Below are 44,696 nucleotides of genomic sequence, written 5' to 3'. Positions count from 1 at the left end.
GCCGCCCCGGCGGGGGGGCCTCACCCCCCCGCTGCGGCCCCCCGGCGCCTTGGCCGGGGGGGGCGCCCCCTCTCGTGCGCTGTGCTGGGCTGTGCGCGTGACGTCAGTGGCCCGCGGACGAGTGGCTCGCGTCGCCCGACGGGGTGGCCGTGCCCGACGGGGTGGCCGTGCCCGACGGGGTGGCCGTGGAGCCGTCCTCGGCGCCGTGGCCCGCCGTCGCGGTCGGGGACGCCGTCGGCGAGGCGGCCGGCGGCTTCGGGATCTCGGTCGGGCCGTAGTCCTTGAAGTAGCTGGTCGCCGGGACGACGAACGCCTCCAGGCCCACGTCGCCGGTCTTGCTGAGCTTGAAGACGACCTCCTGCGCGTCGCCGTTCTTCGCGGCCAGCCGGCCGTCCTCGATCGTGGCGGTGGCGTTGCCCTCGCCGCCGATGACGACCGAGCCGCCCGCGGGGACGGTGATCGGGCCGGAGCCCTCGGCGGGCTTCAGGACCACCGTGGCGCGCGTGCCCGGCAGGGTGATCGCGTCGAGGGTCTGCTGGGTGCTGCCGTTGTTGAAGACCGTGGCCGAGACGACGGCGGGGCCCTGCACGGTGGCGTCGGGCTGGGTGATGACGAGTGCGTTCTGGATCTTGACGTCGTCCACGGTGACGGCGGCGTTGTCCGGCTTGACTCCGAGCGTCTGTGCGTTGTTGCCGGCGCCACAGGCGGTCAGCGAGGCGATCGAGATCACGATGGCGGTGGCGGCGAGGGCGCCGCGTCGAAGGCTGCGGCTCACGGCGGCGGCAACTCCTAGGACGTACGGACAGGCTAAGGGCGGCCGGCTGGGGTCGGGCTCAGGACCAACCGGCTAAGGAAGAGCTAAAGGTGCGTCAGCGCGCTTAGGTTACCGAGCCGCACTCTCCGTCCCGCACCCGACCCGCCCCTTCGCGTCTCCGGCCCCTCCGGGTGCGCTCCGTGTGCCCTGCACGAGCCCTCCGTGATGGCCGGAACACGACCCATTGACGCGCCGTTCACATAACCGCCTTGATCAATTCGTCGAGCGTCCGCGCATTCCTCCGCCCGCACCGCGGAAAAACCCCGCCGCGGTGCTCGGGTGATCAATTCGGGATTCGACGCCGGAAGCATCCGTACGGGTGACCGATCCTCGAACGGAGTACGGTGAGAGGGGCGACGCGAACCGGTCAAAACAGGACATCGTTCCTCTCTTGGAGCCCTCCGGGCGGGTGTAACGTGCGCGTTTCTCTCCGTCCGCGCAGCCGCTCCGACCTGCGAATACCGCCTTCCGCAAGCCCTCCGCAGCACGTTCGCGTCGCTGTTGTCAAGCCCCGAGATATGCCCTGACCTGCGAAAACGCCATTCAGAAGAAGCCGTATCCGTGTTACCCTGGATAGCCACGGAAGGGGTACCTGTCACATGACGTTCAAGGTTGGCGACACCGTGGTCTATCCCCATCACGGGGCCGCGCTGATCGAGGCCATCGAAACTCGCCAGATCAAAGGCGTGGACAAGACCTACTTGGTGCTCAAGGTCGCCCAGGGCGACCTGACGGTTCGTGTGCCGGCGGACAATGCGGAGTTCGTCGGTGTTCGCGATGTGGTCGGTCAGGACGGGCTGGACCGGGTCTTCGAGGTGCTGCGTGCGCCGTACGCCGAAGAGCCGACCAACTGGTCGCGCCGCTACAAGGCAAATCTCGAGAAGCTCGCCTCCGGCGATGTCATCAAGGTCGCCGAAGTAGTCCGCGACCTGTGGCGCCGGGAGCGCGAGCGCGGGCTGTCCGCAGGTGAGAAGCGCATGCTCGCCAAGGCTCGGCAGATCCTGGTGAGCGAGCTGGCCCTCGCGGAGAACACGAACGAGGACAAGGCCGAGGCTCTCCTCGACGAGGTCCTCGCGTCCTGAATGAAGCGATGCCGCGGTGCCCGTTGACGTGCTGTGAGACTCACAGCACTGTCGCCGGGCGCTGCGGCATGTTCGCGTCCTTGCGGACCCGTTCACCGCGTCGATGAATGACCGTCGTCCCGACGTCCGTCGCCTCGCGATCCGGCCGTCCACGGCGCTGCTACAACCGCCCCCCTCGCGTCCTCCTGTGCCACATCCCCTGTGCCGCGCGGTACGCCCCGACCGTCGTCACGGAAAGGGCCCGGTCAAGGCGCCGCGTCCAGCACGGTGAGGCCATACCCATGTCGGCCGAGCAAACAAACCTGCCGGAGTGCAACCGATGACAGACGAAACGCGTCCCGCGCGCACCGCCGCTGTGATCCCCGCGGCGGGCCGGGGCGTACGGCTCGGCCCGGGCGCCCCCAAGGCGCTCCGTGCGCTGAACGGCACCCCCATGCTCATCCACGCCGTCCGGGCGATGGCCGCGTCACGCGCCGTCTCCCTCGTCGTCGTGGTCGCCCCCTCCGACGGCGCGGCCGAGGTCAAGAACCTCCTCGACGCGCACGCCCTGCCCGAGCGGACCGACTACCTCGTCGTCCCCGGCGGAGACACCCGCCAGGAATCCGTACGGCTCGGCCTCGAAGCGCTGCCCGAGGGCGTCTCCACCGTCCTCGTGCACGACGCGGCCCGCCCGCTCGTCCCCGTCGACACGGTCGACGCCGTCATCGAGGCCGTACGGGACGGGGCCGTCGCCGTCGTCCCCGCGCTCCCGGTCGCCGACACGGTCAAGGAGGTCGAGCCCGCGGAGACGAAGGGCGACCCCGAGAGCGTCGTCGCCACCCCCGAGCGCTCCCGGCTGCGCGCCGTCCAGACCCCGCAGGGCTTCGACTACGAGACCCTCGTCAACGCCCATGCGACCGTCGCCCTCACCGGTGACGGTGCCACCGACGACGCCGGCATGGTCGAGCGGCTCGGCGCGCCCGTCGTGGTCGTCCCCGGCCACGAGGAGGCGTTCAAGGTGACCCGTCCGCTCGATCTCGTACTGGCCGAGGCCGTACTCGCCCGCAGGAGGGCCAACGATGGCTTCTGACACCCCCCTGATTCCCCGGACCGGTATCGGCACCGACGTCCACGCCTTCGAGAAGGGCCGCGAGCTGTGGTGCGCGGGCCTCCTGTGGGAGGACGAGGAGTACGGGCTCGCCGGGCACTCCGACGGGGACGTCGCCGCCCACGCCGCCTGCGACGCGCTCTTCTCCGCCGCCGGCGTCGGTGACCTCGGAGCCCACTTCGGCACCTCCCGCCCCGAGTGGTCGGGCGCCGCCGGCGTCACGCTCCTCGCGGAGGCCGCCCGCATCGTGCGCGCCGAGGGGTACGAGATCGGCAACGTCGCCGTCCAGGTCATCGGCGTCCGCCCGAAGGTCGGCAAGCGCCGCGACGAGGCGCAGAAGGCGCTGAGCGAGGCGGTCGGCGCGCCCGTGTCCGTCTCCGGCACGACGACGGACGGCCTCGGCCTCACCGGCCGCGCGGAGGGCCTGGCCGCCCTCGCGACGGCACTGGTCTACCGCCGAACCTGAGCCACGGCCGGTGAGGCCCCGGACGACGCGACTGCTGCGCCGGGCGCGCCCCACCGGACCGCGCTGGCCCACCGCCCGGCTGGACGCACAGGACCAGCTGGTCCACGCGCCCGGCCCGGCGCACCGGACCACGTCGGCCGCCCGACCGCCCCGCCACCGACGCACCGGACCGCGCTGGTCCACCGCCCACCCGGACGTGCCAGGCCGCGCTGGTCCACCGCCCACCCGGACGCACCAGGCCGCGCTGGTCCACGCGCCCGGCCCGGCGCACCGGGCCGCGTCGGCCGCCCGACCGCCCTCGCCCGACCCACCGGGCCGCGCCACCTGACCGCCCCGCCATCGACGCACCGGACCGCGCTGGCCCACTGCCCGGCTGGGCGCACCGGACCGCGCTGGCCCACCGCCGGACCACTGGACCGCGCCGGCCGACCGCCCCGCCATCGACGCACCGGACCGCGCTGGTCCACCCCCGCCCCCGGCGCACCGGACCACGCCCCCCTCTCACCCCACCTGACGCACCGCCGGAAAAATCCCGCCCCGCGAGCCGCAATCGGTCGCGGGGCACTACCACACGCCCACTACCCTGGAGTGGTGACTATTCGCCTGTACGACACCAGCGCCCGGCAGATCCGTGACTTCACCCCGCTCACACCGGGCCGCGTCTCGATCTACCTCTGTGGCGCCACCGTCCAGGCCGCCCCGCACATCGGCCACATCCGTTCGGGGCTGAACTTCGACATCATGCGCCGCTGGTTCGAGTACCGCGGCTACGACGTCACGTTCGTCCGCAACGTCACCGACATCGACGACAAGATCATCGCCAAGGCCGCCGACCAGGGCCGCCCCTGGTGGTCCATCGGCTACGAGAACGAGCGCGCCTTCAACTCCGGTTACGACGCGCTCGGTTGCCTGCCGCCCACGTACGAGCCCCGCGCCACCGGCCATGTCACCGAGATGGTCGAGATGATGCGCGGCCTCATCGAGCGCGGCCACGCCTACGAGGCCGACGGCAGCGTCTACTTCGACGTCCGCTCGTTCCCCGGCTACCTCGCCCTGTCCAACCAGGACATCGACGACCTGCGCCAGCCCGACGAGGGCGTCTCCGGAAAGCGGGACCCGCGCGACTTCGCGATGTGGAAGGCCACCAAGCCCGGCGAGCCCGACTGGGAGACGCCGTGGGGCCGCGGCCGCCCCGGCTGGCACCTGGAGTGCTCGGCCATGGCGCACAAGTACCTCGGCTCCGCCTTCGACATCCACGGCGGCGGCCTGGACCTGATCTTCCCGCACCACGAGAACGAGATCGCCCAGGCCAAGGCGTTCGGCGACGACTTCGCCTCGTACTGGGTGCACAACGCCTGGGTCACCATGAGCGGCGAGAAGATGTCGAAGTCGCTCGGCAACTCGGTGCTCGTCTCCGAGATGGTCAAGCACTGGCGCCCCATCGTCCTGCGCTACTACCTGGGCACCCCGCACTACCGTTCGATGATCGAGTACAGCGAGGAGTCGCTGCGCGAGGCCGAGTCCGCGTTCGCGCGGATCGAGGGCTTCGTCCAGCGCGTCACCGAGAAGGCGGGCAAGACCGTACCGCCCGCCCCCGAGGTGCCGCCGGCCTTCGCCGAGGCGATGGACGACGACCTGGGCGTCCCGCAGGCGCTCGCGATCATCCACACCACCGTCCGCCAGGGCAACAGCGCCCTCGCGGCCGACGACAAGGACGAGGCCATCGCCCGCCTGGCCGAGGTCCGGGCCATGCTCGGCGTCCTCGGTCTGGACCCCCTCGACCCGCACTGGGCCGAGGAGACCGACCGCGGCGAGGAGCTCCACGGCGTCGTCGACACCCTCGTACGGCTCGTTCTCCAGCAGCGCGAGTCGGCCCGCGAGCGCAAGGACTGGGCGACCGCGGACGCGATCCGCGACCAGCTCGGCCAGTCCGGCCTCGCCATCGAGGACAGCCCCGACGGCCCCCGCTGGACGCTGGGCAACCGCTGATGATGTGCCGCTCGGGGAGCCGGGCGGCACACTTCACTTACAGACCTATGTACGCAACACCGAGGATTAGGTAGTCATGGCCGGGAACAGCCAGCGCAGAAACCGCCGCACGTCCAACAAGAAGGGCGCGACGGTCGGCAGCGGTGGCCAGCGGCGCAAGGGCCTCGAGGGCAAGGGCCCCACGCCGCCCGCCTCCGCCCGTAAGGGTCACAAGAAGAACCGCGTCGCCAACGCCCAGGCACGGCAGGCCGCCGCCCGCCGCCCCGCCCCGCGCCGCGGCGGCCCCAAGGGCACCTCGGAGATGGTCGTCGGCCGTAACCCGGTCTTCGAGGCGCTGCGTGACGGCGTCCCCGCGACGACGCTCTACGTCCAGCAGTTCATCGACAACGACGAGCGCGTCCGCGACGTTCTCAAGCTCGCCGGCGACCGGGGCAACATCAACCTGATGGAGGCCCCGCGCCAGGAGCTCGACCGGATGACGAACGGCCTGAACCACCAGGGCCTCGTCCTCCAGGTCCCGCCCTACGAGTACGCGCACCCCGAGGACCTCACCGCGGCCGCGTACGACGCCCACGAGGACCCGCTGATCGTGGCCCTCGACGGTGTCACCGACCCGCGTAACCTCGGCGCGATCGTCCGCTCCGTCTCCGCCTTCGGCGGCCACGGCGTCGTCGTCCCCGAGCGCCGCGCGGCCGGCATGACCGCCGGCGCCTGGAAGTCCTCGGCCGGCACCGCCGCCCGCACCCCGGTCTCCCGCGTCACCAACCTGACCCGGGCGCTGGAGGGCTTCCAGAAGGAGGGCCTCACGGTCGTCGGCCTCGCCGCCGACGGCGAGCACACGGTGGAGGACCTGGAGGCGCTCGACGGCCCGGTCGTCATCGTCATCGGCAGCGAGGGCAAGGGCCTCGGCCGCCTGGTCGGCGAGACCTGCGACTACCGCGTCCGCATCTCGATGCCGGGTGGCGCCGAATCCCTGAACGCAGGCGTGGCCGCGGGCATCGTCCTCTACGAGGTCGCCCGCCGCCGCCAGGGCTGAACCGCCGGCACCGGCAACCGCACCCGCGCCCGCCTCAGGCCGTCAGGCCTGCCAGGCGGGCGCGCGTCATGGTGGCGATGGTGAAGCCGTCCGTGATCCGCCCATCGGCGATCATGGACTCGGCCTCCGCGAACGGCAGCGTCAGCGAGCTGCGGATGCCCTCGCCCACCCCCAGCCGGCCCACCGCGCCGATCCGGGCCGCGAACAGCAGCACCCGGTCGCCCGTCACCCCCGAATCGGGATGCAGGGAACCGAGCGGGATCAGCTCCCGCACCCGCGCCCCGATCTCCTCCCCGAGCTCCTTCGCGGCGTTCGCCTCGTCCGTCAGACCCCGAGTGCCGAACCCGCGCGGAATCTCCCACTGCCAGGACCGCGTCGCATGCCGGTAGTGCTCGATCAGCACCATCCCGTCGCCCAGCAGCGGCAGGATCACACACCCCGGCTCGGCGGCCGGGCTCACGGAGCGGATGTACGTACCGGTACGGCCGTCGGGGAAGCGCACGGCGTCCCGTACGAGCATCACGTACGGGTCCTGGTACAGCACTCCGCCCGCGGCCTCGACGGCGGCCGGATCCGTGAGGATCTCGATGCCGCCCGGGTCGTTGCGGAACAGCTCCGGCCGCTCGCTGCGCAGCAGCTCGTACCGCCGCACCGGCTCCCTGCTCATGCTCTTCCCCTCCACGCCCGGCCGGGCCACCGGACCCGTCCTAGCCGTGCCGCCCCTGCTGGTCGGCCTGCCCGTTCCCACCGGGCGCCCGCCCGGTCTCGACGACACGGCCGCCGTACGCCCCCAGGATGGCCTCCCAGTCCTTCTTCAGGTTGCCCAGCCGAAGCGTCGGCAATGTCAGCGAGTGTCCCAGGCCCGAGCGGCGGTCCCGGGCACCGCGGTCCCAGAACTCCAGACGGACGCTCAGCGCCCCGCCCACCGCCGTCAGCATCTGCAGCGAACCGGAGAGCAGCGACACCTCCTCGCCACTCGCGACCTGCAGCGCCACCCCGCCCGACTCGAGCACCAGCAACGTGGTGATCTCCCGGGCGAACCCCTCGCGCGAGCGGCTGGCCGCCCGCGCCGCCTTCAGCATCCGCGCGTGGTTCCGGGCGATCGTCGCGGTCCGCTGCGAGAACTCCTCCGAACTCGGAATCCGCCCGTCCCGGAAGCTGCCGTGGATGAACGCGTCGAGCGACGCCACATACGCCTGCCACTCACCCGTCTCGCGCAGACCGACGATGTCGGCAAGGGACAGACCGGCGTACGAGTTCGGTCCGTCGACCGCCCGGTGCAGTGAATCGGCGACCAGGTTCCGCACCAGCCGGCCGACCGCCTCCGGATCCTGCGCCTGCGCGTCGGGCGAGACCTCCTCCTGAAGCGTCCGACGCGGCGGAGAACCCGGCGGCGTCGCCGCGACGAGCCCGCTCGCGTCCGGCACTCCCAGGTTGTACATGAGGTCGATCAGCTGCTTCGTCGGCACGATCTCGTCGCCGTCCCGCAGCAGGCTCTCGTGCGGGGCCGTGCCCGGACGCGAGAGGAACTGCCGGTAGAGCGCGCTCCGCGTGATGTTGCTCGTCCGGTCCTGGGAGGCCGCCCACACGAGGATGTCCTTCAGGATCCCCTCGCCCATCGCATGGGCCAGCTCCTCCGGAATCCCGAGGTCCTTCGCGAGCTGCGGGGCGCGCAGCCACCGCAGCCCGGCCAGCTGCCGGGTGAACCGCTGACCTATGCGGTCGGCGCCGGTCTGGTTCGCCTCCTCGTCCCAGTCCAGACGCACGTACGCGGGGTCGGACTCCTCCGAGACCAGTCGCCGCCAGGCACGGCCGGCGACCGCGTCGTGCGTGAAGGGGAACTCGTCGGTGCCGGCCCGCTCCTTGTACAGGTACGGGACGATCACACGGTCGTTCAGCAGCTGCGCGAACGCCTTGCGGTCATCCGCCTCCGCCTGCGGGACGAAGTTCGCGTACAGCGCCTCGTTGTTCACGAAGAAGGCCCGATTGACCACCAGGGTCCCGCTGTTGACGAGCGAGCGGCGCAACTCGGCGGAGGCGGCGGCGACGCCTCCGGGCACCCTCCGGGGAGCCCCCGGCTCCTGGCGGCCCGCGGCCAACTCCGCCGGGAGCCACTGGTCGTCGAGCGCCTGGGCCATGACCGGGTAGTTCGTCAGATCCGAGAACACGAGCTGGTTCCCCCGACGCGCCGGCTCCGGCACAGGCGGCTGGCCCGGCGTGTCCGGTGCGGGCTCCGATCCCGGCAACGGAGCTCCGTCCGAGGCTCGTTGCTGCGGGACCTGCGGTGGTGCCGGCGGACCGGGCTGACCGTTCCGACCGTGCTGAATGGGGCTGGCCATGATGTCGCTCCCCTCGACTGGCGTCCCGCGATTGTAAAGTCAACTGACGGCGCATCATGGAACAAGGGTTCCCCCGGCTGTGCACCCCAGTGACATTGATCTTGACGGGCCTCGGACATTTCCCGCCCGTCAAGGCAGTGTCCTAAACCCGCGTCACTCGGTTAGATGAGTGTGGACACCAGAACGCCCCGGCCGGGGTTCGACGATCAGCCCGCGCTGAGCATGGTCAAAGTGGATTCCGACCCCGCGCAGGTCATCGTGAACCACGCCAGCTTCCGTGTGCGGCTCGCGCCGGCCCAGCAGCCGAAGTTCGCCGCCGCCGCCCGCAGTTCGGCCCTCGCCGGAGCGGGCGCGGCCGCCGGGCGCCGGCGGCCCGTCGTGTGGACCGGAAAGTCCGCGCCCGGCGACCCCGGCGCCACCGGACTGCTCCAGGCCGTACGGGAGTCCTCGGTCTCCACCCTGGAGCCCCCCGGACGCCTCGACGCGGGCATCACCCAGGCCATTCCGCGGATCGACGACACCATGCCGACCCCCGTCGTCCCCGCCGAGCCGGCTGCCCCGCTGCTGCCGCCCATGCGGCGCGCCGAAGGCGCCTACGACGGGCCGTACGGCGGCGGCCCGCACGATCGCCCGCACGACGGTCCGTACGACGCGTCCTACGGGGACGACCGCGACGACCGGGGCGTCGACGACGAGTACCGCACCCGCCCGCACCGCCACGGCGCCGACCCGGTCCGCCACGCCTACTACCCCGGGCGTCGGATGAACCTCGGCGTCGTCCTCCTCCCGCTCCGCGTCTTCCTCGGCTTCATCTCCATCTACGCCGGCATGGGCAAGCTCTGCGACCCCGTCTACTTCGACGGCGGCGAACGCGGCTCCATGGTCAAGTGGCTCAACTCGCTCAACCCCTGGGCCCTCGCCGAGCCCCTCCGCGACTTCGCCCTCCAGCACCCCGTCGGCGCCGGACTCACCGTCGCCTTCCTCCAGGTCGTCGTCGGGGTCCTCACCGTCTTCGGACTCTGGCAGCGCGTCGCCGCCGTCATCGGCGCCCTGCTCTCCGCCGCGCTGATCCTCACCGTCAGCTGGAAGAGCGTCCCGGTCTACGACTCCGCCGACATCATCTTCCTCGCCGCCTGGTCTCCGCTGATCATCGCCGGCGCCCCCGTCTACTCCATCGACGGACGTCTCGCCGGCGAAGCCTGGCGCACCCTCGGACCCCGCTCCGAACTGTGGGAGCTGCGCCGTCGCGTCCTGCGCCGCGGCGCCCTCGTCGCCTCCGTCGTCGTCGGCCTCACGCTCCTCCTCGGCTCCATGCTCGGCGGCGCCGTACGGTCCACCGAGATGGTCACCGTGCCCGGCCCCAACGACGACCCGATCAACCACCTCCCCGGCCGGTCCCTCCCGCAGGAGCCCGGCGAGCGCAGCCCCTCCCAGTCCGCCTCCACCCGCCCCAAGCCGTCCGCGACGGCCGGCGCGAGCGGCGAGCGCGAGGACGAGGAGAAGGCCGAGCCGAGCGAGACCGTACGGGAGACCGGCCGGATCTCGGAGAGCCGCCCGACCGCCACCCGCGGCACCGACAGCACCCCGAGCCAGTCCAGGCCCGCGGCCCCGCCGTCCACCAGCTCCGGCCCGACCGGCTCGGGCGGCACGAGCAGCGGCGGCACCGGCACCACCGACCCCACCAGCGGCGCCACCTCCGGCGGCAACCGGAACCCGATCGGCGGCCTCCTGGGCTGACGCCCCGGTCCGGACGGACCCCTACGCACGACAAGGGCGGCACCACTTCCGAGTGGTGCCGCCCTTCCCGTACGTGCGAACCGCTGTCACAACCCCTGAGCGGCCAGCTCCTTCGCAGCCTCCGTCAGGTCCTTCGCGGTGTCGATCGCCCGCCAGTACGCCCCCTGGGGCAGCGGGAAGCCGGCGAGGCGGCGCTCCCTGGCCAGCCGGGGGAACGTGGTGCGCTCGTGATCGCCCCGCTCGGGGAGCAGCTCCGTGAACTCGGCGGAGAAGACGTACACGCCCGCGTTGATGAGGAACGGCGACGGCGGCGACTCGATGAAGTCGGTGATGTGCCCGAACGTGTCGGTCTCCACGGCGCCCCACGGGATCCGGGGGCGGGCGAGGGCGAGCGTGGCGGTGGCGTCCCGCTCCGCGTGGAACTCGGCCATCTCGCGCAGGGAGAAACGGGTCCAGATGTCGCCGTTCGTGGCATACCAGGGCTGCCCGGGCTCAGGCAGGTGCGCGGCGGCGTACTTGAGGCCGCCGCCACGGCCCAGCGGCTCCGACTCGACGACGGTCGTCACACGGAGCGGCAGATCGGCGGCCTCGAGCCACTCCTGGAGCACCTCGGCGAGATGGCCGCAGGACACGACGGCGTCCGTCACGCCCTCGGCGGCGAGCCAGGACAGCTGATGGCCGATGATCGGGGTCCCGGTGCCCGGGATCTCGACCATCGGCTTGGGGCGGTCGTCGGTGTACGGGCGCAGGCGCGAGCCCTGGCCGCCCGCCAGGACCACGGCCTGCGTCGGAGAGGTATCCATACCGGGAACGATATGCGCACCTCGTGAGGCAGCCGTTCAGTGTCGCGGGGTGGGTTCGCGACTCAGCTCGCGTACATCACGCCGGTCGCGAACGAGGTGTCGCAGACCGGGCGGGAGTAGGACTGGGCGCGGGTCGGGCCGTAGTACCGCACGGCCGCCTTGCCGAGGGCGCGGGCGATGGACATGCAGTGCTTGGCGAGGGACGGGCTGTTCTCGACCTCGCGCTGGAGGTGCGTCAACGCCGTGCCGGGGTCCTTCTCCTGAAGCTCTGCGAGCAGGCGGTCGCGCAGAATATCCTGCGGAGCACGGGACTTGGCGGGGACGGAGACGTCCTCCGAGGACGCGGTGAGCATCTGGGTCCCGGAGGCCTGGCCGGCCCACGGAACGGCGGACACCGCGAGCGTCCCGGAGAGCACCAGGACGACGGGCAGGACGAGAGCGAGAGAGCGGCCGATACGGCGGGCAGTGTGCGTCACGCAGGCGAGCGTAGCGGCCGGTAGTGATATGGCGACATTTAGTCACTCTCGCGAGGGATGGTTCGAAGCGGCTTTTCGAATTCCGTGTTGACGTCGGTGCCCGAATTGACGGGTCTGCCGGGGTATTTGTCGACACGCCACTCGTGTACGCGAACGGCCCTGTTCCCGCAAGCGGGGAACAGGGCCGAACGGCACTGGCGAGGGGTGGATCAGCCGGAGAGGCGCTCACCCGTCGAGGTGGAGAAGACGTGCAGCTCGTCCGGGCGCGGCACGACGTGCAGCGTCGAGCCCTTCTCCGGCACGGCACGGCCGCCGACGCGGACGACCAGGTCCTTGTCCTCGCTGCCGACGCGGGCGGAGCCGTAGACGTAACCGTCGGCGCCGAGCTCCTCGACGACGTTCACGGAGACGGCCAGGCCCTCCTTGCTGGTGGCGCCCGAGACGTCGAAGTGCTCGGGGCGGATGCCGACCGTGACGGTCGTGTCGCCCTTGGCGGAGGCGGCGGAGAGCGCGTCACGGGAGACCGGGACGACGCTGTTGCCGAACTTCACACCGCCCTCGGTGATCGGCACCTCGACCAGGTTCATGGCCGGGGAGCCGATGAAGCCGGCGACGAAGAGGTTGGCGGGACGGTCGTACATGTTCCGCGGCGAGTCGACCTGCTGGAGCAGACCGTCCTTCAGCACGGCGACCCGGTCGCCCATGGTGAGGGCCTCGACCTGGTCGTGGGTGACGTACACGGTGGTGATGCCGAGGCGGCGCTGCAGGCTGGCGATCTGCGTACGGGTCGAGACGCGGAGCTTGGCGTCGAGGTTCGACAGCGGCTCGTCCATGAGGAACACCTGCGGCTCACGCACGATCGCGCGACCCATCGCGACACGCTGCCGCTGACCACCGGAGAGCGCCTTCGGCTTCCGGTCCAGGTACGGCGTGAGGTCGAGGATCTTCGCGGCCTCTTCGACCTTGGCGCGGATCTCGCTCTTGTTGACGCCGGCGATCTTGAGCGCGAAGCCCATGTTGTCGGCGACGGTCATGTGCGGGTACAGCGCGTAGTTCTGGAACACCATCGCGATGTCCCGGTCCTTCGGCGGCAGGTGCGTGACGTCACGGTCACCGATGCGGATGGAGCCGCCGTTGACGTCCTCAAGACCGGCGAGCATGCGCAGGGAGGTCGACTTGCCACAGCCGGACGGGCCGACGAGAACGAGGAACTCACCGTCCTCGATCTCGATCTCGAGCTGGTCGACGGCGGGCTTGTCGGAACCCGGGTAGAGCCGGGTCGCCTTGTCGAAAGTGACAGAAGCCATGGTGATGAATCCCTTCACCGGCAGGAACGTGCCGGACGATCCGAGTAAAGGAAGGATTGAGGTCTAGTCCACCGGAGCGAACTGGGGGTGACGCTACCTTGGCGACGTCCGGTCTGTCAGCAGCCGGAGGCGGAGAGATTTATCCCCTGGTGGTTCATGGCGCTGTGTAGAGTGGGGGAGCCTCGCGCGTGAGCGCACCGCAGGCGATGCCCCCTTAGCTCAGCCCGGCCAGAGCGCCGCACTTGTAATGCGTAGGTCGTCGGTTCGAATCCGACAGGGGGCTCCACCAAAGCCGTGTCCCGGACCACTCAGGTCCGGGACACTTGTGCGTTACGGGGGCATATCCGGCTGGGGTGTTCTGGGGAGGGGTGCGGCGGATGAGTCGGCGTTCCAGTGGGCTGATCGGTGCGTGGGCCGAAGCGCAGCGTTTGGCACAGCGGGAGCGGGAGGGGCAGCTGCAGGCGGTGTTGCGGCAGCAGCGGGACGCGGAGCGGGCGCAGCGTTCGCACGAGCGGGACGTGGCGCGGATGCAGCGGGAGCAGCGGGCCGCGTACCGGCAGCACCGTGACGCGGACGCGTTGCGGCGGACGCGGGAGCTGGACGAGCGGGTCGAGCTGTTGTCGGGGCTGCTGGCGAGGGGGTGCGGGGAGCCGGCGTTCAGCGTGGAGTCGATGAGACGGCCTGAGGAGATCGAGTCGTTCGCGCCGGGTCCGCTGGCGCAGCCGGTGGCGATGCCGGATCAGCGGCACTACCAGGCGCAGAGTGCGTGGACGGCGTCGGGGCGGGCGCAGGCGGAGCACGAGGCTCGGGCGAGGTTCGAGCGGGACTGGTACGCGGCGCAGGAGGCGGAGAACCGGCGGCAGCAGCAGCTGGCCGCCTACCGGGCGCAGTACGAGCAGTGGGCCGAGGGGCGGCTGGCGGAGATCCGCTCCCACAACAGCGGGATCGCCGGGATGGTGGAGTCGCTGCGGGCCGGCGACCCGGAGACGGTGGTCGAGTTCTTCTCGGCCGTGCTGTACGCGTCGACGGCGTGGCCGGAGGGGTTTCCGCGGCAGGTGTCGGCCGCGTACGACAGGCGGGCTCGGGGTCTGGTCCTGGACTGGGATCTGCCGGGGTACGACGTGGTGCCGGAGGCCAAGGGGGTCAAGTACCTGCCCAGCACGGACCAGGAGAAGGAGGTCCCGCGTCCGGTGACGCAGCGGCGGGCGCTGTACCGGGACGTGGTGGCGCAGAGCGTGCTGCTCGCCGTGCGGGAGCTCTTCGCCGCCGACCGGTTCGGTGTTCTGCGGAGCGTGGCGCTGAACGGTTTCGTGGAGGGTGTGGATCCGGCGACGGGGCTGGCCGCGCGTCTCTGTCTGGCTTCGGTGTCGGTGGAGCGGACGGTCTTCGACGGGCTGAATCTGCAGCTGGTCAGTGCGGTGGACTGTCTGACGGGGGCGTTGTCGGGGCGGTTGTCCACGAAGCCCGACGAGCGGGTCACGGTGGTGCCTCTCTCGGTGCCGGAGCAGGTGGGCTCGGACGTGGTGCTGCACGGGGAGGGCGAGGAGCCTGATCTCCTGGCGATGGATCCGATCGCGTTCGAGGGGCTGGTGGCCGAGCTGTTCCGGGCGCGAGGGCTGCAGGCGGTGACGACGCGGCGGTCGAACGACGGCGGTGTGGACGTGGAGGCGCTGGATCCGGATCCGATCAGTGGCGGGTCGATCATCGTGCAGGCGAAGCGGTATCGGAACACGGTGCCGCCGAGCGCGGTGCGTGATCTGTACGGCACGGTGCAGGGGGCGGGTGCCAACAAGGGGGTGCTGGTGACGACGTCCGGGTTCGGGCCGGGGTCGTACACGTTCGCCAACGGCAAGCCGCTGACGCTGATCTCGGGTGCGGAGCTGGTGGATCTGCTGCATCAGCACGGCTTGCGGGGCCGTCTGGGGACGGGAGCGCCGCAGGCCCCGACGGTGGTGTCCGAGGCGCCGGCTCCGCCTGAGGCCGACGAGGACGCCAACGTGCTGGGGATGGTGTGGTCGGGGTCGGTGGCCCTGGACGTGTGCGCGTTGGTGTGCGAGGGAGGCAGGGTGTTGGGGGAGGAGCACTTCGTCTTCTTCAACAACGTCTCGACACCGGACGGTGCGGTGCGGATGGTGCCCGCGTTGTGGGGGGACAAGGCCGCTGTCCGGGTCGCGTTCGAGGCTCTGCCCGCGCGGGCCGACCGGTTGGTGCTGGTCGCGGCGGTCGATCCGGAGGTGAACCCGGAGGCGGATCTCGCGGGGTTCGTCGATGCGGGGATCCGGCTGCGGGACGGCTCGGGGTCCGAGGTGGACCGGCTCGACGTGTCGGACGGCCGGGCGGGGGAGACCGCGCTGGTGCTGGGGTCTTTCCGGCGGCGGGCCGGCGGCGACTGGGACTTCGTTCTGGGCGGCAGGGGCTACCGCGGTGGTCTCGCGGAGCTGGTGGGTGACTTCGGCATCGAGGTGGAGTAGGGGCTACGAGCGGAAGGCCCCGGACCTCGTGGAGGTCCGGGGCCTTCGGCGACCCCTCATGCCTGGGGTCAGCGGCCGGAGAGGTGGTTGGCGATTGCTGCGATGCGGGACGTTTCCGTCGTGTGGGCGGTGGATTCCTGGTGGTCGGCCGTGCGGTAGGCCGCGTACATCGTTTGGACTCCGAGCCAGCGCAGGGGTTCCGGTTCCCATTTGCGGACCTTGTGGTTGACCCAGGGGAGGGTGGTCAGGTCCGTCGGGCCGGACTGGCCGGAGTCCTGTTGGATCAGGTCGCGGAGGGTGCGGGCGGCGAGGTTGGTCGTGGTGACGCCCGAGCCGACGTAGCCGCCGGCCCAGCCGAGGCCGGTGGAGCGGTCGAGGGTGACGGTGGCGCACCAGTCGCGGGGGACGCCGAGGACGCCGGACCAGGCGTGGGCGATGCCGAGGCCGGCGAGGGAGGGGAAGAAGCGGATGAGGATCTCGCGGAGGGCCTCGATGGTCTGGGGCTGCGTGCGGCCGTCGTTGTCGGTCCTGGAGCCGTAGCGGTACGGGACGCCGCGGCCGCCGAGGGCGATGCGGCCGTCTGCGGTGCGCTGGGCGTACATGTAGGCGTGGGCCATGTCGCCGAGCGTTTCGAGGCCGTTCCAGCCGATGGATTCCCACTGGGCGTCGGTCAGCGGCTCCGTGGCGATCATGGAGGAGTTCATCGGCAGCCAGGTGCGGCGCTGGCCGGCGAGGGAGGCGGTGAAGCCTTCGGTGCAGCGCAGGACGTAGGGCGCGCGGACGGTGCCGTACGGGGTGATCGCGTGCTTCGGCTTGATCTCGGTGACGGGGGTCGACTCGTGGATCGTGACGCCGAGCGCCTCGACGGCTGCCGCGAGGCCCTTGACCAGCTTCACGGGGTGGAGGCGGGCTCCGTGCGGGGTCCAGCTGGAGCCGACGGCGCCGGTGACGCGGATACGGTCGGCGGTCTCGCGGGCGCCGTAGAGCTCGCGGTCCGTTTCGCCGAAGGCGACCTCGACCGTGTGGAAGTCCTTGAGACGGGCCAGCTGGGCGGGGGAGTGGGCGATCTCGAGGACGCCGCCGCGGTGGATGTCGGCGTCGATCTTCTCGGTTTCGCAGACGGTGATGACCTCGTCGACGGTGGCGTTCATGGCCTGCTGGAGGCGGACGGCCGCCTCGTGGCCGTGGATCTTGGCGTAGCGGTCGCGGCCGGCGATGCCGTTGTAGAGCCAGCCGCCGTTGCGTCCGGAGGCTCCGTAGCCGCAGAACTTGGCTTCGAGGAGGGTGATGTTGAGGAAGGGGACGGCCTTCTTGAGGTAGTAGGCGGTCCAGAGGCCCGTGTAGCCGCCGCCGACGATGCAGACGTCGGCCGTCGTGTCGCCGGGCAGCGGTTCGCGGGGGGCGGGGGTGCCTTCTTGCGCGTACCAGAACGAGATGCCGCCGTTGACGGTGCTGCTCCTGCTGACCATGGGCGGGAGGGTACTGGATGGATGGGGGCCTTCGGCCTTCGGATCCGGGTCTTTCGGCGGGCCGGTCGGGGTGGGGGTGCGGCCTAGGTTCGAAGGTGCGGATTTCGTTGTTCCGAAAGGACCTTTTCATGCCCGTACGCAGGTCTGTTCGTGCTGTCGTGGCGTCGCTGGCGGTCGGGGTCGTGGGACTTGCGGGGGCGGGCTGTTCGTCGCCGGCGGTGTCCTCGTCGGCGACGCTCTCGCCTGCGGCTTCCCGGCTCACGACGGTGGTGGAAGGCCCGAAGATCGTCGTCGGGGACGCGAAGGCACCGCACACGGCGACGGTGTCGGACGCGCGGCTGCTGCGGGACTGCGCGGCGGCGGTGCGGGAGGTGGTGGGTCAGCCGGGGGATCGGCTGCTCCACTGGGATCTGCACGTCGACAACATCCTCGCGGGGGAGCGGGAGCCGTGGTTGGCGATCGACCCGAAGCCGTTGGCGGGGGATCCCGGGTTCGATCTGCTGCCGGCGTTGACGAGCGCGTTCGATCCGGATCCGGCGGAGACGCTGTGGCGCTTCGATCTGCTGACGGAGGCGCTGGGGTTGGACCGGGGCCGGGCGGTGGCGTGGACGTTCGGGCGGGTGTTGCAGAACGGGCTGTGGGACGTGGATGACGGGGAGCCCGAGCTGGACGAGGAACAGGTGCTCATCGCTCGGACGCTGCTGGCACGCGCGGGGTGATCCGGTGCAGGGTGGGCGCATGATTCGTACCGCCACACCTGCCGATGTCCCTGTGATCCACGCGATGGTCCGTGAACTCGCCACGTACGAGAAGGCGCTGGACGAGGTCCGCGCGACGGAGGAGCAGTTGCGCGAAGCCCTGTTCGGGGAGCGCCCTGCGGCGTTCGCGCACATCGCGGAGACGGACGGGGGCGAGGTGGTGGGCTTCGCGCTGTGGTTCCTGAACTTCTCGACGTGGCGCGGGGTGCACGGGATCTACCTGGAGGACCTGTACGTGCGGCCGACGAGCCGCGGCGGCGGGCACGGGAAGGCGCTGCTGCGGGAGTTGGCGCGGATCTGTGTGGAGCGGGGGTACGAGCGACTGGAGTGGTCGGTCCTGAACTGGATCACCCCGTCGATCGACTTCTACGAGTCGCTGGGGGCACGGCCGCAGGACGAGTGGACGGTGTACCGGCTGACGGACGGCGCGCTCGCGGAGCTGGGTGCGCGGGGGTGAACGGCGGCGGTGGGCAGCGGGCGTGAGTAACGGGGTGAATAAAGGGAGGCGAGGGCCTCGGGAGCGCTGCCAGGATGGTCGAGTTTGTGACGACCAGAACGTCAGAGGGGAACGTGACGACCGTGGCGCGTGCCATTACCTTGATCCGCTCCAATGCCCTGTCCGATGTGGCCGAGTACGCGTACGCGGCGACCGCGCCCGCCGAGGCCCGGCTCGTGTTCCTCGCCGGGGCCTGTCCGTTGAACGAGGACGGGTCGACGGCGGCGGTCGGCGACTACGCGGGGCAGGCGGCGAAGGCCGTCGAGAACATGCGGGTTGCCCTCGCCGCCGCCGGGGCGTCGCTGGAGGACGTCATCAGCACGCGGGTCCTTGTGGCGTCCTCGCGCCAGGGGGATCTGGTGACCGCCTGGGAGGTCGTGCGGGACGCCTTCGGTGACCATGATGTGCCCAGCACGCTGATGGGGGTCACGGTGCTCGGCTATGACGATCAGCTCGTCGAGATCGAGGGCGTCGCCGCCGTTCTCGACTCGTAGCCCTGGTGGGCCCTTGTGGGGCGCTACGGGAGCTCCGGTGGGTTCCTGTGGGGCCCTACGGGAGCTCCGGTGGGTTCCTGTGGGCCCTACGGGATCAGGACCACCTTGCCGATCGTGCCCCTGGTCTCCAGGGCGCGGTGGGCGGCTGCCGCTTCGGCGAGGGGGAAGCGGTGGACGGCCGGGCGGAGGGTGCCTTCGGTGGCCGCGGCGAGGGAGGCGAGTTCGAGGTTGCGGACGTCGCCGCCGGCCTTCTGGAGCATGACCGGACCGAGGACGCTGTCGGAGGTGATGCCTCGGGTGGCGAGTTCCTCGTCGGTGAAGGTGAGCGGTTCGCCGTCGTGGACGCCCTGACCGGACCAGCCGAAGACGAGGTGCTGCCCGCCCTTGCCGAGGAGGTCGACGGCCGCGCGGCCGGTGTCGCCGCCCACCGAGTCGAAGACGATGGTGGCGGTACGGTCGCCCAGGTACGCGCGGACCTTCAGCGGCCAGTCCGGCTGCTTGTAGTCGACCGCCAGGTCCGCGCCGTTCTCCCGTACGAGGGCCGCCTTCTCGGGGCCGCCTGCGAGGCCGATGACGGTGGCGCCGGCGTTCTTCGCATACTGGACGAGGAGGGTGCCGATGCCGCCGGCGGCGGCCGGGACGATGGCGATCGAGTCGGGGCCGAGTTCGGTGAACTGCAGGATGCCCAGCGTCGTGCGGCCGGTGCCGATCATGGCGACGGCTTCGGCGTCGCCGAGGGTGTCGGGCAGGGCGTGGAGCTTGGCGGCGTCGACGACGGCGAGCTCGGCGTAGCCGCCGGGGGCCATGCCCAGGTGGGCGACGACGCGCTTGCCGAGCCAGCTCGGGTCGGTGCCCTCGCCGAGCGCGTCGACGGTGCCGGCTACTTCGCGGCCGGGGATGGTGGGGAGCTCGGCGGGGGCGGGGAAGGGGCCGGTCTGCCCGAGGCGCAGGGCGGTGTCGAGGAGGTGGACGCCCGCCGCGGTGACCGCGATCCGCACCTGGCCGGGTCCGGGGACGGGGTCCGGGGTCTCCTCGTAGGTGAGGTTCTCTGCCGGGCCGAAGGCGTGGAGGCGGATGGCGTGCATGGTGGGCTCCCCTGGTGATGTTCTCCCGTTGACGTACGACAGCCTCCGACCTCAAGCGTGCTTGAGGTCAAGCCTCTTCGTGCGCAGCGCCAGGGACACCGCCTCGACGGCGCTCGTGAACGACACTTCGGCCAGCACTCCGGGCGCCGCGACCTGGTCTCCCGCCAGGTAGACGCCGTCGCCGCGGTCGATCGCGGGGCGGTCGCGCCAGGTGGTGCCGGGGCGGTCGAGGGCTCCCGTACGGCCTGCGCAGACGGCCTCGCGGCGCCAGACCGTACGGTCGCGCCAGCCGGGGAAGCCGAGGTCGAGCAGGCGCTCGGCGTGGGCGATGCCGTCGGCCTTGGAGTGGCCGGGGCCGATGGGGAGCTGCGCCTGGACCAGCTGCTCGCCGGCGGGGGCGAGGGAGGGGTCCTGTGCGGTGAAGCGCTCGATCCAGCCGGGGGCGTCGAGGTCGGAGACGACGAACGGATCACCCGTCCGGGTGCGCAGCGCCAGGTCGAACAGGACGGTGCGGCCGCTCTCCCAGGTCAGGCCGGGGTCGCCGAGGAGCCGGGAGGCCGCGGCGAGGGAGGTGGCGACGACGACCGGGCCGTCGGCGAGCGGCAGTTCGTCGAGCCGGGAGGAGGTCTCGATCCGTACGCCCAGGTTCCAGGCGCGGGCCGCCATGCGGTCGATCAGCTGCCCCCAGCCGCCGCGGATGTAGCGCGCCTCGGGCGGCAGGGCGGCGGCCCGGTGCAGCCGTTCCTGGACGAAGCGGGCGGAGAGGGTGCCGGGGTCGTGGTGGAAGAGGGCGACCGCGCTGTACGCGGCGGCCTGGCGGGCGGCCTCGGGGCCGGCGACGCGGGTGGCCCAGGTCAGGAAGTCGGTGTCGACGGGGGCCTCTTCGGAGGTACGGAGGGTGTGCCGGAGGAAGCCGAGCGGCGGGATGCGGCGCAGGGTCCCGGCGCGGTGGAAGCGGAAGCGGGCGGCTTCGCGCAGCGGCAGGGGCGCGAGCGGGCCGAGGAGGTCGCGCTGGGTGAGCCAGGTCCAGTGGGGGCCGCCGTTGTAGACGGCGTGGGGGCCCTCGTTGGTGCGGTAGCGGCCTTCGGCGGTGCGGGCGCGGCCGCCGAGGGTGTGGTGGGCCTCGTGGAGGGTGACCTTGGCCCCGGACTCGGCGGCGGTGATCGCCGCGGTGAGTCCGGCGAATCCGCCGCCGATGACGGTGATGTGCTTCCTGCTGCGCTGCATCTCGTGCTCCCTCGTCTCGGTCTTGCACAGGGGACGGCGGGGGCCGCTCGGTTTGTGACACCGGGGGCGTTGTCAGTGGCGCAGGTCACTATGAGTGCATGGCGACAGGGAAGAAGAAGGTGGCGGGCGTGCGTCGGCCGGAGGTGCGGCTGCCTCCGCTGGAGGCGTACGAAGGGGGGCTCGACCCGGACGGGGACTACGACGGCCTGGAGTTCGTGGGGCTCGATCTGGCGGGGCAGGACGGGGGAGGGGCGCGGTTCCTGGACTGTGCGCTGCGGGACTGCGCGGTGGACGAGACACGGCTGACCTCGGCGCGGGTCCTGGACTCCGTGCTGAGCGGGATCCGGGGTGTGGGCACGGATCTGGCGGGGGCGTCGCTGCGGGACGTGGAGATCGTGGACGCGCGGCTCGGCGGGACGCAGCTGCACGGGGCGGTGTTCGAGCGGGTCCTGGTGAGGGGAGGGAAGATCGACTATCTGAATCTGCGGACGGCGAAGCTGAAGGACGTCGTCTTCGAGGGGTGTGTGCTGAGCGAGCCCGACTTCGGGGGCGCGGTGCTCGAACGGGTCGAGTTCCGGGACTGCGTGCTGAAGGGGGCGGACTTCAGCGGGGCGCGGATGAAGGACGTCGATCTGCGGACGGTGGAGCGTCTGGAGATCGCGCGTGGGGTGGACGCCCTGGCGGGCGCGGTGATCAGTACGGGGCAGCTGCTGGATCTGGCGCCGGTGTTCGCCGCGCAGCTGGGGGTGAGGGTGGAGGACTGAGGGGGGTTACGGGACGCGGGGGAAGCGGGCCTGGAGGTCCCAGATCACCGGGTTGTCGCCGAGACCCTCGTGCATGTCGGTGAGGTCGGCGATCAGGTCGTGCAGGAAGTCGCGGGCCTCGCGGCGCAGTTCGCGGTGGTTGAAGGTGAGCGGGGGCTCGTCGCCCGGCATCCAGTCGGCCTCCACGTCCACCCAGCCGAAGCGGCGCTCGAAGAGCATCCGGTCCGAGGACTCGGTGAAGTCGAGCTCCGCGTACTGGCGCTGCGAGGACCGGCTGCCGCGGGGGTCGCGGTCGAGCTGCTCGACGATGTCGCACAGCGCCCAGGCGAAGTCGAGTACCGGCACCCATCCCCAGGCTGTGGACACCTCGCGGTCGGCCTTGGGGTCGGCGAGGTACACGTCCCCGCAGAACAGGTCGTGGCGCAGGGCGTGGACGTCAGCGCGCCGGTAGTCGGTCTGCGGGGGGTCGGGGAAGCGACGGGAGAGGGAGTAGCCGATGTCGAGCACGGAGACGATGCTCCCACGCGCCTGCCCCCGGGACGCACGCGCGGCCGCGCCCGGGTCTCCCGCATGCGCGGAAGCGCCCTGCCGCGAGCGCGCCCCGTGCCTGCGCGAGGGGGCCTTATCCGTCGAAGCCCCCGCGCCCGGGCACCAGGAGCCTCGGCTGCCCGGAGCGCGCGCCCGGACGCCGGAGCCTTGCGCGTCCCTGGTGCCAACGCGCCCGCGGGCAGCCCCCCGCACCCCCGGAGCGCCCGCGCCCGGACGCCGGAGCCTCCCGCACCCCCGAAGCCCCCGCTCTCAGCCCCGTGAGCGGGCGTGCAGGGTGCGGGCCAGGCGGGGGCCCAGCCAGCGCTTCAGGCGGCGCAGGGGTTCCAGGCCGTCGGCCATCCGGTCGATCCGGTAGTAGAGCTGCGGAGGGACGTGCGGGAGCAGGGGCGAGTGGCGCTGGCCCAGGAGCGCGAACATCTGGCGCGGCTCCAGGCGCATGTAGCGCGGGAGGTTCTCGTACCACTGGGCGCTGTAGCGGGCCGCGCTCTGCGCCGAGAGGAGCTCCGCGCGCCGCCGCCGGCCGTAGCGGGTCAGGGCGGAGTCGAGGTCCCCGGTGCCCCCGCGCAGGGCGTCCGCGAGGGCGAGGGCGTCCTCCAGGGCCAGCGTCGTGCCCGCGCCGATCGAGTAGTGCGTGGTGTGGGCGGCGTCGCCGAGCAGGACGAGGTTGCCGCGGTGCCAGGCGCGGGTGGTCAGCGTGCGGAAGTTCAGCCACTGCGCGGCGCCGTCGTCCTGCGCGCGGCCGATCAGCGGATGGCCGTCCAGGAGGTCGTGGAAGAGCTTCTCCAGCACGTTCAGGCTGTCCGCCTCGCTCATCGTGCCGAGCCCCAGCCCCGTCCAGGTCTCCGGGGAGCACTCGACGACGCACGTGGACTGCTCGCCGCTGAAGCCGTACGCGTAGCACCAGATCCAGCCGTGCTCGGTCTCCTTGAAGGCGAAGCTGAAGGAGTCGAAGACCTTGGTGGTGCCGAGCCAGATGTAGTGGTTGCGGCCGGAGGCGACCTCGGCGCCGAAGTCGGCGGCGTGGGCCTCGCGCAGCACGCTGTTGACTCCGTCGGCCGCGACGACCAGATCGGCGTCCGCGAGCTCGGGCGCGTCGGGCCCGGTGATGGCGTGCTCGAACTCGACGCGGACGCCGAGCGATTCCGCCCGCTCGGCGAGGAGCGCGAGCATCCGGCGCCGGCCGATGCCGAAGCCCTTGTCGCCGCGGTGGACGGTCCGCTCGTCGCGGACGATGGCGACGCCGTCGGTCCAGCGGACGGAGGCCTCGTCGATGGCGCGCGCCGACTCCGGGTCGCCGGCCCGCAGCTTGTCGAGCAGCCCGGCCCAGTAGGTCACGCCCCAGCCGTAGGTGGAGCCGGCCGCGTTCCGTTCGTAGACGGTGATCTCGTGAGACGGGTCCTGCCGCTTCATCAGGATCGAGAAGTACAGGCCGGCGGGCCCACCGCCGACGCAGGCGATCTTCACATGCGCTCCCACAACGAGACGAGACGAACTGACACTCTGCGATAGAACGGCAACGCAGAGTAGCAGTGTCAGGGGAGCAGACGCTGTTCCTTCGCCACGGCGACCGCGCCCGCACGTGTGTCCACGCCGAGCTTGGCGTAGATTCGGCCGAGGTGCGTCTTCACGGTCGCCTCGCTGATGAAGAGCGCGCGGGCGATCTCGCGATTGCCGAGGCCGTGCGCGAGCTGGCCGAGGATGTCCCGTTCGCGGTCGGTGAGGGTGGGCCCGGCCGCTCCCCGCATCCGGTCCATGACGCGGCTGGCGACCGGCGGGGAGAGCGTCGTACGGCCCTGGGCGGCGGAGTGGATCGCGGCGAACAGCTCCTCGGGGCGCTCCGCCTTCAGGAGGTAGCCGGTGGCGCCGGCCTCGATGGCGCGGGTGATGTCCGCGTCGGTGTCGTACGTGGTGAGGACCAGGACGTGGACGCCGGACGTGGACCCCGCGATCCGGCGGGTCGCCTCCACGCCGTCGATGCCGGCGCCGAGCTGAAGGTCCATCAGGACGACGTCGGGTCGTAGCTTGGCGGCCATCGCCACCGCCTCCTCGCCGCTCCCGGCCTCGCCGACGACCTCTATGTCGGGGGCGCTGCCGAGCAGGGCGAGCAGCCCGGCGCGTACGACGGCGTGGTCGTCGCAGAGCAGGATCCGTACGGTCATGCGCCGGCCTCCAAGGGCGTGGACAGGGGGATCGCGGCCGAGAGCACCGTGCCCTCGCCGGGGGTGGACTCCACGGTGAGTGTGCCGCCGAGCTGCTGGGCCCGCACCCGCATCGCGGGCAGGCCGTGGCCCCGCACGCCGCGTTCGCCGCCCGCCCGGCCGGCCCGGGACCCCGCGCCGGCGTCGAAGCCGCGGCCGTCGTCTGCGATGTCGAGGACGACCTGGTCGTCGAGGTAGGTCAGGGTCAGGGCGGCGGAGGTGGCGGCGGCGTGCTCGCGGACGTTGGCGAGGGCGCCCTGCGCGATGCGCACCAGCGCCGACTGCACCCGTTCGGGCAGCGTGACCGGGACACCGTCGACGCGGAACACGGCGGACTCGCGCCCGGCGAGCATGCGCAGCGCCTCCTCCAGGCCGCCGCCCTCGGCCAGGTCGGCCGGGGCGAGGTCGTGGACGAAGCGTCGGGCCTCGGCGAGATTGCGCTCGGCGATCGACTCGGCGGTACGGACATGGCGGCGGGCGGTCGACGGGTCGGTGTCCCAGGTGCGCTCGGCCGCCTGGAGCAGCATCTGCTGGCTGGACAGGCCCTGGGCCAGGGTGTCGTGGATCTCCATGGAGAGCCGCTGGCGCTCGGCGAGGGTGCCCTCGCGGCGCTCGATCGCGGCCAGTTCGCGGCGGGTGCGGATCAGGTCGTCGATCAGCGCCCGCTGCCTCTCCGCCTGCCGCTGAGCGTGGACGAAGACGGCCGTCGCGATCGCGGCGACGGCCGGCGGGGCGACGATCAGGTTCGGGTCGAAGCCGCCGTTCGAGAGCTGGACCTGCGCCGTGACCACGAAGACGGTGAGGAGGGTGACCAGGACGAGGGCGGCGCGCGGCGGGAGCGTGCGAAGGCCGGTGTAGAAGAGCGGCACCGCGCACCAGGCGAAGCTCGGCGCGAGGACCACCAGGACCATCCAGACCGCGACGACCGTGAAGAGCCAGGCGATCCGGCGGGGGGTGGCGCGGGTGCCGAGGACGGGGCCGAGGAGGTAGAGGGCGGCGAGGGCGCCGGAGAGGGCGACGATCCAGGGGCTGCGGTCCTCCCACGGGTGCCGCAGCAGGAAGCGGACCAGCGAGGCGCCGAGGAGGAGGAAGAAGGCGATGTGCATGACCCGCGCCAGCCAGCGGGCGTCCGGGTCCTGCTCCATCGCGTACCTCTCCATCAGGCGCCCGGTCACGGCTCTGACCTGGGTCTACGTTTCCATCCTGGCCCGGGAGGACCACGGGGGCATCAACCGATCGGCTGACACCCCCGTCGTCCATCATGCGCGACGGGGGCAGCCGGTTCGTGGACCGTACGGGCCCGGAAACGGCCGGAGGATCGATGGCAGAGCGAACGAACGACACGCCTCGATCACCGCAACGGCCTCAGACCGTCACTGCCTCAAGGAGCCCTCCATGAAGAAGAAGATCCTCTTCGGTGCCGCCACCGCCGCCGTCGTCGCCGCCGGCACCTTCGGCGCCGTCTCCGCGAACGCCTCGGCCCCGGCCGCCGCGCCGGCCGTCGCCGCCAAGGCCGACGCGTCGAACACGAACCTGCAGCAGACCACGCACCTGACGATCGAGGCCGCCACCAAGGCCGCGCAGGCCACCCTGGACGCCGCCGAGGACGAGAACCAGCGCGTCACCGTCGCGGTCGTCGACCGCAACGGCAACACCATCGTCACCCTGCGCGGCGACGGCGCCGGCCCGCAGTCCTACGAGTCGGCCGAGCGCAAGGCGTTCACCGCGGTCTCCTGGAACGCCCCCACCTCCGTCCTCGCGGGCCGCCTCGCCCAGGCCCCGAACCTGAAGGACATCCCCGGCACCTTGTTCCTCGGCGGCGGCGTCCCGGTCACCGCCAAGGGCGCGCCGATCGCCGGCATCGGTGTCGCCGGCGCGCCGAGCGGCGACCTGGACGAGAAGTTCGCCAAGGCGGGCGCCGAGGCGCTGAACAAGTAGGCACGACGGGCAGGACCGGCGGACGGGCCCCAGCACGGGACCCGTCCGGCGGTCACCCTCGCGAGTCACGCCCGTCGGTGGCGCCCGGAGACCCCGTCGGGCGCCACCGATGCCGTACGCCCGCCGTTCGCCCCCGCGCACCCTTGCCTAAGATCGAATGGTGGATGTACGGAGCCGGGCCGCCCTGGGCACAGCCGTGGCCGCGCTGCTCGTCCTCGCCGGCTGCACCGGTGGTGGGGACGGCGGCAGTGGTGTGGACGTCGGCGGGGTGCGCGGCACGCCCGGCGCGGCGGGGCTGCGCGATCCGTACTTCCCCAAGCTCGGCAACGGCGGCTACGACGTCACGCACTACGCCCTCGACCTCGCCTACGACCCGAAGAGCGGCCGTCTCGACGGCACCGCCATGATCACGGCCCGCGCCACCCAGGACCTCAGCTCCTTCAACCTCGACCTCGCCGGGCTCACCGTCGACTCCGCCACGGTCGACGGCGACCCGGCCGCCGTCAACCGGGCCGGGAACGAGCTGACGCTGCGCCCGCGCGCGGACATCGACAAGGGCAAGGTCTTCCGTACGACGGTCGCGTACTCCGGCCGGCCCGAGACGATCACCGACGCGGACGGCTCGCAGGAGGGCTGGCTGCCCACCGCGGACGGGGCGCTCGCCCTCGGCGAACCGGTCGGCTCCATGGCCTGGTTCCCCGGCAACCACCACCCGTCCGACAAGGCGACGTACGACATCACGCTGACCGTGCCGCAGGGCACGCAGGCGATCTCCAACGGCCTGCGGACCTCCGAGCGGACCGCGAACGGCCGCACCACCTCCGTCTGGCACTCCGCGGAGCCGATGGCGAGCTACCTCGCGACGGTGGCCGTCGGGAAGTTCCGTACGCAGGTGTCGGCCACCCCCTCCGGGCTGCCCGTGCTCACCGCCGCCGACCCGTCGGTCGCCGCGAAGAGCGCCCCGCTGCTCGCCCGTATCCCCGAGCTCCTCGCCTGGCAGGTGGAGAACTTCGGGCCGTACCCCTTCTCCTCCACCGGCGCGATCGTCGAGCGGAACGGCGACGCGGGCTATGCGCTCGAGACCCAGACCCGGCCCGTCTTCCCGCAGGACTCCCTCACCGTCGAGATCCTGGTGCACGAGCTGGCGCACCAGTGGTTCGGCAACTCGGTCACGCCCGCCACCTGGAAGGACATGTGGCTGAACGAGGGCTTCGCGGTATACGCGGAGTGGCTGTACGCGGAGGACTTCGAGGCCACCCCTGCGCAGGTGAACTTCGAGGCGGCCTTCGCCGCCGACGCCAACTGGGCCTTCCCGCCGTCCGATCCGCCGTCGGCGGAGAACCTCTTCGACCCGCCGGTGTACCAGCGGGGCGCGATGGTGCTGCACAAGATCCGGCAGCAGGTCGGCGACGACGCCTTCTTCGAGCTCCTGTCCGGCTGGGCGGCGGAGCACCGTCACGGGAACGCCTCCACCGACGACTTCACCGCGTACGCGGAGGAGGTGACGGGGGAGGACCTCGGTCAGGTGTGGGACGTGTGGCTGAACGGGGACGGGAAGCCGAAGAGCCCGAACTAGGGACCGGGTCGGACGCGGCCGGGTCAGAGGCCCGGATCAGGGCCCTGGATCAGGGGTCGGGTTCGACGCGGCCGGGTCGGAGGCGCCCGGGTCGGAGGCGCCCGGCTGGTGGCCCCGAACGCGACGGAGCCCCGGCGCGGGTCCCGCGCCGGGGCTCCACCGTTCCGGCGTACGTCAGAGAGCGACGCCGAAGTCGCGGGCGATGCCCTCCAGACCGGAGGCGTAACCCTGGCCGACCGCGCGGAACTTCCACTCCGCTCCGTTGCGGTACAGCTCACCGAAGACCATCGCGGTCTCGACGGCGGCGTCCTCGGAGAGGTCGTAGCGGGCGATCTCGGCGCCGCCGGCCTGGTTGATGATGCGGATGTACGCGTTGCGGACCTGGCCGAAGTTCTGCGAGCGGTTCACCGCGTCGTAGATGGAGACCGGGAAGACGATCTTGTCGACGTTCGGGGGCAGCGCGGCGAGGTTGACGTTGATCTGCTCGTCGTCGCCGCCGCCCTCGCCGGTGCGGTTGTCACCGGTGTGGACGATGGTCTGGTCCGGCGTGGCCTTGTTGTTGAAGAAGACGAAGTGCGCGTCGGACGCGACCTTGCCGACGCCGTCGACGCCGATGGCGGAGGCGTCGAGGTCGAAGTCGGTGCCGGTGGTCGTACGGACGTCCCAGCCGAGGCCCACGGTGACGGCGGTGAGGCCCGGGGCCTCCTTGGTCAGGGAGACGTTGCCGCCCTTGGAGAGGCTTACAGCCATGGGAAGTGCCTTTCTTCGTGACCTTCGTGATGTCGTCACACGGGATAACGCGGACGACGCCCTGCCGGTTCCACGGTGCGGGACAGGTGCGAAAACAGGATGACGTGCGGGAGCCGCTCCGGGGAACATGGATGACATGTCCGGTCCGTATTTCATCCGCGGCTCCGTCTCGCTTCCCGAGGCCGAGCTCATGTGGCGTTTCTCGCGGTCGTCGGGGCCGGGCGGGCAGCACGTCAACACCAGCGACTCGCAGGTGGAGCTCCGCTTCGACCTGGCGTCGACGGAGGCGCTGCCGGAGGTCTGGAAGGCGCGCGCGCTCGAACGGCTCGCCTCGCGCATGGTCGGCGGGGTGGTGACGGTCCGCGCGTCGGAGCACCGCTCGCAGTGGCGCAACCGGGAGACGGCGGCGGTCCGCCTCGCCGCGCTCCTCGCGGAGGCGACGGCGCCACCGCCGAAGCCGCGCCGGGCGACGAAGATCCCACGGGGCATCAACGAACGCCGGCTGCGGGTGAAGAAGCAGCGCTCCGAGACGAAGCGGGGCCGCCAGGGGCGCGGCTGGGGCTGACGGGACCTCGGGGGGCGTGAGCCGTCGTCAGGCCAGCCGGCGGTACTTGCCGCGGAAGTAGGTCAGCGGGGAGCCGTCCGAGGACGGGAAGGCGGCCGTCAGGACGCGGGCCACGACCAGGGTGTGGTCGCCGGCCACCATGCGGTTCTCCGTGCGGCACTCCAGGGTCGCCAGGGCACCGCCCACCAGCGGGGCACCGCTCTCCTCGCCGCGGGTGTACGGAACGTCCTCGAAGAGGAGCCGGTCGCTCACCCGGCCCTTCATCGCGAAGCGTCCCGCGATGTGGCGTTGGCTCTCGGAGAGGACCGAGACCGCCCATACCGGGACCTCGTCCAGCAGGTCGTCCATGCGGGAGCCGTTGCGGAGACTGACGAGCACCAGCGGCGGGTCGAGGGAGACGGACATGAACGCCGTCGCCGTCATGCCGACGTCCTCACCGCGCGGACCGTCGTCCGGGTCATGGGCCGTCACCAGCACCACGCCCGCCGCGAGGCGGGACATGGCCGCACGGAACTCGTCGTTGCTCACCCCCTCAGCATGAGGGATCGCCAGATCCGAGGCGGGGGGCGGGGCGGGGGTCGTCGTCAGCACACCCCGCACGCTAGCCCCGCCCCCGCGCCCCGGCATCGGGCCCGGGGACCAGTCCGCGCCCCCTCGCCGGTCCTAGGACCTCCGGCCCCGGGCCCGCGCCCGCACCGTCCGGAGCCGTACCCCAGAGCCGTACCGCACCGTTCTCTTTGCGTTCAAGAAAGAACGGGAGCGCTTTCCGGCACCCCCTGCAACGCTTCATGACCTGGTGTGACTTGAGTCACAGAGCTCAGTATTTGTTGACCCTGTGTACCGGGTGCAACGCTCGCTGTGATTCAGTGGCAAGGACAATGCAGCACGAGTGCCGATGAGAACCCTGGAGTTGCTGTCGAGGTCTCGGGGAGAGCGAGCGATGGAGACCGAGTCGGAGCCGTACGTCCGTCTTGCGACCCTGCGGCAACTGCATCAGGTCGTGGCCGACCTCAATACAGCGCGCAGTCTGGCGGACACCCTGCAGACCGTCGCCGACGGGATCGTCGCCGGCCTCAACTACGAACTGGCCTGCGTCAACCTCGTACGCCCCGACGGTGACCTCGTCGTCGCCGCCTTCGCCGGCAGCCCCGCCGCCGAGGCGCTCATCACCGGCCGCGTCGGCTCCCGCGAGTCCTGGGAACGCCGCCTCTCCATGGGCGTCGCCTGGGGCGACCTGAGGTTCATCCCGCACACCGAGGGCTGGGTCCTCATCGAGGACGACGTCCCGCAGTGGCACACCGAGGGCCCCGCCCCCCGCTTCGAGGACGAGTGGCACCCGCACGACCGCCTCTACGCCCCCATGTACGCCTCCGGTTCCAAACGCGAACTGCTCGGCGTGATCTCCGTCGACCGGCCCCGCAACGGCCGCCACCCCGGACCCTGGGGCCAGGAAGCCCTCCAGATGTACGCCTCCCAGTCGGCGATCGCGATCAGCAACGCCCGGCTGCGAGCGAACATGCAGCGCGCCCTCGTCCGCCTCGAACGCGAGCAGCAGGCCCTGCGCGCCAGTGAAGAGTCGTTCCGGCAGGCCTTCGAGTACGCCCCCTCCGGCATGGCCATCGCCGAGATGGGCGGCGACCAGCACGGCCGCCTCCTGCGCACCAACGACGCCCTCTGCCGCCTGCTCAGCCGCCCCGCGTCCGTGATGCGCCGCTACTCCTTCGCCGACCTCGTCCACCCCGAGGACATAGGGACGCTGCTCCGCACCTCCGCCGAGGGCGGCCGCGCCGAGCTCCGCCTCGGCCGGCGCGACGGCACCTACGTCTGGGTCTCCCTGCGCAACTCCGTCGTCGCGGACACCGCCGACGGCCCCCGCTTCCTCCTCACCCACGTCGAGGACATCGAGGAGCGCAAGCGCCACGAGCTCCAGCTCGCCCACCGCGCCTCGCACGACGCGCTCACCGGCCTGCCCAACAGCGCCGAACTGCGCTCCCGGCTCAGCGCCCGGATCTGCGAGCGCCCGCATGCCATCCCGGAGACCGACTACGACGCCCCCTACGGGCACGACCACAACTTCGGCTTCGGCGCCGGGCCCGGCGCCGGCGGACCGTACGACCACCACGTCCACAGCGTCGCGCCCGCCGCCGGCGAGGTCGACGACGGGACGAAGGGGCTCGCCGTCCTCTTCTGCGACCTCGACGGCTTCAAGTCGATCAACGACCGCTTCGGGCACCACACCGGCGACGCCGTCCTCATCGAGGTCGCCCGGCGCCTCACCACCGGCGTACGGGACGGGGACACCGTCGCCCGGCTCGGCGGTGACGAATTCGTCGTCCTCGCCGACGGCCTCGGCGCGGCCGACGCCGCCGACCTCGCCGTACGGCTGCGCAACGCCATCATTCCGCCGATCCGGGTCGACGGACGGGCGGTCAGGGTCGGGGCGAGTTTCGGCATCGGCTGGGCCGAGTGCGGTATGACCGTCGAAGAGGTCCTGAACTCCGCCGACCAGCGGATGTACATAGAGAAGCGCTCCCGGGCGAAGATCCACCGCCGCGCCGGATAGCCCGTTTCGCCCTCGTGGCCCACCCCTGCCGCGCCGGCTCCGTTACCCACGGGTCACCTGCCGCTCGGTCAAGGGACGGATCGGCGGGTGGTCCATTCGGGGTAGGCTCGGCCGGTCGGCGACGGCTGGCGAGCATGGATAGGAGTGACCAGGGATGGCTGCCGGTAACGACGGCGCGAACACGCCCGAGGACGACGATCCGTTCGGCTACCTGTACGCGGACGGCCAGGCGGCAGGCGCCCAGCCGCCCGGGCAGGCCGGTGGCTACGGCTACCCCGGTCCGGCCGCGCAGCCGGGTGTCCCCAGAACCTCGTACAACCAGGTCAGAACGGTCGGCGAGCGCCAGTACGGCGGTGGCCAGCCGCACGTGCCGCAGCAGCAGAACTACGGCGGCCAGCAGCAGTACGGCCAGCCGCACCCTCAGTACGCCGCGCCCGAGACCTACCCCGGTGGCGAGCGGACCCGGCAGGCGCCGCTCCCGCCCCAGCGCGGCGGCGGCCGCGGACCCAACACCAAGGGGCTGCTGATCGGCGCGATCGCGGTCGTCGCGGTCGTGGTGATCGGAATCACCGCCGCCGTCATCAGCAACACCGGTGACGAGAACACCGACGGCGGCACCGCGGGCGGCAAGCCGACCGGCGGCTCCACGCAGGTCCAGGAGGAACCCTCCACCCAGCCCAGCGCCGACGACACCCCGGCCGCACTGCCGCAGCAGGACGCGGCCACCCTGAAGCTCGGCGGCACCGCGAGCCTCGCCAAGGACATCAAGGGCGCCGAGGGCACGGACGGGCTGTACGTGACCGGGTTCAACACGGTCGGGTCCTCCGCGACCTGGCAGACCGAGGTGCCCGAGGCCGGCACGTACAAGATGGAAGTGCGTTACGCCGTACCGGCCAAGGACGCCAACGCCACCGTGACCGTCAACGGCAAGGCCAACACGAACCCGATGAACCTGAAGAACTTCATCAAGTCCTCGGACCCGAACCTGGAGAAGAACTGGCAGACCACCTGGTCCCAGGTCTCGCTCGAGAAGGGTCAGAACACGATCATGCTGTCGTGCGAGGTGGGCAACCAGTGCGACGTGATCTTCGACTGGGTGAAGATCAGCAACCTCTGAGTGCGGCGACACGCGAAAGGCCCCGTGGAACCTGGTTCCGCGGGGCCTTCGTCATGCGGTGGGCGTCACGCCGCCTCGGCCGGCTCCGTCACCTTCACCCGGGTGAGCAGCTCCTCGTACGCCGTCCGGTCGAACTCGCCCGCGACCGGGGAGAGCACCGTCGCCGCCGAGAGCGCCACCGCGCGGGTCAGCCGGTCCGGCCACGGGAGCCCGTCGACGAGACCGGACAGCAGACCCGCGACGGCCGAGTCGCCCGCGCCGGTCGGGTTGCCGCGCACCGCGGCCGGCGGGGCGGCGAGCCACAGGCCGTCCGGCGTGGCGGCGAGCATCCCCTCCGGGCCGAGCGAGGAGACGACCGTGTGCGCGCCGCGGCGGCGGGCGTCACGCGTGGCGCGATGGGGTTCGCGTGAGCCGGTGAGCTGGGCGAGCTCGTCCGCGTTGGGCTTGACGAGGTCGGGGCGGGCCGCGATGCCGCGCCGCAGGGGTTCGCCGCTGGTGTCGAGCAGGACGGGGACGTCGGCGCCGCGGGCGATCCGGATCAGCTCCGCGTACGCGCCGACGTGGATGCCGGGCGGCAGGCTGCCGCACAGGGCCACGGCCTCGGCGCCGGTGAGCAGTTCGGTGTAGCGGCCGGTGAACGCGGACCACTCGGCGGGGGTGACGGTGGGGCCGGGCTCGTTGAGCTGGGTGGTGTCGCCGGTCGCGGTGTCGACGACGGCGACGGTACGGCGGGTGGGCCCGTCGGTCGGGACGAGCGCGTCGGTCAGCGGCAGTTCGGCGAGGTGGGTGTGCAGGACCTCGCCGGTCGCGCCGCCCGCGAAGCCGGTGACGACGGTGTCGTAGCCGAGGGCGGCGAGCACGCGGGCGACGTTGAGGCCCTTGCCGCCGGGACGCTCGATCACCTGGGTGACGCGGTGCGAGGCGTGCGGGGTGAGGGCGGGCACCCGGTAGGTGAGGTCCAGTGCCGTGTTGAGGGTGACCGTGAGAATCACCTGCCGTAACCCCCGTACGCCGTCGATTGGTCGTGGACCGGCCGGACCTGTCGGAACGGCCGTGGAACGCGTCCCGATCATGCCAAACAGAAGGCGGTTGGCCCAGTCCCCGGACCAACCGCCGTGCGCCACGGTCGGCGCTGTGTCTTCCGGGGGATGCCCCCGGACCCCCTCAGGTCACTTGAGGGTCAACCACCCAGGCGCCCTTGCGCATCACGCCCGTGACGTCGAAGTTCTCGTCGAGGACGACGAGGTCGGCGTCCTTGCCGGGCTCCAGGGAGCCGACCTTGTCGTCGATGCCGAGCAGGCGGGCCGGGTTGGCGGAGATGGCCTGCACGATCGACTCGACGGGCAGGCCGTCGATGGTCGCCGCGCGCTTGAACGCGCGGTCCAGGGTCAGGGTCGAGCCGGCGATGGAGCCGCCCTCGACGAGGCGTGCGACGCCGTCCTTCACCTCGACGGCCAGCGGGCCGAGCGAGTACTGCCCGTCGCCGAAGCCCGCCGCGTCCATCGCGTCGGTGATGAACGCGACCCGCCGCGGCCCCGCGTGATGGAACGCCAGCTCCAGCGAGGCCGGGTGCAGATGCGTGCCGTCGTTGATCAGCTCGACCGTGATGCGCTCGTCCTCCAGGAGCGCGGCGATCGGGCCGGGGGTGCGGTGGCCGAGGGCGGGCATCGCGTTGTAGAGGTGGGTGGCGACGGTGGCGCCCGCGTCGATGGCCTCGACGGTCTGCTCGTACGTCGCGTCGGTGTGGCCGATCGCGGCGATCACGCCGTGTTCGGCGAGCAGGCGTACGGAGTCGATGCCGCCGGGCAGTTCGGTCGCGAGGGTGACCATCCGGGCCTGGCCGCGGGCGGCGTCGACGAGCTTGCGGACGTCGGCCGGGTCGGGATCGCGCAGCAGCGTCTCGTCGTGGGCGCCCTTGCGGCAGGGGGAGATGAACGGCCCCTCGAAGTGGATGCCGGCGATCTCGCCCTGCTCGGCCAGCTCGGAGAGCAGTCCGGCGCGCCGGCTCAGGAAGTCCATCTCGCCGGTCACGAACGAGGCGACGACCGTGGTGGTGCCGTGCAGTCGGTGGGTGTGGACGCCGGTGAGGATCTCGTCCACCGTGCCGGAAGTGAACGAGGCGCCGCCGCCGCCGTGGTTGTGCATGTCGACGAAGCCGGGGACGACCCAGTGGCCGGTGAGGTCGAGCGTGGGCGCGTCGGCGGGCGCGGCGCCCGCGATGCGACCGCCGTCGACGATCACCCGTCCGTTCTCGACGACGCCGGTGGGCAGCACCACGCGGGCTCCGGCGAGAACTGTGGAAACGGCCATCAGGTGGATACCTCCGAGTCGAGGGAGAGCAGGTCCCAGGCGAGGAGGCCCGCGCCCAGGCATCCGGCGGTGTCCCCGAGGGCCGCCGGGACGACGGCGGGCAGCTTCTGGAACGTCACGCGTTCCTCCACCGCGGCCCTCAGCGGTGTGAACAAGGTTTCCCCGGCCTCGGCGAGACCGCCACCGATGATGAGCGTGCGGGGGTCCAGCAGGGTGAGCGCGGTGACCAGGCCGTCCGCGAGGGCGTCGACGGCGTCCTGCCAGACGCGGACGGCCCGGGCGTCCCCGGATTCGACGGCCTTGGCGCAGTCGGCCGCGTCGGCGTCCGGGTCGCCGGAGGCGGTGGCCCAGGCGTGGGAGACGGCGGAGGCGGAGGCGTACCGCTCCAGGCAGCCGCGCTGGCCGCAGCCGCACTCGGCGCCGCCGGGGCGGACGACGATGTGGCCGATCTCGCCGGCGTAGCCGTGGGCGCCCGCCTCGATGGCTCCGCCGATGCCGATGGCGCCGGCGATCCCGGTGCCCAGGGGCACGAAGAGGAAGCGGTCGGCGCCGTTCCCGGCGCCGATGCGGCCCTCGGCGAGGCCGCCGGTGCGGACGTCGTGGCCGAGGGCGACGGGGATGCCGTCGAGGCGCTCGCTGAGCAGGGCGCGCATCGGGACGTCTCGCCAGCCGAGGTTGGCGGCGTAGACGGCGATGCCGTTCTCTGCGTCGACGATGCCGGGCACGGCGACGCCGGCGGCCGCGGCGGGCTCGCCGTACCGCTCCAGGCCATAGGCGCGCAGCTCGGCGGCGAAGCCGAGGATCGTCTCGACGACGGCCTCGGCGCCGCGTTCGCGTCCGGTGGCGCGCCGTGCCTCGTGGAGGAGGGTGCCGTCCGTGCCGACGAGGGCGGCCTTCATGCCGGTGCCGCCCACATCGAGGGCGATGACGTGTCTCACGGGAACAGTCTCGCGCGTGAACGCCCGAAAGGTCTAGTCCACTGGCCGATATTGTTGCGCGGGCATACAAATTACCGGCGGGGGTGTGCCGCACCCGGAGGTGCGATGCCGAAGCGATACCCAAGTGGTGTAGACCTTATGCTTTTCCTCCTGTGAAAATCACAGCTCGACGACGAGCCAAAGAGGGTGGGGCAGCGCTGTGCAGCGGCGATTCCTTGGACTGACCGCGACCATCGCCGCGATGGGCCTGACCGCCGCGCTCTCCGGCTGCGGCCTCACCGGCGCCGACTCGGGCGACGTGACCCTCAAGCTGGTCGCCGCCGACTACGACCTCACCGGCGGCGACACCACCAAGAAGTACTGGGACGAGCTCACCGCCGCCTACGAGGCCGAGCACCCCGGCGTGAAGATCGACGTCCAGGTCGAATCCTGGAACGACGTCGACCGCAAGGTCGCCGAGATGGTCAAGGCCGACCAGGCCCCCGACATCGCACAGATCGGCGCCTACGCCGACTACGCCGCCGCCGACGAGCTCTACTCCGCCGACGAGCTGCTCTCCATCCCCGTCCAGGCCAACTTCCTCGCCCCGCTCGTCTCCGCCGGCGAGATGAAGCGCACCCAGTACGGCCTGCCCTTCGCCGCCTCCACCCGGCTCCTCTTCTTCAACCAGGAGCTCTTCGACAAGGCGGGCATCACCAAGGCGCCGACGACCTGGGACGAGCTGGCCGCCGCCGCCGAGAAGCTGAAGGACGAGGACGTCCCCTACCCCTTCGCGCTGCCGCTCGGCCCGGAGGAGGCGCAGGCCGAGACGATGATGTGGCTGCTCAGCGGCGGCGACGGCTACACCGACGGCAGCGACCGCTACCGCATCGACTCCGACCTGAACGTCCAGACCTTCGACTGGCTGAAGAAGAACCTGGTCGAGAAGGAGCTCACCGGCCCGACAGCCCCCGGCAAGCTCAACCGGAAGGACGCCTTCGCGGCCTTCTCGCGCGGCGAGGTCGGGATGCTCAACGGCCACCCCTCGCTCATGCAGGAGGCCGAGAAGAAGGGCGTCAAGGTGGGCAAGGTCGCGCTGCCGGGCGTCAACGGCAAGGCCAAGGCGTCCATGGGCGTCGCCGACTGGATCATGGGCTTCAAGCAGAACGGCCACCGCAAGGAGATCGGCACGTTCCTCGACTTCGTCTTCAGCGACCAGAACGTGCTGAAGTTCGCCGGCGACAACGACCTGCTGCCGCCGACGGTCAGCGCGTACTCCCGCATGCAGAGCGAGGAGGAGCACAAGAACCTCCGCGAGTTCCTCAAGGAGCTGCCGAACTCCCAGCTCCCGCCGGTCGGCAAGACGTCCTGGGCCAAGGTCAGCGAGAACGTCAAGCAGAACATCGGCAAGGCCGTCGCGCCCGGGCAGTCGCCCGCCGAGGTCCTGTCGAAGCTCGCCCGCGAGGCGACGGAGGCGGAGAACGCGGAATAAGTTGGCTCGTATGACCAACGATGAGGAACCGGGAGAGCGTCGCGCCCTGGGGGATCGGGAACGCGCCGTTCTCGCCCTGGAGCGCCGCTCCTGGCCGGGCCCCGGCGCCAAGGAACGAGCCGTCCGCGAACAGCTCGGCCTCTCCGCGACCCGCTACTACCAGCTCCTCAACGCGCTCCTGGACGACCCGCGCGCCCTGGAACACGACCCGGTGACCGTCAACCGGCTGCGTCGCGTCCGTGCGGAGAAGGAGCAGCGCCGCTGAGCCCGCGTCGGTAGGGTCGTCGTATGGTCAGCAGCCTTCCGCACCCGACCACACCCGCAGGCCGCGACGGCCTGGCCGCGCTCCTCGCGCGGCCGGACAAGGCCGTCGTCGCCCTCGACTTCGACGGGACGCTCGCCGAGATCGTCCCCGACCCCGAACAGGCCCGCGCCCACCCCGGCGCCGTCGCCGCACTCGCCGCACTCGCCCCCGAGGTCGCCTCCGTCGCGGTGGTGACCGGCCGCCCCGCCGGGGTCGCGGTCCGCTACGGCGGCTTCGCCGGCGTCCCCGGCCTGGAACACCTCGTCGTCCTCGGCCACTACGGCGCCGAACGCTGGGACGCGATCACCGGCACCGTCCAGGCCTCCGCCGTCCACCCCGGCGTCGCCTCCGTCCGCGCCGAACTCCCCGGCTTCCTCGACAGCGTCGGCGCCTGGCCGGGCACCTGGATCGAGGAGAAGGGCCGCGCGGTCGCCGTCCACACCCGCCGCTCCACCGACCCCCAGGCCGCCTTCGAAGCCCTCAAGGCCCCCCTCGCCGACCTCGCCGCCCGCCACGGCCTGGTCCTGGAACCCGGCCGCATGGTCCTCGAACTGCGCCCGCCGGGCATGGACAAGGGCGTGGCCCTGGCGGAGTACGTACGGGAGGTGGGCGCCGGGTCCGTCCTCTACGCGGGCGACGACCTGGGCGACCTCCCGGCCTTCGCCGCGGTGGAGAAACTCCGCTCGAACGGCACCCCGGGCCTCCTGGTCTGCAGCGGCTCCGCCGAGGTCCCGGAACTCACCGACCGAGCCGACCTGTCGGTCCCGGGGCCGGGGGCGGTGGTGGCGTTCCTCTCGGACTTGGCGGAGAGCATCCGGCCGGATTCCGGCGATCGTCCCGGCGGCCGGGCCTGACCGTTCAGGACCGGCGCAGCGCCTCCAGTTGCTTCAGGAACCACTGCTGCGGCGGCAGCGCCGTTGCCGCCGCGGCCAGGCGCTTGGTGCGGTCGGCGCGTTCGCTCGGGGGCATGGTCAGGGCGCGGTGCAGCGCACGGGCCGTCTCGGAGACGTCGTACGGGCTGACCGTCAGCGCGTCCTCGCGCAGTTCGTCGTACGCCCCCGCGCCCGTCGAGAGGACCAGGGCGCAGCCGGTCTCCGACACCACGGGGATCTCCTTCGCCACCAGATTCATCCCGTCGCGGATGGGGTTGATCAGCGCCACGTCCGCCAGCCGGTACGCCGCGAGGGAGCGCGGGAAGTCGTCCTTCACCGACAGCAGCACCGGCTGCCAGTCGTCCGTGCCGAACTCCGCGTTGATCTCCTCCGCCAGCTCCGCCACCGTCGCCGTGTACGCGCGGTAGACCGCCAGGTCCTGCCGGGACGGGTACGCCGAGGCCAGGTGGACGACCCGGTCGTGCCACTCGGGCCGCTCGCGCAGCAGCTCCCGGTACGCCAGCAGGCCGCGGACCACGTTCTTCGACAGCTCCGTGCGGTCCACCCGCACGATCGTCCTGCGGTCACCGACCTCGGCCCGCAGCGCCGCGAGGCGATCGTCGACCTCCGGGCGGTGGGCGAGGGCGCGCAGCTCGTCACCGTCCACACCCAGGGGGTAGACGTGGACCCGGGTGCGCCGCGCCGTTCCGCCCGCTCTGTGGTGGTGTACCCCGCGCCAGGGGTCGTCGGCGCGCAGGGCCCCCTCGGCCACCCCGCCCGCGCCGTCGACGCGTGCGCCGGTGATGAACGACGACGCCCATCCCCAGGTGTGGAAGCCCAGCTCGTCCGCGCCGAGCATCCCCCAGAGCAGCTCTTCGCGGATGTCCGCCGGAAGCATCCGCGCGTACTCCGGCGACGCCCACGGCGTGTGCGTGAAGTGACCGATCCGCAGATCCGGCCGCAGCTCCCGCAGCTGCCCCGGCACCAGCGCCAGGTGGTAGTCCTGCACCAGGACCGCCGCGCCCTCGGCGGCCCGGTCCGCCAGCTCCTCCGCGAACGCCCGGTTGTAGGCCCGGTACGACTCCCAGCTGCGTCGGAACTCCGCGTCGAAGACCGGCTCGCTGGGGATGTCCCACAGGTGGTGGTGCAGGAACCACAGCACCGAGTTCGCGATGCCGTTGTACGCGTCGTGGTAGACCGCCGGCTCGACGGCCAGCATCCGTACGCCCGGCTCGGAGACGCCCCTGCGGACCGCCTCCCGGTCCCCGTCCGACAGCGCCGCGCACACCCACTCACTGTCCTCGGAGGACACGGCACTCAGCCCGGAAACGAGACCGCCCCCGCCGCGCCGGGCACTGAGCGTGCCGTCGGCGGCGAGGGCGTACGAGACCGGACCCCGATTGGACGCCACAAGCACAGAAGCCATGTGCCGAACCTAGCCCGTCGTGTAAACGCTCAAACGTACGTATACAAGTGTGGCGAATCCACGCCGCCGGGGCGCGTCAGGGTTCGCGCGGTGCCCCCGTCAGGGTTGGCGTCGGCTGCGCATCGCCGCCTTCGCCACCGCTCCCGTCGCGGCCAGCGCGAGGGCGAGACCGCCGAGCAGCCACAGCCGTTCACCGTTGCCGCCCGTCTCGGCCATCGAGCCACCGGGCCCGTGCGCGGCCGGGCGCGCCTGGTGGGTGGTGGGGTTGGGGTCGGGGATCGGCGTGGGTGAGGTCGCGGGCTCCGTCGGTGAGGGGGACGGTGACGGAGAGATGGGGGGCGGTGACCACGAGGGAGCCGGCGCGACCGTCGCGGCCCGCGTCTGCGTGGGGGTGGGTGTCGGGGTGGGGGTGGGGGTTGGCTTCGTGTTCTCCGGGTCCGGCACCGGTACGGAGAAGGCCAGCGCGGAGGCCACGTACGTGTCGCCCGCAGTCCTGAACGTCAGGTCGGCCGACCTCGCGCCCTCCGGGACCGCCCCGTCCGGGATGTCGAAGGCCTTCACGTCGATGCTCAGGTTGTTGGCCGAGTCGGGGGAGACGGCCCCGGCGTCCCCGCCGATGAAGAAGTTGTTGATGTTGCCGGTGTGGGCCTCGGCGACGTTCCTGCCGTTCACGAGGAACATGTCCCCCGGCATGTTCCAGTCGCCCTCGTACGCCGTCACGCTCGCCCGCGCCCGGCCCGCCGTCCGGTGGAAGCCGTCGACGGTGACGGTCGTCGCGGGGGAGGTGGGGCGCTGGAGCACGTGGCCGCCGTAGACGGACACATGGCGGCGGTCCGGCGCGTGCGTCGGCTCGGGGCCGGGGTACGAGTAGACGACCGTCAGGGACCAGCCCGCCACACAGCCCTTGCCGTTCGGGGCCCAGACGTTGCCGACCGCGACCTGCGTGGCGCCGCCGCGGACACCCGCGAAAGCGGCGGTGACGTCCGACTCGCCCGTGTAGTAGTGCGGGCCGGCGGTCTCCTCCGGGTCCGTGACCATGGAGTCGATGTACACGTCCGTCTCGGCCCCCGAGCCGACCCGGATGCGCGGCGCGGTCGTCGCCTGGTCGCCGGGCGAGGGCGACACGTCGGCGCCGGAGACGTCGCAGCGCTTGAGCTGCGCACCGCTCGGTGCCTTGTACGTGCCGTCGTTGCCGCCCCAGAAGAGCCGGGCGTACGCGACCTCGGCGCCCGCGGGGATCTCCACCCGGCCGGTGCTGGAGCCGTAGCCGGCGGTCATGGAGGCGGTGTCGATCCGCTGCATGGCGAAGGTGTCGTTGTTGTCGCCGCCCCGGCCCGTGGTGGCGGTGGCGCACCGCGCGGCCAGGCCGGCGGGGGCGGTGGGGCAGCCCATGACCGTGTTGCCGACGGTCGTGAAGTCGCCGTACAGGGAGGCGTCGTACCGCTTGCCGAAGGGCTCCACCACGTCCGCCGCGGCCGGTCCGGCCGCGGCGAGGGACAGCGAGCCGAGCGCGCCGACGGCGAGGACGAGCGCCACCGGCCGTGTGGTCATCCGATCTTTGAACCGCATGAAACGGAAATTTAGTTAAAAAGCATCATCATTCGGTGTTACGCCACGCGGCGGCGCGCGTACTCCGTGATGTCGACCATCGGCGGTCGCTCCTCCGTGTCCACGGCGTACGTCCGCGGTGTGAAGCCCTTCCCCTCACCCGTCTCGTCCCGCTCGAACTGCGTCAGCAGCGGCCGCACCAGATGCCCGCGGGACAGCCGCAGCTGCGCGGTCCGGTAGATCGCCGCCGCCATCCGGCCGAGCGCCTGCCCGTCCTGGTGGCGGTGTTTGCGGACCCCGACGTCGACCTGGGCGAGGGCGTCGAGACCGACGGTGTGCAGCGCGTCCACGAGCAGGCCCAGCTCCACTCCGTAACCGACGGGGAAGGGCAGCCGCTCGAGCAGCGAGCGCCGCGCCGCGTACTCGCCGCCCAGCGGCTGGACGAAACCGGCCAGCTGCGGCCAGTGCAGATTGAGCAGCGGCCGGGCCACCAGCTCCGTCACCCGCCCGCCCTGACCTGGCGTGTCGCCCAGCGGGCGGTCGTACATCGCCTTCACGAAGTCGACGTCGGGCTCGGTGAGGAGCGGGCCGATGATGCCGGTGACGAAGTCCGCCGAGAAGTCCCGCAGATCCGCGTCGACGAAGCAGACGATGTCACCGCTGGTCACCATCAGTGACCTCCACAGCACCTCGCCCTTGCCCGGCACGGCCGGTATCCGCGGAAGGATCTCGTCGCGCGCCACCACCCGCGCCCCGGCCGCCGCAGCGACATCCGCAGTACGGTCCGTGGAGCCGGAGTCGATCACCACGAGCTCGTCGACGAGCGGCACCGCCTCGGACATCAGCTCCCGGCGGATCACGGAGACGATGTCGCCGACCGTCGCCTCCTCGTCGAGCGCCGGCAGCACCACGCTGACCGTCGTCCCCCGCTTGGCGGCCAGCAGCTGTTCCCTCGGACGGTCTGCCACGGACCAGGACCGCCGGGCCAGCCAGCGCTCCACTTCATCCAGCAACGTGATCTCCATCTCGCGGTTCGGACGACCATCTCAAGCGTCCATGCCTTCGGTTACAGTCTTGAACAACGCGGATGCCCGATGCATGTCGGGGTGCACCTGCGTTCTACAACCGAATACCGCTCATCCAGAGGGGCAGAGGGAAACGGCCCGTTGAAGCCCCGGCAACCCTCCAGTCGGTCTCGTCCGCAGTCGTCAGCACTGCGCCCGCGAGGCTCCCGGCTAGGGAAGGTGCCAAATCCGTCTCATGGCGACGTTCGTCATGGGAAAGATGAGGAGAAAGGGCCTCGCCTCCATGGCTGTACAGACTGTTTCCACCACCACTTCGACGGTTGACCTCGGTCCGGCTTCCGGACTCTCCTGTCGTGAATGCGGTGAGAAGTTCCCCCTCGGTCCCATCTTCGCCTGCGAGCTCTGTTTCGGCCCGCTCGAAGTCGCCTACGACCTGCCCCTCGGCGACCCGGAGGCCCTGCGCAAGCAGATCGAGGCCGGCCCCGCCAACATCTGGCGCTACGCCCCGTTGCTGCCCGTCCCCGCCGACGTCGCCGAGAAGCCGAACCTGAACCCGGGCTGGACCAAGCTCGTCCAGGCCGACAACCTCGCCCGCGAGCTGGGCGTCGAGCCGGGCAGGCTCTACGTCAAGGACGACTCCGGCAACCCGACGCACTCCTTCAAGGACCGCGTCGTCGCCCAGGCCCTCGAAGCCGCCCGCGCCTTCGGCTTCACCACCCTGTCCTGCTCCTCCACCGGCAACCTGGCCGGCGCCGTCGGCGCCGCCGCCGCCCGCGCCGGCTTCCGCTCCTGCGTGTTCATCCCGCACGACCTGGAGCAGGGCAAGGTCGTCATGGCCGCCGTCTACGGCGGTGAACTCGTCGGCATCGAGGGCAACTACGACGACGTCAACCGCTTCTGCTCCGAGCTCATCGGCGACCCGCTGGGCGAGGGCTGGGGCTTCGTCAACGTCAACCTGCGCCCGTACTACGGCGAGGGCTCCAAGACGCTCGCGTACGAGATCTGCGAGCAGCTCGGCTGGCAGCTGCCCGACCAGCTCGTCATCCCCATCGCCTCCGGCTCGCAGCTCACCAAGATCGACAAGGGTCTGCAGGAGCTCATCAAGCTCGGCCTCGTCGAGGACAAGCCGTACAAGATCTTCGGCGCCCAGGCCGAGGGCTGCTCCCCGGTGTCGACGGCCTTCAAGGCCGGCCACGACGTCGTGAGGCCCCAGAAGCCGAACACCATCGCCAAGTCGCTCGCCATCGGCAACCCGGCCGACGGCCCGTACGTCCTGGACATCGCGCGCCGCACCGGCGGTGCGGTGGAGGACGTCGACGACGAGCAGGTCGTCGAGGCGATCAAGCTCCTCGCGCAGACCGAGGGCATCTTCGCCGAGACCGCGGGCGGCGTGACCGTCGGCGTGACGAAGAAGCTGATCGAGGCCGGTCTCCTCGACCCCACGCTCACCACGGTGGTGCTCAACACCGGTGACGGCCTCAAGACCCTGGACGCGGTGGCCGATACCTCGCAGGCGACCGCCACGATCCGCCCGAGCCTGGACGCGTTCCGCGAAGCCGGCCTGGGGGGGGGGGGGGCCCCGGCCCCCCGCGGGGGCGGGGGGGGGCCGGCGCGCGCGGCCCCGCGCCCCCCCCCCCCCCCCCCGC

General features: G+C 71.8%; 40 protein-coding genes, 1 tRNA gene, 1 pseudogene and 1 riboswitch. Of the genes and pseudogenes, 21 read left to right on the top strand and 21 right to left on the bottom strand.

The genetic code is table 11. The features are described from left to right. Positions 1-103 precede the first annotated feature (103 nt). Entirely contained in the window at positions 104-775 is a 672-nt protein-coding gene (locus ACFVZW_RS04425) for a DUF461 domain-containing protein (RefSeq protein ID WP_384516567.1), read from the bottom strand. A gap of 638 nt (positions 776-1,413) precedes the next feature. Here ACFVZW_RS04425 and ACFVZW_RS04420 point away from each other — a divergent pair. From ACFVZW_RS04420 to rlmB, 5 genes are all read left to right on the top strand, one after another. Next, positions 1,414-1,896, top strand: a complete 483-nt coding sequence (locus ACFVZW_RS04420) for a CarD family transcriptional regulator (protein WP_003953493.1) — start codon at positions 1,414-1,416, stop codon at positions 1,894-1,896. Between the two features lie 319 nt (positions 1,897-2,215). Further along, complete coding sequence (ispD, locus tag ACFVZW_RS04415) at positions 2,216-2,965, top strand: 2-C-methyl-D-erythritol 4-phosphate cytidylyltransferase (RefSeq protein WP_329117905.1); 750 nt, start codon at positions 2,216-2,218, stop codon at positions 2,963-2,965. Then, complete coding sequence (gene ispF / locus ACFVZW_RS04410; RefSeq protein WP_384516564.1) at positions 2,955-3,449, top strand: 2-C-methyl-D-erythritol 2,4-cyclodiphosphate synthase; 495 nt, start codon at positions 2,955-2,957, stop codon at positions 3,447-3,449. Before ispD ends, ispF begins: the two co-directional genes overlap by 11 nt. A 591-nt stretch (positions 3,450-4,040) precedes the next feature. Next, a complete protein-coding gene (gene cysS / locus ACFVZW_RS04405; RefSeq protein WP_384516561.1) occupies positions 4,041-5,438 on the top strand; it encodes a cysteine--tRNA ligase in 1,398 nt (465 codons plus the stop codon). Positions 5,439-5,514: 76 nt separating this feature from the next. Further along, complete coding sequence (gene rlmB / locus ACFVZW_RS04400) at positions 5,515-6,474, top strand: 23S rRNA (guanosine(2251)-2'-O)-methyltransferase RlmB (protein WP_384516559.1); 960 nt, start codon at positions 5,515-5,517, stop codon at positions 6,472-6,474. 34 nt (positions 6,475-6,508) lie between these two features. Here the strand turns inward: rlmB and ACFVZW_RS04395 are convergent, their stop codons facing one another. Both ACFVZW_RS04395 and ACFVZW_RS04390 read right to left on the bottom strand, forming a co-directional pair. Continuing rightward, positions 6,509-7,141 carry an NUDIX hydrolase gene (locus ACFVZW_RS04395; RefSeq protein WP_384516556.1) on the bottom strand — a complete coding sequence of 211 codons (633 nt, stop codon included), beginning with the start codon at positions 7,139-7,141 and terminating at the stop codon, positions 6,509-6,511. 40 nt (positions 7,142-7,181) lie between these two features. Further along, complete coding sequence (locus ACFVZW_RS04390; protein ID WP_384516553.1) at positions 7,182-8,642, bottom strand: hypothetical protein; 1,461 nt, start codon at positions 8,640-8,642, stop codon at positions 7,182-7,184. A gap of 336 nt (positions 8,643-8,978) precedes the next feature. On the opposite strand from ACFVZW_RS04390, the gene ACFVZW_RS04385 reads away from it, so the two are divergent. Continuing rightward, a complete protein-coding gene (locus tag ACFVZW_RS04385) occupies positions 8,979-10,550 on the top strand; it encodes a DoxX family protein (protein ID WP_384516550.1) in 1,572 nt (523 codons plus the stop codon). Between the two features lie 86 nt (positions 10,551-10,636). On the opposite strand, the gene ACFVZW_RS04380 is transcribed toward ACFVZW_RS04385, so the two are convergent. The 3 genes from ACFVZW_RS04380 to ACFVZW_RS04370 all read right to left on the bottom strand — a co-directional run bounded on the left by ACFVZW_RS04380 (position 10,637) and on the right by ACFVZW_RS04370 (position 13,136). Then, positions 10,637-11,353, bottom strand: coding sequence for an NDP-sugar synthase (locus ACFVZW_RS04380; protein WP_384516547.1), 717 nt, complete (start codon positions 11,351-11,353; stop codon positions 10,637-10,639). A 62-nt stretch (positions 11,354-11,415) separates the two neighbouring features. Beyond that, a complete protein-coding gene (locus tag ACFVZW_RS04375; RefSeq protein WP_329117893.1) occupies positions 11,416-11,829 on the bottom strand; it encodes a hypothetical protein in 414 nt (137 codons plus the stop codon). A gap of 209 nt (positions 11,830-12,038) precedes the next feature. Beyond that, the gene (locus ACFVZW_RS04370; protein ID WP_329117891.1) at positions 12,039-13,136 is read right to left on the bottom strand and encodes a sn-glycerol-3-phosphate ABC transporter ATP-binding protein UgpC; all 1,098 of its coding nucleotides are present in this window, start codon (positions 13,134-13,136) and stop codon (positions 12,039-12,041) included. Positions 13,137-13,344: 208 nt separating this feature from the next. On the opposite strand from ACFVZW_RS04370, the gene ACFVZW_RS04365 reads away from it, so the two are divergent. Beyond that, positions 13,345-13,422: transfer RNA gene (locus ACFVZW_RS04365), tRNA-Thr, on the top strand. A gap of 91 nt (positions 13,423-13,513) precedes the next feature. Continuing rightward, complete coding sequence (locus ACFVZW_RS04360) at positions 13,514-15,607, top strand: restriction endonuclease (RefSeq protein ID WP_384516543.1); 2,094 nt, start codon at positions 13,514-13,516, stop codon at positions 15,605-15,607. A 68-nt stretch (positions 15,608-15,675) separates the two neighbouring features. Here ACFVZW_RS04360 and ACFVZW_RS04355 read toward each other — a convergent pair whose 3' ends face one another. Beyond that, positions 15,676-17,076, bottom strand: coding sequence for an NAD(P)/FAD-dependent oxidoreductase (locus tag ACFVZW_RS04355; protein ID WP_384516540.1), 1,401 nt, complete (start codon positions 17,074-17,076; stop codon positions 15,676-15,678). A gap of 326 nt (positions 17,077-17,402) precedes the next feature. On the opposite strand from ACFVZW_RS04355, the pseudogene ACFVZW_RS04350 reads away from it, so the two are divergent. From ACFVZW_RS04350 to ACFVZW_RS04340, 3 genes and pseudogenes are all read left to right on the top strand, one after another. Beyond that, positions 17,403-17,795: pseudogene (locus ACFVZW_RS04350) on the top strand (aminoglycoside phosphotransferase family protein); the annotation flags it as partial. A gap of 19 nt (positions 17,796-17,814) precedes the next feature. Beyond that, positions 17,815-18,291: a GNAT family N-acetyltransferase gene (locus ACFVZW_RS04345; protein ID WP_384516538.1), complete on the top strand. Its 477-nt coding sequence runs from the start codon at positions 17,815-17,817 to the stop codon at positions 18,289-18,291. Positions 18,292-18,413: 122 nt separating this feature from the next. Further along, complete coding sequence (locus ACFVZW_RS04340) at positions 18,414-18,824, top strand: RidA family protein (protein WP_384516535.1); 411 nt, start codon at positions 18,414-18,416, stop codon at positions 18,822-18,824. Positions 18,825-18,910: 86 nt separating this feature from the next. Here ACFVZW_RS04340 and ACFVZW_RS04335 read toward each other — a convergent pair whose 3' ends face one another. Together ACFVZW_RS04335 and ACFVZW_RS04330 are read right to left on the bottom strand one after the other, a co-directional pair. Next, on the bottom strand, positions 18,911-19,909 hold the full coding sequence (locus ACFVZW_RS04335) for a zinc-binding dehydrogenase (protein WP_384516532.1): 999 nt from the start codon (positions 19,907-19,909) through the stop codon (positions 18,911-18,913). 51 nt (positions 19,910-19,960) lie between these two features. Then, entirely contained in the window at positions 19,961-21,136 is a 1,176-nt protein-coding gene (locus ACFVZW_RS04330; protein ID WP_384516529.1) for an NAD(P)-binding protein, read from the bottom strand. A 98-nt stretch (positions 21,137-21,234) separates the two neighbouring features. Between ACFVZW_RS04330 and ACFVZW_RS04325 the strand changes: the two genes are divergently transcribed. After that, positions 21,235-21,900, top strand: a complete 666-nt coding sequence (locus ACFVZW_RS04325) for a pentapeptide repeat-containing protein (protein ID WP_384516527.1) — start codon at positions 21,235-21,237, stop codon at positions 21,898-21,900. Between the two features lie 6 nt (positions 21,901-21,906). Here ACFVZW_RS04325 and ACFVZW_RS04320 read toward each other — a convergent pair whose 3' ends face one another. From ACFVZW_RS04320 to ACFVZW_RS04305, 4 genes are all read right to left on the bottom strand, one after another. After that, entirely contained in the window at positions 21,907-22,407 is a 501-nt protein-coding gene (locus ACFVZW_RS04320; RefSeq protein WP_384516524.1) for a hypothetical protein, read from the bottom strand. 291 nt (positions 22,408-22,698) lie between these two features. Then, the gene (locus ACFVZW_RS04315) at positions 22,699-23,913 is read right to left on the bottom strand and encodes an FAD-dependent monooxygenase (protein WP_384516521.1); all 1,215 of its coding nucleotides are present in this window, start codon (positions 23,911-23,913) and stop codon (positions 22,699-22,701) included. 68 nt (positions 23,914-23,981) lie between these two features. Beyond that, entirely contained in the window at positions 23,982-24,608 is a 627-nt protein-coding gene (locus ACFVZW_RS04310) for a response regulator transcription factor (protein ID WP_329117865.1), read from the bottom strand. Beyond that, on the bottom strand, positions 24,605-25,807 hold the full coding sequence (locus ACFVZW_RS04305) for a sensor histidine kinase (RefSeq protein ID WP_384516790.1): 1,203 nt from the start codon (positions 25,805-25,807) through the stop codon (positions 24,605-24,607). The genes ACFVZW_RS04310 and ACFVZW_RS04305 overlap by 4 nt, the downstream gene beginning before the upstream one ends. A 235-nt stretch (positions 25,808-26,042) precedes the next feature. Between ACFVZW_RS04305 and ACFVZW_RS04300 the strand changes: the two genes are divergently transcribed. Both ACFVZW_RS04300 and ACFVZW_RS04295 read left to right on the top strand, forming a co-directional pair. Next, positions 26,043-26,585: a heme-binding protein gene (locus ACFVZW_RS04300; protein WP_384516518.1), complete on the top strand. Its 543-nt coding sequence runs from the start codon at positions 26,043-26,045 to the stop codon at positions 26,583-26,585. Between the two features lie 157 nt (positions 26,586-26,742). Then, on the top strand, positions 26,743-28,161 hold the full coding sequence (locus ACFVZW_RS04295; RefSeq protein ID WP_384516515.1) for a M1 family metallopeptidase: 1,419 nt from the start codon (positions 26,743-26,745) through the stop codon (positions 28,159-28,161). 174 nt (positions 28,162-28,335) lie between these two features. On the opposite strand, the gene ACFVZW_RS04290 is transcribed toward ACFVZW_RS04295, so the two are convergent. Then, a complete protein-coding gene (locus ACFVZW_RS04290; protein WP_384516513.1) occupies positions 28,336-28,911 on the bottom strand; it encodes a TerD family protein in 576 nt (191 codons plus the stop codon). Positions 28,912-29,038: 127 nt separating this feature from the next. On the opposite strand from ACFVZW_RS04290, the gene arfB reads away from it, so the two are divergent. Continuing rightward, positions 29,039-29,476 (top strand): alternative ribosome rescue aminoacyl-tRNA hydrolase ArfB, encoded by a 438-nt coding sequence (gene arfB / locus ACFVZW_RS04285; RefSeq protein WP_384516511.1) that lies wholly within the window; start codon positions 29,039-29,041, stop codon positions 29,474-29,476. A gap of 27 nt (positions 29,477-29,503) precedes the next feature. Here the strand turns inward: arfB and ACFVZW_RS04280 are convergent, their stop codons facing one another. Next, complete coding sequence (locus tag ACFVZW_RS04280) at positions 29,504-30,103, bottom strand: flavin reductase family protein (RefSeq protein WP_384516509.1); 600 nt, start codon at positions 30,101-30,103, stop codon at positions 29,504-29,506. Between the two features lie 313 nt (positions 30,104-30,416). On the opposite strand from ACFVZW_RS04280, the gene cdgB reads away from it, so the two are divergent. Both cdgB and ACFVZW_RS04270 read left to right on the top strand, forming a co-directional pair. After that, positions 30,417-32,039 carry a diguanylate cyclase CdgB gene (gene cdgB, locus ACFVZW_RS04275; RefSeq protein ID WP_384516506.1) on the top strand — a complete coding sequence of 541 codons (1,623 nt, stop codon included), beginning with the start codon at positions 30,417-30,419 and terminating at the stop codon, positions 32,037-32,039. A gap of 154 nt (positions 32,040-32,193) precedes the next feature. Next, positions 32,194-33,156 (top strand): CBM35 domain-containing protein, encoded by a 963-nt coding sequence (locus ACFVZW_RS04270; protein ID WP_384516504.1) that lies wholly within the window; start codon positions 32,194-32,196, stop codon positions 33,154-33,156. A gap of 65 nt (positions 33,157-33,221) precedes the next feature. Here the strand turns inward: ACFVZW_RS04270 and ACFVZW_RS04265 are convergent, their stop codons facing one another. The 3 genes from ACFVZW_RS04265 to ACFVZW_RS04255 all read right to left on the bottom strand — a co-directional run bounded on the left by ACFVZW_RS04265 (position 33,222) and on the right by ACFVZW_RS04255 (position 36,404). Continuing rightward, positions 33,222-34,148 carry a 1-phosphofructokinase family hexose kinase gene (locus ACFVZW_RS04265; RefSeq protein ID WP_384516502.1) on the bottom strand — a complete coding sequence of 309 codons (927 nt, stop codon included), beginning with the start codon at positions 34,146-34,148 and terminating at the stop codon, positions 33,222-33,224. 172 nt (positions 34,149-34,320) lie between these two features. Continuing rightward, the gene (gene nagA / locus ACFVZW_RS04260) at positions 34,321-35,466 is read right to left on the bottom strand and encodes an N-acetylglucosamine-6-phosphate deacetylase (protein ID WP_384516499.1); all 1,146 of its coding nucleotides are present in this window, start codon (positions 35,464-35,466) and stop codon (positions 34,321-34,323) included. Further along, on the bottom strand, positions 35,466-36,404 hold the full coding sequence (locus ACFVZW_RS04255) for an ROK family protein (RefSeq protein WP_384516497.1): 939 nt from the start codon (positions 36,402-36,404) through the stop codon (positions 35,466-35,468). The genes nagA and ACFVZW_RS04255 overlap by 1 nt, the downstream gene beginning before the upstream one ends. Before the next feature lie 199 nt (positions 36,405-36,603). Between ACFVZW_RS04255 and ACFVZW_RS04250 the strand changes: the two genes are divergently transcribed. From ACFVZW_RS04250 to otsB, 3 genes are read left to right on the top strand one after another with little or no spacing between them, the layout of a single operon-like run. Beyond that, a complete protein-coding gene (locus tag ACFVZW_RS04250; RefSeq protein WP_384516494.1) occupies positions 36,604-37,875 on the top strand; it encodes an ABC transporter substrate-binding protein in 1,272 nt (423 codons plus the stop codon). A gap of 10 nt (positions 37,876-37,885) precedes the next feature. Beyond that, the gene (locus tag ACFVZW_RS04245; protein WP_383549913.1) at positions 37,886-38,140 is read left to right on the top strand and encodes a DUF3263 domain-containing protein; all 255 of its coding nucleotides are present in this window, start codon (positions 37,886-37,888) and stop codon (positions 38,138-38,140) included. A gap of 23 nt (positions 38,141-38,163) precedes the next feature. Continuing rightward, positions 38,164-39,033, top strand: a complete 870-nt coding sequence (gene otsB, locus ACFVZW_RS04240; protein ID WP_384516491.1) for a trehalose-phosphatase — start codon at positions 38,164-38,166, stop codon at positions 39,031-39,033. 4 nt (positions 39,034-39,037) lie between these two features. On the opposite strand, the gene ACFVZW_RS04235 is transcribed toward otsB, so the two are convergent. The 3 genes from ACFVZW_RS04235 to ACFVZW_RS04225 all read right to left on the bottom strand — a co-directional run bounded on the left by ACFVZW_RS04235 (position 39,038) and on the right by ACFVZW_RS04225 (position 43,038). Beyond that, complete coding sequence (locus tag ACFVZW_RS04235; RefSeq protein ID WP_384516488.1) at positions 39,038-40,477, bottom strand: trehalose-6-phosphate synthase; 1,440 nt, start codon at positions 40,475-40,477, stop codon at positions 39,038-39,040. Positions 40,478-40,576: 99 nt separating this feature from the next. Then, entirely contained in the window at positions 40,577-42,046 is a 1,470-nt protein-coding gene (locus ACFVZW_RS04230; RefSeq protein ID WP_384516485.1) for a hypothetical protein, read from the bottom strand. A 38-nt stretch (positions 42,047-42,084) separates the two neighbouring features. Continuing rightward, entirely contained in the window at positions 42,085-43,038 is a 954-nt protein-coding gene (locus ACFVZW_RS04225) for a glucosyl-3-phosphoglycerate synthase (protein WP_384516482.1), read from the bottom strand. A 120-nt stretch (positions 43,039-43,158) separates the two neighbouring features. After that, positions 43,159-43,316: riboswitch (SAM riboswitch) on the top strand. Between the two features lie 17 nt (positions 43,317-43,333). Between ACFVZW_RS04225 and thrC the strand changes: the two genes are divergently transcribed. Continuing rightward, a partial coding sequence (thrC, locus tag ACFVZW_RS04220) for a threonine synthase (RefSeq protein WP_384516479.1) occupies positions 43,334-44,696 on the top strand: 1,363 nt, incomplete at its 3' end.

The organism is Streptomyces sp. NPDC059567, assembly GCF_042735655.1.
Classification (GTDB): domain Bacteria; phylum Actinomycetota; class Actinomycetes; order Streptomycetales; family Streptomycetaceae; genus Streptomyces.
The sequence above is the reverse complement of the archived record's forward strand: the minus strand, read 5'-3'. Positions and strand labels throughout refer to the sequence as shown.

Coding starts and splice junctions, on each gene's coding strand:
- ACFVZW_RS04420 (WP_003953493.1), top strand. CDS start 1,414: ATGACGTTCAAGGTTGGCGACACCGTGGTCTATCCCCATCACGGGGCC.
- ispD (WP_329117905.1), top strand. CDS start 2,216: ATGACAGACGAAACGCGTCCCGCGCGCACCGCCGCTGTGATCCCCGCG.
- ispF (WP_384516564.1), top strand. CDS start 2,955: ATGGCTTCTGACACCCCCCTGATTCCCCGGACCGGTATCGGCACCGAC.
- rlmB (WP_384516559.1), top strand. CDS start 5,515: ATGGCCGGGAACAGCCAGCGCAGAAACCGCCGCACGTCCAACAAGAAG.
- ACFVZW_RS04395 (WP_384516556.1), bottom strand. CDS start 7,141: ATGAGCAGGGAGCCGGTGCGGCGGTACGAGCTGCTGCGCAGCGAGCGG.
- ACFVZW_RS04385 (WP_384516550.1), top strand. CDS start 8,979: ATGAGTGTGGACACCAGAACGCCCCGGCCGGGGTTCGACGATCAGCCC.
- ACFVZW_RS04380 (WP_384516547.1), bottom strand. CDS start 11,353: ATGGATACCTCTCCGACGCAGGCCGTGGTCCTGGCGGGCGGCCAGGGC.
- ACFVZW_RS04370 (WP_329117891.1), bottom strand. CDS start 13,136: ATGGCTTCTGTCACTTTCGACAAGGCGACCCGGCTCTACCCGGGTTCC.
- ACFVZW_RS04360 (WP_384516543.1), top strand. CDS start 13,514: ATGAGTCGGCGTTCCAGTGGGCTGATCGGTGCGTGGGCCGAAGCGCAG.
- ACFVZW_RS04355 (WP_384516540.1), bottom strand. CDS start 17,076: ATGGTCAGCAGGAGCAGCACCGTCAACGGCGGCATCTCGTTCTGGTAC.
- ACFVZW_RS04345 (WP_384516538.1), top strand. CDS start 17,815: ATGATTCGTACCGCCACACCTGCCGATGTCCCTGTGATCCACGCGATG.
- ACFVZW_RS04335 (WP_384516532.1), bottom strand. CDS start 19,909: ATGCACGCCATCCGCCTCCACGCCTTCGGCCCGGCAGAGAACCTCACC.
- ACFVZW_RS04330 (WP_384516529.1), bottom strand. CDS start 21,136: ATGCAGCGCAGCAGGAAGCACATCACCGTCATCGGCGGCGGATTCGCC.
- ACFVZW_RS04325 (WP_384516527.1), top strand. CDS start 21,235: ATGGCGACAGGGAAGAAGAAGGTGGCGGGCGTGCGTCGGCCGGAGGTG.
- ACFVZW_RS04310 (WP_329117865.1), bottom strand. CDS start 24,608: ATGACCGTACGGATCCTGCTCTGCGACGACCACGCCGTCGTACGCGCC.
- ACFVZW_RS04305 (WP_384516790.1), bottom strand. CDS start 25,807: ATGGAGAGGTACGCGATGGAGCAGGACCCGGACGCCCGCTGGCTGGCG.
- ACFVZW_RS04300 (WP_384516518.1), top strand. CDS start 26,043: ATGAAGAAGAAGATCCTCTTCGGTGCCGCCACCGCCGCCGTCGTCGCC.
- ACFVZW_RS04295 (WP_384516515.1), top strand. CDS start 26,743: ATGGTGGATGTACGGAGCCGGGCCGCCCTGGGCACAGCCGTGGCCGCG.
- ACFVZW_RS04290 (WP_384516513.1), bottom strand. CDS start 28,911: ATGGCTGTAAGCCTCTCCAAGGGCGGCAACGTCTCCCTGACCAAGGAG.
- arfB (WP_384516511.1), top strand. CDS start 29,039: ATGGATGACATGTCCGGTCCGTATTTCATCCGCGGCTCCGTCTCGCTT.
- ACFVZW_RS04280 (WP_384516509.1), bottom strand. CDS start 30,103: ATGCCGGGGCGCGGGGGCGGGGCTAGCGTGCGGGGTGTGCTGACGACG.
- cdgB (WP_384516506.1), top strand. CDS start 30,417: ATGGAGACCGAGTCGGAGCCGTACGTCCGTCTTGCGACCCTGCGGCAA.
- ACFVZW_RS04270 (WP_384516504.1), top strand. CDS start 32,194: ATGGCTGCCGGTAACGACGGCGCGAACACGCCCGAGGACGACGATCCG.
- nagA (WP_384516499.1), bottom strand. CDS start 35,466: ATGGCCGTTTCCACAGTTCTCGCCGGAGCCCGCGTGGTGCTGCCCACC.
- ACFVZW_RS04245 (WP_383549913.1), top strand. CDS start 37,886: ATGACCAACGATGAGGAACCGGGAGAGCGTCGCGCCCTGGGGGATCGG.
- otsB (WP_384516491.1), top strand. CDS start 38,164: ATGGTCAGCAGCCTTCCGCACCCGACCACACCCGCAGGCCGCGACGGC.
- ACFVZW_RS04235 (WP_384516488.1), bottom strand. CDS start 40,477: ATGGCTTCTGTGCTTGTGGCGTCCAATCGGGGTCCGGTCTCGTACGCC.
- ACFVZW_RS04230 (WP_384516485.1), bottom strand. CDS start 42,046: ATGCGGTTCAAAGATCGGATGACCACACGGCCGGTGGCGCTCGTCCTC.